The sequence below is a fragment of the Kocuria sp. UCD-OTCP genome, from assembly GCF_000349605.1.
GTDB classification, from domain to species: domain Bacteria; phylum Actinomycetota; class Actinomycetes; order Actinomycetales; family Micrococcaceae; genus Kocuria; species Kocuria rosea.
Genome location: NZ_AOSQ01000002.1, coordinates 57672 through 114896, shown reverse-complemented (window position 1 = coordinate 114896; position 57225 = coordinate 57672). Strand labels below are relative to the sequence as shown.

Sequence of the window (57225 nt, the reverse complement as noted above, 5' to 3'; positions counted from 1 at the left end):
CGCAGGGTCGAGAGGCAGTCGTAGGCGTTGTAGTCGGCGATCCCGGCCAGCAGCCGCGCCGCGTCCTCCTCCCGCCCGGCCGCCCGGGCCGTGCACCAGTCGGCGTAGGCGACCACCGACGCACCGGCGTCCACGACGTCCCCGGTGCGCAGGTGCTCGCCCATGTAGAGCGGCTCCAGCTTCTTGATGGAGTACGAGCTCTCCGACAGCCGCAGGCTTCCCCGCACGGTGTCGTAGAGGTCCACCAGCACGTTCTCGCGCAGCAGCTCGTCCACGGCGTCCTCGCCCACGGCGTGCACGAGCGAGAGCCGGCGCAGGGCCGCCTTCTCGTAGTTCGCGTAGTGGTAGACGTGCATGCCGGGGAAGCGCCGGCGCCGTTCGGCCACGTAGTCGAGGAACGCCCGGAGCGCGTCCCGCTCCTGGCCCCGGGAGTGCGCCCAGAACGGCCGGAAGACGGGGGCGGCGCCGGGCTCCGGGGGCTGCTCCACGACGCCGAACAGGTACTCGAGCCCCCAGGACGTCGCGTCCCCCGGGTCCTGCCACAGCGGGTCGCCCTCGAAGTCGAAGAACACGTCCCCGGCGTCCGGGGCGGGCAGCCGCCGCACGGGGTCCGTGGCCGTGACCCGGTAGGCGATCCGGCGGATCCCCCCGTCCTTCCCGTACTCGACCGAGCCGTCCTCCCCGCCCCGGCCGGTCTGCATGGCCGCCTGGTCCCGCAGCCGCCGCAGCGCGGCGGGGAGCCGCCGGTCCTCCAGCAGCGCGAGCTCGTCGACGGTGCGCACGCCGTGCCGGTCGCGCAGCGTACGGCGCACCCGCACGGACAGCCCCGCCGTCAGCAGCAGGTCCCGGTGCTCGGCGACGGCCCGGGCGCAGTGCTCGCACCGGCCGCAGCGGGCGACGTCGTCGTCCTGCCAGTCCACGGGCCCGGGCCGCGCCCGGTGCGCGGCGGCGGCCGCGACGAACCGCTCCCGGCGCTCGCGGTAGACCGCCAGGTGCTCGGAGACGGGGAAGACCGCCTCCCGCTGGTCGCCGAGGACCAGGGTGACCTCGGGGGCCACGTCCACCCCGGCCCGCTCGAGCTGGTCGGCGTAGGCGGCGAGCTGGAGCAGGGCGGTGACCTTGGCGTGCCGGGCGAGCTTGGTGTCGTGCACCGCGTACGCGCCGTCCGGGCGGCGGACGAGGAAGTCGGCGCGGCCGTGGAAGGCACCGTCGAAGAAGGAGGCCTGGAAGACCACGTCGGCGCCCGCGCGCAGGGCGTCCAGGGACTCGGCGTGCTTGGCGGTCAGCTCGTCCCGGTCCATCCGCCGGGCCGGCTCGACCTCGTGCACCCCCCGTCCGGTCGCCGCGTCCCACGGGCCGAACGCCGCCAGGTGCGCGGCCAGGACCCGGTGCTCGTGGGCGTCGCCCAGCTCGGCCGTGCGGGCGAGCATCGCGTCCCGCTCCGGGGCCCGGCGCGGCGCCCGCCCCAGCTTCTCGTCCAGGACGCACAGGCTCGCGTAGGGGCACTCGGCCGCGCGCACCAGGTCGCTCGCGGAGAAGACGAGGTCCGCCTCAGGGCCCAGCAGGAACATGCGCATCCTTCCGACGGCGCCGGGTCCGTCCCGGGTCCGCGTCCATCGAACCACAGGGACCGGACGTCACAAGGAGGGCGGGACCGGCAGCGCAGGACGGGGATCGGCCGGCAGGTCCTCGGACCTGCCGGCCGACTCCCGGGGGCCGGTGACCGGCCCGCCGGGATGGACCGGGAGAGATCGATGGGATGCGGCGCGGGTGGGGGGACCCCCGCCGCCACCGGGCACCTCGCGGGTGCGCTCCGGCGACCTCGATCCCGGTCGGCGGCCCGGATGCCGATGGGGGGATGCATCCTGGGGCCGTCGGGCCGGCTGAGCCGGCCGATCCCAATATAACGAAATTCATGGAATCCCTGTAGGGCGCACGTCACGCGCCGACCCGGGTCGGGCCCGGGGCCCCGGACGCGCGGGGGCCGGGGACCCTCCGGTCCCCGGCCCCCGCGCGTGCCCGTCCGCTCAGTCGGTGGACGGGGCCTTCTCCTCGGCCTCGGCGGCCGAGTCGTAGTGGGACTGCTCGNCCAATATAACGAAATTCATGGAATCCCTGTAGGGCGCACGTCACGCGCCGACCCGGGTCGGGCCCGGGGCCCCGGACGCGCGGGGGCCGGGGACCCTCCGGTCCCCGGCCCCCGCGCGTGCCCGTCCGCTCAGTCGGTGGACGGGGCCTTCTCCTCGGCCTCGGCGGCCGAGTCGTAGTGGGACTGCTCGAAACGCTCGCGGGCCTCCTCGACGAGGCGCTCGGCGGTCTCCCGGCCCTCCCAGCCCTCGCCCTTGACCCACTTGTTGGGCTCGAGGTCCTTGTAGCGCTCGAAGAAGTGCTGGATCTCCTTGAGCTTGTACTCGTCGATGTCGTCGAGACCCTGGATGTGGTCGTAGCGCTTGTCCGTGGACACGCACAGGATCTTCGCGTCCCCGCCGGCCTCGTCGTTCATGTTGAACACGGCGATGGGGCGTGACTCCACGAGCACGCCCGGGACGATCTCGAAGTCCAGGAGCACGAGGGCGTCCAGGGGGTCGCCGTCCTCGCCCAGGCTGTCCTCGAAGTAGCCGTAGTGCGCGGGGTACTGCATCGACGTGAACAGGACGCGGTCCAGGCGGAGGCGGCCGGTCTCGTGGTCGATCTCGTACTTGACGCGCGATCCCCGGGGGATCTCGATGGTGACGTCCAACTCCATGGTGCTTCTCCTCGTGCTGGATGGGCCCGGAAGGGCCGGAAAGGGCTGACAGCGGCCGAGCGCGGCCGCACCACCCGGGCGGGGTGGGGCAGATCCGAGACCCACGATAGCGGCGGCCCTTTTCGAATCTTTTTTAGCAACCCCGTTCCGGGGAGGCTCCCGATCGACCCCGTGGGCGCCCGCGCCCCGAGGAAGCAGCGACACCCATGAACGTGCTGATCATCNTGGGCGGCCCGGCCCGCCGCGGCGCCGCTCCGGGGCCGGCGCCGGAGCCGCCGCGGCGCCGCGGACCGGGCCACAATGGGGGCATGAGCAGTCCCCGACGCCACGGTCCCCCCGCCGGGCGACGGCGGCCGCGGGCCCGTCCGGGCCCCGGTCACCGCGCCCTGACGGCGCTGCTCGCCGCCGGCTGCGTGGGCGTGGCGGGCTGGCTGCACCCCCACTGGGCCCCCGCGCTGGGCCTGGCCGGGAACGACCTCCCGGCGGCCCGAGTCCTCCCCGCGGAGGCGCCCGCCCCCGCCGGGGCCGTTCCCCCCGACCCGGCCGCCCCCGTGCCCGGCGCCGCCGAGGTGGCCGCGGCGGTGGAGCCCGTGCTCGCCGGCACCGCCGGACGGCGCTCCGTCCTCGTGGCCGACGCCCTCACCGGGGAGCCGCTGCTCGAGCGGGACGCGGACGCGCCCCTGGTCCCGGCCTCCAACCAGAAGCTCGTCACGGCGCTGTCCCTGCTCACCCACGCCGACCCCGGCCGGCGCCTGCGCACCACGGTGGTCGAGGGGCCGGAGCCGGGCACGGTGGTGCTGGTGGCCGGCGGGGACACCCTGCTGAGCCCGGGCGGCTCCGACCCGGACGCCGTGCTGGGCCGGGCCGGGATCCGGACCCTGGCGCAGGAGACGGCCGAGGCGCTCGCCGAGCGCGGGGCGGCCGGGCCCACCGCCGTGCGGTGGGACGCGAGCCTGTTCGCCGGACCGGACGTCAACGAGGACTGGGCCGCGGGGGACGTCGCGGCGGGGCAGATCGGGCCGGTCGCGCCCATGGCGTTCTGGTCCCACCGCGTGCCCGCGGGGGAGGGGCCGTCGGCGGAGCGGCCCGTGGACGCGGCGCAGGACGTCGCCGAGGTCTTCGCGGCCGAGCTCGCGGCCCGGCTCCCCGGGGGCGGGGCGCCCTCCGTCCCCGCGGTCGCGCCCGGCCGGGCGCCCGAGGGTGCGGCCGAGCTGGCCGCCGTCGAGTCCGCGACCCTCGCCGAGCAGGCCGAGCTCATGCTGCAGGACTCCGACAACCACCTCGCCGAGGTCCTCTCGCGGCTCGCGGCCCGGGCCGCGGACCGGCCCGCGAGCATCGCCGGCGGCCGTGCCGCCGCGGCCGCGGCGCTCGAGGCGCACGGCGTCCCGGCGCCGGGCGCCGTGCTCTCCGACGCGTCCGGGATGTCCCTGCGCAACCGCATCCCCGCCCGCGCGCTCGAGCAGGTCGTGCGGGCCATGGTCACCGACCCCACGGGGGCGCTGACCCCCGGCGCCCGGGCGCTCCCGGTGGCCGGCGGCAGCGGGACCCTCGCCGGCCGGTTCGACGACGACGCCGAGCGCCCCGGGCGAGGCCTGGCGCGGGCGAAGACGGGCACGCTGAACTCCGTGGTCGCCCTCAGCGGGCACGTCAGCACGGACGGGGGGCGGCTGCTGACGTTCTCCGTGGTGCTCAACGAGGTCGCCGACCCCGCCGCCGCCCGGGACGCCGTGGACCGCGCGGTGGCGGCCCTGGCCCTCCTGTGACGGTCCGCGCCGGGCGCTCCCAGGCGCGTGTGGTTGCATGAGGCCATGAGCGCAGCACAACGACCGCCGGAGACGGACGCGCCCGGGATCGTCCGGTGGGACCTCGCGGCCTCAGCCGCCGCCCGGCTCACGCCGCCGGGGCCGAGGATGTCCGCCCGGGCCATGCAGGCGGCGGTGGCCTCCATGCGCCGCCACGCCGAGGCGTCCGTGGACCACGTCCACCGGATCACCGGGCTCGAGGCGGCGCGGGACCTGCGGGACTCCACCGTGCTGGTCGTGGACCGCGCCGGGTGGTCGAAGGCCAACGCCCAGGCCTTCGAGGTGCTCATGGAACCGGCGGTCGAGGCCCTGCGCCGGCGCCGCCCGGAGCAGTTCGGCGCGGCCGCCACCGCCCTCGGCGGCACGGCCACCGCCATGGAGATGGCGGCGGTGCTCGGGTTCCTCTCCGCGAAGGTCCTGGGCCAGTACGACCCGTACGCCGGGCTGGTCTCCGCCGTGGCCGCGCAGCGGCACCCCGGCGGGCGGCTGATGCTCGTCGCGCCCAACATCCTCACGGTCGAGCGGGAGCTCAACGTCGAGCCGGAGGACTTCCGGCTGTGGGTCTGCCTGCACGAACAGACCCACCGCGTCCAGTTCGCCGCGGCCCCGTGGCTGCGCGAGCACATGATCGAGCAGATCAACGAGCTCGCCGACTCCCTCATGGGGCACGCCGAGACCCTCGGGGCGCGGCTCACGGAAGCGGTCCGCTCCCTGCCCGGGCGCGGCGCGGGGGCGGAGGAGCCCCGGGCCTCCCTCGGCGTGGTGGGCCTGCTCATGGGGCGGCGGGAGCGGGAGGTGCTCTCCCACCTCACCGCCGTGATGAGCCTGCTCGAGGGGCACGCGAACTTCGTGATGGACGGGGTGGACGCCTCCGTGGTGCCCTCCGTGAAGACGATCCGGCGGCGCTTCGAGCGGCGCTCCGAGCTCCAGGGCAGCCTCGACCGCTTCGTCCGGCGCCTGCTCGGGATGGACGCGAAGATGCGCCAGTACAGCGACGGCCAGCGGTTCGTCACGACCGTGGTGGGGACCGTGGGGCTGGAGTCGTTCAACCGGATCTGGGAGGCCCCGGAGCACCTTCCCACGGAGGTCGAGATCCACGCCCCGGAGCGCTGGATCGAGCGCGTGCTGGGCCCGGGCGCACCGCCGCGCCGGCTCCTCCCCGCCCCGGAGCCGCCGGGAATGTGGTAGACACCACGCACCCCCGTTTGACATGCAGATTCATACACATTACGGGTGGGGCGCCCCGCCTCGGAGACCTCGGTCACGGCGCGACACGCGGTAGGCCGGATCACCTTTGTGTGACAAAATCTTTACGTGAGCACAGAGAATATCGAACAGCAGGTCAAGCTGTACGGCCAGCCCCTGTCGGAGCGCTTCGGCACGGTCGTCCAGGCCTACGGCATCACGCAGCGGCGACTGGCCGAGGTCCTCGGCCTCTCCGCGCCCATGCTGTCGCAGCTCAACAGCGGCCGCCGGATCAAGATCGGCAACCCGGCGGTCTACGAGCGCCTGGTGATGCTGGAGCAGCGCATCGGCACCCCGGACATCGAGGAGGTCCTCGCCGCGGTCGAGGCCTCGCAGCCCGTGCTGTCGACCACGCAGATCCAGGCCGGCATCCACAGCGAGACCAACGCCGTCGCGGCCCTCGCCCACGTGGTCCCGCGGCACGAGCTCGAGGCCGCCCTGGACCTGCTCGGCGAGACCGCCCCGACCCTCGCCAAGGTCGTGCGCCTGGCCGTGCGGGAGTCGCAGAACCAGCAGGCCGCGAGCGACCGCGAGGACGCCCGCCGGTGACCCAGTTCGCCCGCCGCGGCCGACTGTCCCCGGACGTCGCCGCGGGGCGGCGCCGTGTGCTCGACTCCGTCCGGCAGCACGTCCCCCGGACCTCCGCGGAGCCCCCGCTCGTGCTGGTGGCCTGCAGCGGCGGCCCCGACTCCCTCGCGCTGGCCGCCGCCGCGGCCCACTTCGCCCGGCGCGGCACGCTGCGCGTGGGCGCCGTGGTGGTCGACCACGGCCTCCAGGAGGACTCCGCGGCGGTCGCGGCCCGCGCCGCCCGCACGCTCGAGCAGACCGGGCTGGCGCCCGTCGTCGTCACGGCCGTGACCGTGCGCCGGGACGCGGGCGGCCCCGAGATGGCGGCCCGCACCGCCCGCTACGCGGGCATCGCGGAGGTCGTGGGGCGCACGGGCGCCGACGCCGTGCTGCTCGGGCACACCCTGGACGACCAGGCGGAGTCCGTCCTGCTGGGCCTCGCCCGCGGCTCCGGCACCCGCTCGCTGGCCGGGATGCCCCCCGTGCGCGAGCTCGACGGCGTCACCTACCTCCGCCCGTTCCTCGACCTCTCCCGCGCGCAGACCCTGGAGATCTGCGCCGCCGAGCAGCTCGAGCCCTGGCACGACCCCACGAACCGGGACACCACCCTGATGCGCTCCCGGGTCCGCCACCGCGTGCTCCCGCTGCTGGAGGACGAGCTCGGCCCCGGTCTGGCCCGTGCCCTGGCCCGGTCCGCCGCGATCCTCGGCCCCGACGCGGACTGCCTCGACGGCGCCGCGGGGGAGCTGCTCGAGCGCGCCCGCGCCGCCGCCCCGGAGCTGCCCGGCTCCCTGGCCCTGGACCTCGCCACGGTGCGGGCCGCGCACCCCGCGCTGCGCCGCCGCGCCCTGTCGGCGGCCGTGGTCGCCGCCGGCGGACAGACCCCGGCCTACGAGCGGCTCGGCGCGCTGGACGAGTTCGCCGCGGGACACGGGGCCGCGGGGCCCGTGCAGATGGCGGGTAAGGTGTCGGTGTGGCGCCGCCGCCCGACGGCGGGCACCCGTGGCCCGGGGCACCTGGAGCTCGTCCGCCCGCGGCCCGCGAGCGCCACCCGACCCGCATCCGCATCACCCGAGGAGCGCCGTGAAGGCTGAGGACGTCCAGGGGGATCTCACCGAGGTCCTGTACAGCAAGGAAGACATCGACACGAGGATCGCCGAGCTGGCGGCCGCCGTGGACGCCGACTACCGGGGCCGGGACGTCCTGCTCGTGGGCGTGCTCAAGGGTGCGGTGATGGTCATGGCCGACCTGTGCCGGGCGCTCCAGGGCCAGTACCCCATGGACTGGATGGCCGTGTCCTCCTACGGCTCCGGGACCAAGTCCTCGGGCGTGGTCCGCATCCTGAAGGACCTGGACACGGACCTCACGGGGCGGGACGTGCTCATCGTGGAGGACATCATCGACTCGGGCCTGACCCTGTCCTGGCTGCGCGCCAACCTCGAGTCCCGCGGCACGGCCTCGGTGGAGATCTGCGCCCTGCTGCGCAAGCCCGAGGCCGCGAAGACCTCCATCGACGTCAAGTACGTGGGCTGGGACATCCCCAACGAGTTCGTGGTGGGCTACGGGCTCGACTACGCCGAGAAGTACCGCAACCTCGACTGCATCGCGACCCTGGCGCCGCACGTCTACGAGTGAGCCGGCGCCCCCGGCGGGCGTGCGCCGCGGCGGTTCCCGGGCCGGGTGTCCGCTGACAGGGAACTCCCGGCCCGTCCGGGGCCCGACCCCGAGTCCGGGCTGTACATTGTAGGTCTGCGTCCCCTGGACCTCCTGCCCTGGGCGGGCACGGGCTCGAGGGGGCCCGGACAACCATCCACGGGAGGATCAGCGGCTTGGCCACGGCGAAAAAACCCAACAACTTCTTCAGAGGACCCTGGTTCTGGGTCCTGCTGGCCGCTCTGATCCTCTTCCCCCTGGTGGGCACGCTCACCACGGGCTCCTCCGGGCGCGTGGACACCAACGTCGGCCTGCAGCTGCTCCGCGAGGGCCAGGTCGCCGAGGCGAAGATCTACGACGGCCAGCAGAAGGTCGAGCTCCAGCTGGAGGAGGACCTCTCCCTCGACGGCCGCGACCTCGGGCGCAGCGTCGAGTTCTACTACGTCACCCCGCGCGGGGAAGAGGTCGTCGACGCGATGAACGCGGCGGACCTCCAGGGGTTCACGGACCAGCCCGTCGAGTCGAACTGGTTCACCAGCCTCCTCGGCTTCATGCTGCCGTTCCTGATCATCCTCGCCATCTTCTGGTTCGTGTTCTCCCGGATGCAGGGGGGCGGGTCCCAGGTCATGCGCTTCGGCCGCTCGCGGGCCAAGATGTTCGACAAGGACAACCCCACGGTGACCTTCGCCGACGTCGCCGGCGCGGACGAGGCCGTGCAGGAGCTCGACGAGATCAAGCAGTTCCTGGTGGAGCGGGAGCGCTTCACCGCCCTCGGCGCGAAGGTGCCCAAGGGCGTGCTGCTCTACGGCCCTCCCGGCACCGGCAAGACCCTGCTCGCGCGGGCGGTGGCCGGCGAGGCCGGCGTGCCCTTCTTCTCGATCTCCGGCTCCGACTTCGTCGAGATGTTCGTGGGCGTGGGCGCCTCCCGGGTCCGCGACCTGTTCCAGCAGGCCAAGGAGAACGCGCCGGCCATCATCTTCGTGGACGAGATCGACGCCGTGGGCCGCCAGCGCGGCGCGGGCATGGGCGGCGGCAACGACGAGCGCGAGCAGACCCTCAACCAGCTGCTCGTCGAGATGGACGGCTTCGACGCCACCACCAACGTCATCCTGATCGCCGCGACCAACCGCCCCGACGTCCTGGACCCGGCGCTGCTGCGCCCGGGCCGCTTCGACCGCCAGATCGGCGTGGAGGCCCCCGACATGAAGGGCCGCCTGCAGATCCTCCGGGTGCACTCGCAGGGCAAGCCGCTCGCGGACAACGTGGACCTCGCCGCCGTGGCCAAGCGCACCCCCGGCTTCACGGGCGCCGAACTCGCCAACGTGATGAACGAGGCCGCGCTGCTGACGGCCCGCTCCCACGCCCAGCTCATCGACGACCGCGCCGTGGACGAGGCGATCGACCGGGTCATCGCCGGTCCGCAGAAGCGCAGCCGGATCATGAAGGAGCTCGAGCGCAAGGTCACCGCCTACCACGAGGGCGGGCACGCGCTCGTGGCCGCGGCCCTGCGCAACACGGACCCGGTCACGAAGATCACCATCCTGCCCCGCGGCCGGGCCCTGGGCTACACCATGGTCATGCCCATGGACGACAAGTACTCGACCACCCGCAACGAGCTGCTCGACCAGATGGCCTACGCCATGGGCGGGCGCGCGGCGGAGGAGATCGTGTTCCGGGACCCGTCCACCGGCGCGTCCAACGACATCCAGAAGGCCACCGACACGGCCCGCAAGATGGTCACCCAGTACGGCATGAGCGCCCGCGTGGGCTCGATCAAGCTGGGCGGGGACAGCTCCGAGCCGTTCCTCGGCCGGGACGCCGCCGGCTCGGGCCGGGAGTACTCCGAGCGCACCGCCGCGATCGTCGACGAGGAGGTGCGGGCCCTGCTGGACCAGGCCCACGACGAGGCGCACGCGATCCTCATGGACAACCGTCCCGTCCTCGACCGGCTCGCCCTCGAGCTGCTCGAGAAGGAGACGCTCAACGAGGCGCAGATCGCGGACCTCTTCCACGACATCCGCAAGCGGGACCTGCGGCCCGTGTGGCTGTCCAAGGACACCCGGCCGCTCTCCGAGGACCCGCCCGTGGTCACGCAGGCCGAGCGCGAGGAGGCCCGGCGGCTGCACGCCCAGGACCCCGCGACCCTGGCCCCGCAGGACCAGGCGGCCGCCGCGAAGCCGGAGCACCCCCTCGAGGTCCCGGAGCGCGGGCACTCGGTGCCCCCGGGGGAGGGGGCGGGCTCCTCGAGCGCCACCGGACCCTCCGCGGAGCGCGCCCCGGGGGCCGGCACGGACTGAGCCGGGCCTAGGATGGAGCGACAGCCGGTCGCGTCCGCCGACTCCCGTCCCGTCCGGCAGACCCCGCCGCACCGGCAGATCCCGAAGGAGGGCGCGTTGCCCCACGAGGCCCGCACGAAGCAGACGAGCGCGCACGACCTGCGCGCGGAGGCGTTCGACCCGCCGTACCCCGACCCCGCCCCCGCGCTGGAGGCCGGCGCCGGGGCGGTCGACCAGCCGCGCGTCGCGGCGGCCGTGCGCGAGCTGCTGCTGGCGATCGGCGATGACCCGGACCGGGACGGCCTGCAGGGCACCCCGGGGCGCGTGGCGCGGGCGTACGCGGAGATGTTCGCGGGCCTGCACCAGGACCCCGCCGAGATCCTCGGGACGACCTTCGACATCGGCCACTCCGAGATGGTCCTCGTCAAGGACATCCCCTTCTACTCGACCTGCGAGCACCACCTCGTCCCGTTCCACGGGCACGCCCACGTGGGCTACATCCCCGGCCACGACGGGATGGTCACCGGCCTGAGCAAGCTCGCCCGCCTCGTGGACCTCTTCGCCCGCCGGCCCCAGGTCCAGGAGCGGCTGACCACCCAGGTGGTGGAGGCGATCATGGAGCACCTCCAGCCGGCCGGGGTGATCGTGGTGGTCGAGTGCGAGCACCTGTGCATGTCCATGCGCGGGGTGCGCAAGCCGGGCGCCAAGACCGTCACCTCGGCCGTGCGCGGACAGCTGCGCGAGCCCGCCACCCGCGCCGAGGCGATGAGCCTCATCCTGGGGCGCTGAGCACATGACGCCCCCCCTCCGCACCGACCCCGCGCACCGGCCCTCCGGCTGGGGCTCCTTCGAGAACCTGCCCACCGGGCGCACGCTGGTCATGGGCATCCTCAACGTCACCCCCGACTCCTTCAGCGACGGCGGCGAGCACGCCGGGCACGAGGCCGCGATCGCGCACGGGCTGCGCATGCTCGCCGAGGGCGCCGACATCGTCGACGTCGGGGGCGAGTCCACCCGGCCCGGCTCCGAGCGGATCGACCCCGCCGAGGAGCGGCGCCGGATCCTGCCCGTGGTCGAGGCCCTCGCCGCCGCGGGCGCGGTGCTCAGCGTCGACACCCTCCACGCCGGGACCGCCGAGGCCGTCCTGGACGCCGGGGCGCACATCGTCAACGACGTCTCGGGGCTGCGCGCGAGCCAGGACATGATCGACCTGGTCGCCGAGCGGCAGGCCCCCTACGTCCTCATGCACGCCCGCGGCCTGCCCGACGTGCAGGACTCCCGGGCCGTCTACCACGACGTGGCCGGGGAGGTGCTCGGGGAGCTCGAGGCGCTGACGGAGCGCTGCCTGGCCGCCGGCCTGGCCCCCGAGAAGCTGGTCCTGGACCCCGGGCTGGGCTTCGACAAGCGCGGGGCGCAGAACTGGGAGCTGCTCCGGGCGCTGCCACGCTTCACGGCCACCGGCCACAAGGTGCTCGTCGCGGCGTCCCGCAAGCGCTTCCTCGGCACCCTGCTCGAGCAGGACGGCGCACCGCGCCCCGCGGCCGGGCGGGACGCGGCGACGGCCGCGATCAGCGCGCTGTCCGCCCACGCGGGCGCGTGGTGCGTGCGCGTCCACGCCGTGCGCCCGAGCGCCGACGCCGTGGCCGCCGCGCACGCCTGGCGCGGCGTGGAGCCGGCCCTGCTGCGCCCCGCCGCCGACGCCGGCGTGCTGCCGGCGTCCTCCGGAGCGGACCGGTGAACCGCGTGCCGCGCGAGGACGCGGACGCCGCCCGGATGCGCGCCGGGGACCGGGCCGGCCGCCAGCACGTCCCGGTGTCCACCACCAGGGCCCCCGACCGCCGGGACCGGATCAACCTCCTGGGCATCGGCGCGGTGGGCTACCACGGCGTCTTCGACCAGGAGAAGCGCAGCGGCCAGCCCTTCTTCGTGGACCTCGTCATGTACCTGGACCTGGCCGCGGCGGGGGCCTCGGACGACGTCGCCCTGACCGCCCACTACGGCGAGGTCGCCGAGGAGGTGCGGGACATCGTCATCGGCCCCAGCGTCAACCTGCTCGAGACCCTCGCCGACCAGGTCGCCCGGCGGCTGCTCGCCCGCTTCCCGCTCGACGCGGTGGAGGTCACCGTGCACAAGCCCAAGGCGCCCATCGAGGTGACGTTCTCCGACGTCTCCGTCACGATCTACCGGGAGCGCTGAGGTGGGCACCCGGGCCGTCCTCGCCCTCGGCGCCAACCTCGGCGACCGGGAGGCCACCCTCCGCGGCGCCGCCCTCGAGCTGGCCGCCCACCCGCGGATCACGCTGGTCCGCGCCTCGCCCATCGTGCGCTCCCGGCCGGTCGGCGGACCGGCCGGCCAGGGGGACTACCTGAACGCGGTCGTCGAGGTGGAGACCGAGCTGAGCCCCTTCGGGCTGCTGCGGGCGTGCCAGGAGGTGGAGGAGCGCCACCACCGGACCCGGACGCAGCGCTGGGGCCCGCGCACCCTCGACGTCGACATCGTGGTCTACGGGGACCTGCGCCTGGACGAGCCGGACCTCACCGTGCCCCACCTGCGCGCCGGCACCCGCGCGTTCGTGCTCGTGCCCTGGGCCCTCATGGACCCCGGCGCGACGCTCGAGGGGCGCAGCGTCGCCGAGCTGGCCCGCCGGGCGGAGGACCTCGGCGGACTGGGGCCGGACACGATCCCCCTGCTGCCCGAGGACCCCGCTCCCGGCGGGGACGGGGACTGAGGGGGAGCCGCCGTGCACGTGCTCACGGTCCCGGCGCTGCTGATGTGCGCCGCCGCCGCCGGCGCCGTCGGCTGGACCGCCAACCGGCTGTCCACGGGCGCGGGCGGGCCGCTGCTGATCCTGCCGTGGGCCTCGCTCGCGGCCCTCGCCGCCGTGGCCGCGGCCCTGCTGGTGCTGGGCGTGCGGGTCAAGCGGCACCAGGACGGAGCGCGCCCGGAGCGTTTCGACCCGCTCGTGGCCGCCCGCACCGCGGCCGGCGCGCAGGCGGTGGCCTGGGCGGGGGCGATGCTGACCGGCTGGCACGCCGCCGTGGCCGTCGAGCAGCTCGCGCTGGTCTCCGTGCGCTCCGAGCAGGGCCCGCTGTGGGCCAGCCTGGTGCACGCCGGGGCCGGGCTCGTGCTCGTGGTGGTGGGCTGGATCGTGGAGGGCTTCTGCAAGCTGCCGCCGGACGATCCCGACGCGGAGGAGGGCGCCGAGTACCGTAGGGGGCGGCAGAAGGAGCTTCCCGAGGGAGAAGGTGGTTATGCCCGAGAGATCCGCCCACGGGCCCGTCGGCGGCCCCGTGGCGGGGACGCCCGGTGACCGGGTGCCCCTGAGCAACCCCGCGATCGACCCCGAGGGCCTGGCCTGGACCCGGGTCTCGCCCAAGCACCTCTCCGTGGTGGTGCTCTCCACCCTCCTCAGCACCCTCTTCTGGCTCGCCGCCCTCGGCTGGCCGGCGGTGCTGGCGGCCACGGGCGTGTGGTCCGGCGCCCCCCTGGGCCTGCTGCTGCTGCCGCCCGCGGCCGTCCTGGCGGCCGGGCTGCTCTCCGTGCTCCTGGCCCCGCGGCGGGTCCGGGCGATCGGCTACGCCGAGCGCGGCGAGGACCTGCTCGTGCGGCGCGGCCTGCTCTACCAGCGGGTCACGGTGATCCCCTACGGCCGGATGCAGTACGTGGACGTGTCGGTCTCCCCGCTGCAGCGCAGCTTCGGCCTGGCCACCGTGAAGCTGCACACCGCCGCCGTGGGCAGCCACGCCGAGATCCCGGGGGTGGAGCACGCCGAGGCGTCCCGGCTGCGCGAGCGGCTCACCGCGCGCGGCGAGGCCCTCCTGGCGGGCCTGTGAGCGCTGCCCCCGCCCCCGCGCCGGCCCCGCAGTGGCACCGTGTCCACCCGCTGACCCCGGTGGTCAAGGGCTGGCTCGCGATGGTCGTGATCGCGGGCGCCTTCGTCAACATCCTCCTCGACGACTTCCTCAACGCCTTCCTCGGCCGCGGGGACGCCGTGCCGCCCCAGGACTTCGACCCGGCCCGGATGGGCGCCGCCTTCTGGTGGGTGCTGGCCGGGCTCGTGGCGGTCGTGCTCCTCGTGTTCGCCGCGGCCGTGCTGGTCTCCTGGTGGTTCACCCGCTACCAGGTGACCCCGGAGCACGTGCGGATCCGCTCCGGGGTGCTCTTCCGGCAGGAGCGCCAGGCGCGGCTGGACCGGGTGCAGGCCATCGACATCCACCGCCCGTTCCTGCCCCGGCTGCTGGGGCTGGCGGAGCTGAAGTTCGAGGTGGCCGACGCCGGGCAGTCCGCGGTGTCCCTGTCCTACCTCACCCACCCCCAGGCGCGCGTGCTGCGCGGGGAGCTGCTGGGCCGGCTCGGCCTGGCCGCCCCGGGCCAGGACCCCGCCGCCCCGGCACCCGGTGCGGCGCCCGGCCTGCCCGTGCGGCGACCGGCCCCCTGGGCGGTCACCGGGGACCAGGAGCGCCCGGTGCTCGGCGTGCCGGTGCCGCGGCTGATCGGCTCCGTGCTCGCCTCGGGCTCGTCGGTCGCCCTGGCCGTGCTGCTGGCCGCCGCACCGGCCGCCCTGCTGGTGGACGCCCGTGCCGCCCCGGCGATGCTCGCCGCCTGGCTGCCCGGGCTGATCAGCTTCGGTGCGGTCTCCTACCGCCGGGTCGAGCAGGGCTACCACTTCCGGCTGCTGCGCGTCCCCGAGGGCATGCGCGTGCGCTACGGCCTGTTCAGCGTCCGCTCCCAGACCGTCCCGGCGGGGCGGATCCAGGCGGTGGGCGTGGACCAGCCGCTGCTCTGGCGGCCCTTCGGCTGGTACCGGGTGCGGGTCAACGTGGCCGGCTACGGGCCCGCGGCGGGGGAGGGCGACGCCATGCGCTCGACCCTGCTGCCCGTCGGAACCCTGCCCCAGGTGCACCAGGTCCTGCACCTCGCGCTGCCCGGCGCCCGGGACGGTGACCTCGCCGCGCTGCTGCGGGAGGGCCTGCACGGCCTGGGCGCGCAGGGCCGGTTCACCACCTCTCCGCGCCGGGCCCGGTGGCTCGACCCCCTCGTGCACCGCCGGACCGGCTTCGCCGCGACCGAGGACGTCCTCGCGGTCCGGTCCGGGCGGCTGAGCCGGCGCACCGCCGTGCTGCCGCACGAGAAGACCCAGTCGGTGGCCGTGAGCCAGGGCCCGCTCGAGCGGGCCCTGGGGCTCGCCGACGTCCAGCTGCACTCCACGCCGGGGCCCGTGAGCGTCATGGTCCCGCATCTCGACGCCGGGGACGCCCGGGCGCTCGCCGCGGCCCAGGCGGTGCACGCGGCCGGGGCCCGTAGACTGGCCGACGGCCCGAGCCACCCCCACACCCCCCGCCAGGAGAGACCATGAGCCACCCGTCCGACCGCCCGGGACGCCTCGGGGTCGGGGTCGTCAGCGCCGGGAAGGTGGGCGCCGTCCTGGGCGCCGCGCTGCGCGCCGCCGGCCACGCCGTCGTCGGCGTCAACGCCGTCTCCGAGGCCAGCCGGGACCGCGCCGAGGCCCTCCTGCCCGGCGTGCCCGTCCTCGAGGTCCCGTCCGTGCTCGAGCGCGCCGAGCTCGTGCTGCTCGCCGTGCCCGACGACGAGCTGCCCGGGCTCGTGCAGGGCCTCGCCGACGCCGGGCTGTGGCAGGCCGGGCAGCTCGTGGTGCACACCGCGGGCCGCTGGGGCACCCGCGTCCTGGACCCGGCCCGCCGGCTCGGGGCGATCCCGCTCGCGATCCACCCGGCCATGACCTTCACGGGCATGAGCCTGGACCTTGCCCGGCTGAGCGACTGTTCGTTCGGGATCACGGCCCCGGGACCGGTGCTGCCCATCGCCCAGGCGCTGGTGGTCGAGATGGGCGCCGAGCCGGTGGTCGTCGCGGAGGCCGACCGCCCGCTCTACCACGCGGCCCTCGCCCACGGCGCCAACCACCTGATGACCGTCGCCGGACAGTCCATGCAGGTGCTCCGCGACATCGGCGTCGAGCGCCCCGACCGGATGGTGGGGCCCCTGCTGCGCGCGACCCTGGACAACGCCCTGGCCGCGGGGGAGTCCGCGCTCACGGGACCCGTGGCCCGCGGCGACGCCGGGACCGTGGCCGCCCACCGGGACGCCCTCGACGAGTACGCCCACGGCCACGGGAGCGACGACGTCCTGCTCGCCTACCTGGACCTCGCCCGCGTCACCGCCCGCCGTGCCCTGGACCGCGGCCTGCTCGACCGCCCGCGCTACGACGCCGTGCTCGCCGCCCTCGAGCTCACCCGGGACACCGACGGCACCGAGGGCACCCGCGGCACCGGCGGAGAGGGCACGCTGTGAGCGACCCCATCGGCGCCCCCACCGGCGTCCCCCGCGTCTGCCGGGGCATCGAGGAGTTCCGGGCCGCGCTGGCCGACCGGCTCGGCGCGGCCCGGGACGGGGCGTCCGGTGAGCGGGCGTCGCTGGGCCTCGTGCCCACCATGGGCGCCCTGCACGAGGGGCACGGCCACCTGGTGCGCCTCGCCCGGCAGGAGAACACCGTGGTCGCGGTCTCGGTCTTCGTGAACCCGCTGCAGTTCGGCCCCGACGAGGACTTCGAGCGCTATCCGCGCACCCTCGAGGCAGACGTCGAGCTGCTCGGCCGGTTCGGCGCCGACCTCGTCTTCGCCCCGTCGACGGCGGAGATGTACCCGGACGGGGAGCCCCTCGTGCGCGTCACCTCCGGCCGGCTCGGCGCCGTGCTCGACGGCGCGAGCCGCCCCGGCCACTTCGACGGCGCCCTGACCGTGGTCAACAAGCTCCTCAACATCGCCGCCCCGCCCGGGCCGGCCGCGTTCCGGGCGTACTTCGGGGAGAAGGACGCCCAGCAGCTGCTTCTCGTGCGCCGGATGGTCGCCGACTTCGACCTGCCCGTCACCGTCCGGCCCGTGCCCATCGTGCGCGACGACGACGGGCTGGCGCTGTCCTCCCGCAACCGCTACCTCGACGCCGCGCAGCGCCGCTCCGCGCTCGTGCTCCCGCGCACCCTGCGGGCGCTCGCCGCCGGGGAGCTGGAGCTCGAGGCCGCCCGGCGGCGGATCGACGCCGAGGACGGGGTCCGGCTCGACTACCTCGTCGTCGTCGACCCCCGCACCCTGGCGCCGGTCGAGCCGGCGCCCGGCGCCCTCGCCCTCGTGGCCGCCCACGTGGGCGGCACCCGGCTGATCGACAACCTCGTGCTGTGAGGACCCCGGCCGGGATTTGACCCTCCCCGTTATCCTGGACAACTGTGACCAACGCGCAGAACACCTCCCCGACCGCCCAGGCAGAGGCCGAGCAGGCCGAGCTCTCGGACCAGATGCAGTTCCGCCTCGCCAAGCGCGCCCGGCTCCTCGAGTCGGGCCGGGAGGCCTACCCCGTGGGCGTGGAGCGCACGCACACCCTCGCCGAGGTGCGGGAGGCCCACGGCCACCTCGAGCCCGGCGAGGAGACCGGGCAGTTCGTCGGCGTGGCCGGGCGCGTGGTCTTCGTGCGCAACACCGGCAAGCTGTGCTTCGCCACCCTCCAGGAGGGGGACGGCACCCGCCTGCAGATGATGCTCTCCCAGGCGAAGGTGGGGGAGGAGTCCCTGGGCGAGTGGAAGTCCCTCGTGGACCTCGGCGACTTCGTCGCCGTGCACGGCGAGGTGATCGCCTCCCGCCGCGGCGAGCTCTCCGTGATGGCCGACGCCTGGACCATGGCGTCCAAGGCGCTCCGGCCCCTGCCCACGCTGCACAACGAGCTCAGCGAGGAGACCCGGGTGCGCCGGCGCTACCTCGACCTCATCGTCCGGCCCGAGGCCCGCGACGTCGTCGTGCAGCGGGCGCGGATCATCCAGACGGTGCGCAACGTCCTGGTGGAGCGCGGCTACGTGGAGATCGAGACGCCGATCCTGCAGCTCGTGCACGGCGGGGCCACGGCCCGGCCGTTCGAGACGCACCTCAACGCGTTCGACCAGGACATGACCCTGCGCATCGCCACGGAGCTCTACCTCAAGCGCGCCGTGGTCGGCGGGATCGAGCGGGTCTTCGAGATCGGGCGGGTCTTCCGCAACGAGGGCGTCGACTCCTCGCACAGCCCCGAGTTCACCACCCTGGAGGCCTACGAGGCCTACGCCGACCAGTTCACGATGGCTGAGCGGATCAAGGAGATCATCCTCGCGTGCGCCGACGCCCTGGGCGTCGACACCATCGAGACGGACAAGGGCACGATCGACCTGCGCGGGGAGTGGCGCTGGCTGTCCGTCTACCCCGCCCTCTCCGAGGCCGTGGGGCAGCGGATCACCCCGGAGACCCCCGTGGAGACCCTGCACCGGATCGCCGAGGAGCACGAGGTCCCCGTCGGCCCGATGTGGGACGCGGAGAAGTACGTGCTCGAGCTGTTCGGCGAGATCGTGGAGCCCACCCTGGTCCAGCCGACCTTCGTGTGCGACTACCCGCCCTCGGCGCAGCCGCTCGCCCGCCAGCACCGCTCCGAGCACGGCCTGATCGAGGCGTGGGACCTGATCATCGGGGGGATGGAGCGCGGCACGGCGTTCTCCGAGCTGATCGACCCCGTGGTCCAGCGCGAGCGGCTCACCGAGCAGTCCCACCGGGCCGCGGCCGGCGACGACGAGGCCATGCGGCTGGACGAGGACTTCCTGCGCGCCCTCGAGCACGGCGCCCCGCCCATGGGCGGCCTGGGCCTGGGCCTGGACCGGCTCATCATGCTCTTCACCGACCTGGGGATCCGGGAGACCATCCTGTTCCCCCTCATGAAGCCCGAGCAGGACTGAGCCCGGGCCGCGGCCGTGCCGCGGCCCCTCGCCGTCCCCAGCCTCCGCCCAGATCTCCCCGGGAGAATCGCACCCATGGAATACATCGCTGTCCTGCTGCCCTCGATCAGCATCGGCATCATCTTCTGGTTCATCCTCCGCTGGATCTTCCGCGGCGACCGCACGGAGCGCGCCGTCGAGTCCCGCTCGCAGGAGGACGCCGAGCGCTGGTACGAGGAGCTCAAGCAGCGCGACGGCGAGGACCTGCCGTTCGGCCACTCCCCGCGCCGCGGCCGCCGGACGGAGCGCTGAGCTCCCGGCCCCCGCCGCACCGTCTTTCGAATGAATTCGAATTGGCGCCCTGTTTGTCCGCCTTTTCGTGCTGTTGAATTCCGCCCGGTAATTGTAGGATAAACTCGACGACGCCGGGTGTTCGGGTCCGTCGGAGTTCTCCGGAATTCACGATCAGGATCATCCGGTATCACACGGGGGAATCAGCACCGCCTCAGGAAGCGCCGCTCTCGGCGCGGCCGGGCAGAGACGAGCGCCGAAAGGCGGAGGAGAGTTCCAGTTATGGCACAGACCGTGCAGATCATTCTCGAGGACGACCTCGACGGCGGGCCCGCGGAGGAGACCGTGCGCTTCGGCCTCGACGGCGCGCAGTACGAGATCGACCTCTCCGAGGAGAACGCCGCCAAGCTGCGCGACGCCGTGCGGCCCTTCATCGCCAAGGCCCGGCGCGCCCAGCAGGGCAAGCAGACGTCCAAGCAGGCCCGGCCCACCGGCAAGTCCAATCCGGACACCGCCGCCATCCGGCAGTGGGCCCGAGAGAACGGCCACCCGGTCTCCGACCGCGGCCGTATTCACCAGGACGTGCAGAAGGCGTACTACGACGCCCACAAATAAGAGCGCGCGTTCCGCGTCCGGCGGAATAGAGGAGGGGCTGGTCCGCCGGTCCCTCCTTTCCCTTTTCCTTCCGCCGGGCCCGTGCCCCTATCGGCCGCCGCGGGGCCCGGGCACGAAATGCCCCGGCATTCTTTTGATGACCTGCGCCTTTGCCGGTGCGGACGCGAACACCGGCATTTCCCCCGGGCTGTTCCGGGGACGGCCCGCGCCCCGGCCGTCCGGTCTTCTCGCCGGTGGCGAACAGCCCCCCGATCACCCCCTCGGGTGCGTAGCATCGGGTGCAGACATCGACTGAGGAGTATCCATGTTCGAACGCTTCACCGACCGCGCCCGCCGGGTCGTGGTGCTGGCCCAGGAAGAGGCCAGGATGCTCAACCACAACTACATCGGCACCGAGCACCTGCTGCTCGGGCTGATCCACGAGGGCGAGGGAGTGGCCGCCAAGGCGCTCGACTCGATGGGCATCACCCTCACCGGCGCCCGCGAGCAGGTCCAGGACATCATCGGACCGGGCCAGCAGGCCCCGTCCGGGCACATCCCCTTCACCCCCCGGGCCAAGAAGGTCCTCGAGCTCTCGCTGCGCGAGGCCCTCCAGCTCGGCCACAACTACATCGGCACCGAGCACATCCTGCTGGGCATCATCCGCGCGGGCGAGGGCGTGGCGGCGCAGGTGCTGACCAAGCTCGGCGCGGAGCCCCAGAAGGTGCGCTCCACCGTGCTGGAGCTGATCTCCGGCTACCAGGGCGGGGGCACCCCCGAGAAGGAGGGCGCCGGCGTGCGCTCGGCCGGCCAGTCCGAGGGCACGCCCGCGGGCTCGGCCGTGCTGGACCAGTTCGGCCGCAACCTCACCGCGGCCGCCCGCGAGGGCAAGCTGGACCCCGTCATCGGGCGGTTCCGCGAGATGGAGCGGGTCATGCAGATCCTCTCCCGGCGCACCAAGAACAACCCGGTGCTGATCGGCGAGCCCGGCGTGGGCAAGACCGCGGTGGTCGAGGGCCTGGCCCAGGCCATCGTGCGCGGCGACGTCCCGGAGACGCTCAAGGACAAGCACCTCTACACCCTGGACCTCGGGTCCCTGGTGGCGGGCTCCCGCTACCGCGGCGACTTCGAGGAGCGGCTCAAGAAGGTGCTCAAGGAGATCCGCACCCGCGGGGACATCATCCTGTTCATCGACGAGATCCACACCCTCGTGGGCGCCGGCGCGGCCGAGGGCGCGATCGACGCCGCCTCGATCCTCAAGCCCATGCTGGCCCGGGGCGAGCTGCAGACGATCGGCGCCACGACCCTCGACGAGTACCGCAAGCACATCGAGAAGGACGCGGCTCTCGAGCGCCGCTTCCAGCCGATCCAGGTGGACGAGCCCTCCGAGGCGCACGCCGTGGAGATCCTCAAGGGCCTGCGCGACAAGTACGAGGCGCACCACCGCGTCTCGATCTCGGACGACGCCCTCGAGGCGGCGGTGCACCTGGCCGCCCGGTACGTCTCCGACCGGTTCCTGCCGGACAAGGCGATCGACCTGATCGACGAGGCCGGTGCGCGCCTGCGCATCAAGCGGATGACCGCCCCGCCGGAGATCAAGGAGCTCGACGACCGCATCGTCGAGGTCAAGCGGCTCAAGGAGGCCGCGATCGACGGTCAGGACTACGAGAAGGCCGCCTCGCTGCGCGACACGGAGCAGAAGCTCATCGCGGAGCGGGACGACAAGGACCGTGCCTGGCGCGAGGGCGGCGACGAGCTCGCCGAGGTGACCCCCGAGGTCATCTCCGACGTCCTCTCCGCCTCCACGGGAGTGCCCGTCTACAAGCTCACCGAGGAGGAGACGGGCCGTCTCCTGCACATGGAGGACGAGCTGCACAAGCGCATCATCGGCCAGGACGACGCCATCAAGGCGCTCTCCCGGTCGATGCGCCGCACCCGGGCGGGCCTGAAGGACCCCAAGCGCCCGGGCGGGTCGTTCATCTTCGCCGGGCCCACGGGCGTCGGCAAGACCGAGCTCGCGAAGGCGCTGGCGGAGTTCCTGTTCGGGGACGAGGACGCCCTCATCACCCTGGACATGTCCGAGTACCAGGAGAAGCACACCGTCTCCCGGCTCTTCGGCGCCCCTCCGGGCTACGTGGGCTACGAGGAGGGCGGCCAGCTCACCGAGAAGGTGCGCCGCAAGCCGTTCTCGGTGGTGCTCTTCGACGAGGTCGAGAAGGCGCACCAGGACCTGTTCAACTCGCTGCTGCAGATCCTCGAGGACGGTCGCCTGACCGACTCGCAGGGCCGGGTGGTGGACTTCAAGAACACCGTGATCATCATGACCACGAACCTGGGCACCAAGGACATCTCCCGTGCCGTCCCGGTCGGCTTCCAGACCGGCGTGGACCCCGCGTCCAACTACGAGCGCATGCAGGCGAAGGTGCAGGACGAGCTCAAGGAGCACTTCCGGCCCGAGTTCCTCAACCGCGTGGACGAGATCATCGTCTTCCCGCAGCTCACCGAGAACGAGATCGTGCAGATCGTGGACCTGTTCGTGGCCCGGCTGCAGGAGCGGCTGCGCGACCAGGGCATGTCGATCGAGCTCTCCGACGCCGCGAAGCGGTGGGTCAGCCGCAAGGGCTACGACCCGTCCATGGGCGCCCGCCCGCTGCGCCGCACCATGCAGCGGGAGATCGAGGACCAGCTGTCCGAGAAGATCCTCTTCGGGGAGATCAGCACCGGGGAGAAGATCTTCGTGGACACCGAGGGCGAGGGGGACGGGGAGAAGCTGACCTTCTCCTCCACCCCGATGTCCGACCTCACCGGCGACGGCATGGTCGACCCGATGGGCGGCCTCGAGGACGTCGACGTCGCCCGCGGCGACGGTGAGAACCGCTCCGAGGGCTGAGCCGGCCCGGTGCCCGCCGAGGGGCCCGTCGCGCAACCGCGCGGCGGGCCCCTCGGCGTCCGCCCAAGTGGGGACGGTCACGCAGGCCGGCTCCGGCGGGCCGGCGGAGTTCGCAAGCGTACACTGGGGGTCGTGACCGACCTGCGCCTCCGACCCGCCCGCACCTCCGACGTCCCCGCCATCAAGGACCTCGTGGCCCCTCTGGCGCGCGCCGGGGTGCTGATCAACAAGGACACGGTCGCCTACTACGAGGGCATCCAGGAGTTCCTGGTGGTGGAGGCGGTCGGCGACGAGCAGGCCGGTCTCGTCGGCTGCGGCGCCCTGCACGTGATGTGGGAGGACCTGGGCGAGGTCCGCACCCTGGCCACCTCCGACGAGTGGCGGGGCCGCGGGGTGGGACGCACCCTGCTGGCCGGGCTGATCGAGCGGGCCCGCGCCGTGGGGGTCTCGCGCGTGTTCTGCCTGACCTTCGAGGTCGACTTCTTCAGCCGGCACGGCTTCGAGGTCATGCCCAACCAGAACCAGGTGCACCCCGACGTGTTCGCCGAGCTGCTGCGCTCGCACGACGAGGGCGTCGCCGAGTACCTGGACCTCGCCCGGGTGAAGCCCAACACCCTCGGCAACACCCGGATGCTGCTCCAGCTCAGCCCGGAAGACTGACCCCGGACGGTCCCGCGGCGGCCAGCCCGTCCCGCAGCAGCCCGTCCAGGGCGCGCCGGCGCTGCTCCTCCGGGGCGCCCAGCCCGTGCAGGGCGTCCAGGGCCCGCAGGGCCTCCGGCGCCAGTCCCGCGCCCGTGGCGACGTCCACGGGGCCCGTGAGGGAGGGCGCCGGCACCGGCGCGGACCCGGCCCGCAGCACGGCCATGATCGCCCCGCGGACCTGGCGGTCCGTGCCGTGCCAGGCCTGGCCGCGGGGCGCCTCGACGGGCTCGGGCCGGCCCGCGGCGACCCACGCGCACGCGTCCCGCACCGGGCACTGCTCGCAGCGGGGGGAGCGGGCCGTGCAGACGAGGGCGCCGAGCTCCATCACGGCCTGGTTCCAGCGCACGGCCAGGGCGTCGTCGGCGGGCATCAGCTCCTCCGCGAGGCGCAGCTCCGCGGCGGTCAGCGACCGCGAGGGCAGGGCCCGCCCCGTGACCACCCGGGCGTGCACGCGGCGGATGTTCGTGTCCACCACGGTCTGCCGGTCGCCGAAGGCGAAGACCGCGATCGCGGCGGCCGTGTAGGCGCCCACCCCGGGCAGGGCCAGCAGCTGCTCGTGCGCGGCCGGCACCCGGCCCCCGTGGTGCTCGGTGATCTCGACGGCGGCCGCGTGCAGCCGCAGGGCCCGCCGCGGATAGCCGAGCCGGCCCCAGGCGCGCACGGCCTCCCCGGTGCTCTCCGCCGCGAGGTCCGCGGGCCGCGGCCAGCGCTGCATCCACGCCCGCCACACGGGCAGCACGCGCACCACGGGCGTCTGCTGGAGCATGAACTCGCTGACCATGACCCCCCACGGGGAGCAGGACGGGTCCCGCCACGGCAGGTCCCGGGCGGCGTCGTCGAACCAGTCGGTCACGGCCCGGTGCAGGCCCGGCGGAGCGGGCTCCGCGGCGGCGGTCGGGGCAGTGTGCGGGGAGCTCATCGCAGTCCACTGTAGCCTGGGAGCATGGCGCAGAAGGGTTCCGGGAGCACCCCCCACGGACGGTCGGGGAACGGTCACGACGACGACCGACGAGCTCCCCGCGACCCCGGATCCCGGCGCTTGAGCCCCGAGGTGTACCGGCGCCGCCGGCTCGTGGCGGCCCTCGCGGCGGGCGTGCTGCTGGTGCTCGTGGCGGTGGGACTGGTCTCCGCGGTCGCGGGCATGCTCGGCTCCGGGGAGACGGAGGACGTCCCGGCGCCGGAGGCCGCCACCGCCTCGGCCGCCGCGGCCTCGGAGGAGCCCTTCGCGGACTTCACGCCGCGGCCGGACGAGAGCGCGTCGGCGTCCGGGTCCGCGTCCGCGCCCGCCACGGAGGGGCCGGTCGAGGAGTGCGGCCCCGACCTCGCCGTGCGGGCGTCGACGGACCGGGAGAGCTACCCCGAGGACGTCGAGCCGGTCCTCGAGCTGACTCTGGAGAACACCGGGGAGGAGCCCTGCCGCGTCAACGCGGGCACGTCCCAGATGGTCTACGAGGTGACCTCGGGGGCGGACACCGTCTTCGACAGCAGGCACTGCCAGGCCGGCTCCGAGGACGCGGAGGTGACGGTCGAGCCCGGACAGGAGGAGGTCGCCCGGCTGACGTGGAACCGCCTGCGCACTGCCGAGGGCTGCGCGGAGGCGGGGGGCGAGGCCCAGGCCGGGTACTACCGTCTCGTGACGTCCCTCGGGGAGCGCACCGCGGAGCCGGTGCCGTTCGTCCTGGAGTGAGCGCGCCGCGCGCGGCTCACATGAAGCGTTCGAGCAGGCTGGTCTCGGCCATCCGGGAGAGGGACTCGCGCACCGTGCGGGCCCGCTGCTCGCCGATGCCCTCGACCGCCTTGAGGTCCTCCAGGTTGGCGGCCATCAGGGACTGCAGGCCGTCGAACTGGCGCACCAGCCGGTTGGCGACCGCCCGCGGCATCGACTTGATGCCCTCCAGCAGCCGGTAGCCGTGCGGGTGCAGGTCCGTCTCGAGGCTGCCCTGCGGCTCGACGAGACCCACCGACACCGCGATCCGCTGCAGGTCGATGAGCTCCGTGGGCGTGAGCTCGGCGAGCCGCCCCAGTCCCTCCTCGATGCCCTCCGCGGGGGTGCCGTCGGGCAGGTAGTCGCGCAGCACCACGTCCGGCCCCGGGCCGGTGCCCGCGGTGAGCTCCTCGAGCTGCAGCGCGATGAGCCGCCCGTCCACGCCGAGCTCGAGCACGTACCAGCCGATCTCGGAGGAGATCCGCCGGACCATCTCCATGCGCTGGAGGGTCAGGGCCACGTCCCGCACCGTCACGGACGCCTCGATCTCGAGCGAGGAGAGGTTGCCGAGCACCTGCTCCATCCGGTGGCTGTAGTGCTCGAGGGTCTGCAGGGCCTGGTTGGCGCGGGCCATGATCGACTGGGAGCCCTCGATGGCGTACCGGGTCTCGCCCACGTAGATCGTGATGACGCTCATGGACTGGCTCACGGAGATCACCGGCACCCCGGTCTCCTTGGCGGTGCGCTCCGCGGAGCGGTGCCGGGTGCCGGACTCCGTGGTGCCGATCGAGGCGTCGGGGACGAGCTGCACCCCGGCCTTCAGGATGCGGGTGGCGTCCCGGTCGCAGATGATGGCGCCGTCCATCTTGGCCAGCTCCCGCAGCCTGGGCGCGGTGAAGTCGGTGTCGATGTCGAAGCCGCCGGAGCAGATGGCCTCGACGGAGCGGTCGAAGCCGAGCACGAGCAGCCCGCCCGTGCGCCCGCGCAGGATCCGCTCGAGACCGGTGCGCAGTTCCGTGCCGGGTGCGATGCGGGCCAGCGTCTTGCGCAGTGCGTTCTCAGGGGTCTTCGCCACGGTCACATCATACGGCCGCGGCGGTCTGCCGGTTCCGGGCGGGCGCGGCGGCGGACCGGGGGAAGAGCAGCTCCATGGCGTCGCTGATGGTGGTCACCTCCCGGACGGTGAACCCCGCCGGGGCGGGGCCCGGGCCGGTGGGGCTCGCGGGCACGACCGCGTGGGTGAAGCCCAGCCGGGCGACCTCCTGGATGCGGCGCCCGATGCCGGGGACGGGCCGCACCTCGCCGGCCAGGCCCACCTCCCCGAAGCACACCAGGCGCTGCGGCAGGGGCCGGTCCTGCGCGGCCGAGGCCAGCGCCATGGCCACGGCGAGGTCGGTGGACGGCTCCGTGAGCCTCACCCCGCCGACCGTGGAGACGTAGCAGTCCAGCCCCGCCAGGTTCACGCCGGCCCGCCGCTGCAGCACGGCGAGCAGCATGGCGACCCGCTGGGAGTCCAGGCCGGCGGTGGCCCGCCGGGGCTGGGCGGTGGAGGAGCGGTCCAGCAGTGCCTGCACCTCGGCGAGCAGGGGCCGGCGGCCCTCCAGGGTCACCGTGAGGCACGTGCCGGAGACGGGCAGGGCCGTGCGGGAAACGAACAGGCCCGAGGGGTCCTCCACGCTCGTGATCCCGGTCTCGGTGAGGTCGAAGCAGCCGACCTCGTCCGTGGGGCCGTAGCGGTTCTTGACCGCCCGCAGCAGCCGGATCCGGGAGTGCTTCTCGCCCTCGAACTGGCACACGACGTCCACCAGGTGCTCGAGCAGTCGCGGCCCGGCGATGGAGCCGTCCTTGGTCACGTGCCCCACGAGCAGCGTGGTCATGTTCCGCTTCTTGGCCGCGGCGATCAGGGAGGCGGCGACCTCCCGGACCTGCGTCACCCCGCCCGCGGAGCCCTCGACCTCGGCGCTGGCCAGCGTCTGCACGGAGTCGACCACGAGCAGGCGGGGGGAGATCTTCTCGATGTGGCCCAGCGCCGTGGCCAGGTCCGTCTCGGCGGTGAGGTACAGGGTGGGCGCCACGGCGTCGATCCGGTCCGCGCGCAGCTTCACCTGCGCCGCGGACTCCTCGCCGGTGACGTAGAGGACGTCGCGGGTGCCCTCGCCCGCGCCCTCCGCGAAGCGTGCGGCGACGTCGAGCAGCAGCGTCGACTTCCCGACCCCGGGCTCGCCCGCCATCAGCACGACCGCGCCGGGGACCAGTCCGCCGCCGAGGACCCGGTCCAGCTCGGGCACCCCGGTGGGCGCGGAGGCCGCCACCGTGGCGTCCACCTGGGCGATGGGACGGGCGGGCTCGGCGATCGACCGGGCGGCCGTGGTGCGGGCCTTGTGCTCGCCGATCTCCTCGACCGTGCCCCACGCCTGGCACTCCCCGCAGCGGCCCACCCACTTGGCGGTGCTCCAGCCGCACTCGGTGCAGCGGTAGGCGGGGGAGTTGCGGCGGGTGCGGGTGCTCATGGCGTCCAGGCTAGCCGCCGCCTCGGACGGCCCAAGCGCCGCGGCCGGCTCAGCGCAGGTCGAGGAAGGCGCGCAGCTCCGCGAACGCCCCGGGCACCACGGAGTAGTGCGCCCACTTGCCGCGCTGCTCGCGGGTGAGCAGCCCGGCCTCGACCAGCTTCTTCATGTGGTGGCTGACCGTGGGCTGGCTGATGCCGAGGTCGTCCGTGAGGCTGCAGACGCACACGGTGTCGCAGCCCTGGGCGGCCACGTGGGAGAGCAGGCGCAGCCGGGTGGGGTCGGCCAGGGCCTTGAGCAGGCCCGCCACGCGCCGGGCGTCGTCGTGACCCATGGGCCCGCCCGAGAGCGAGCAGCACTCCGTGGCCGGCGCGCCGGGGGCGCACCGGTCGGCGGTCCCGGCGTCGGCCGTGCTGTCGAGGTCCGGAGCGGGAGTCATCCCCCCATCCTACATTGACGGGCGTCGATGTGACCCGTACTGTGCGGGATAGATGCCCGTCGATGTGAAGAGGTTCGCCCGCCCATGAGCACCACCACCGCCCCCGCTGCCTCCCACGGGGTGATGAAGGACCTGTCCTTCCTCGACCGCTGGCTGCCCGCCTGGATCATCGCGGCCATGGTCGCCGGCCTGCTGCTCGGTCGCTTCGTCCCGGGCTTGAACACCGCCCTGGAGGCCGTGCGGATCGGCGAGGTGTCGCTGCCCATCGCGATCGGGCTGCTGGTGATGATGTACCCGGTGCTGGCCAAGGTCCGCTACGACGAGACCCACCGCGTGGCCGGCGACAAGCGCCTGATGGGGGCGTCCCTGGTGCTGAACTGGATCGTCGGGCCGGCGCTGATGTTCGCCCTGGCCTGGATCTTCCTGCCCGACCTGCCCGAGTACCGCACGGGGCTGATCATCGTGGGCCTGGCCCGCTGCATCGCGATGGTGCTGATCTGGAACGACCTCGCCTGCGGGGACCGGGAGGCCGCCGCCGTGCTGGTGGCGGTCAACTCCGTGTTCCAGGTCATCGCCTTCGGCGCCCTGGGCTGGTTCTACCTCCAGGTCCTCCCGGCCTGGCTGGGCCTGGCCACCACCTCGGCCGAGTTCTCGGTGTGGTCGATCGTGCTGAGCGTCCTGGTGTTCCTCGGGATCCCGCTGGTCGCCGGGTTCCTCACCCGCACCCTGGGCGAGAAGGCCAGGGGCCGGGAGTGGTACGAGACCACGTTCCTGCCCAAGCTCGGTCCCTGGGCCCTGTACGGGCTGCTGTTCACCATCGTCCTGCTCTTCGCCCTGCAGGGTGACGCCATCACCTCCAACCCCTGGGACGTGGCCCGGATCGCCCTGCCCCTGGTCGTCTACTTCTTCCTCATGTTCGGGGTGGCCCTGCTGGCCTCCCGGGCGCTGGGACTGAACTACGCGAAGTCCACCACCGTGGCGTTCACCGCCGCCGGCAACAACTTCGAGCTCGCCATCGCCGTGGCCATCGGCACCTTCGGAGTCACCTCCGGACAGGCCCTGGCGGGCGTGGTCGGCCCCCTCATCGAGGTGCCCGTGCTCGTCGCGCTGGTCTACGTGTCCCTGTGGGTGGGCCGGAAGCTCTTCCCCGGCGATGCCACCGTCCCCACCCGCTGACCCCCAGATCCAGGAGCAACCGTTGAGCGAGACCACCCAGCCTTCCGTCCTGTTCGTGTGCGCCAAGAACGGCGGCAAGTCCCAGATGGCCGCCGCCCTCATGGAACACCACGCCCGTGGGGCGGTAGAGGTCCACTCCGCCGGCACGAAGCCCGGCAGCAAGATCAACGCCCTGTCCGCCGAGGTGGTCGCCGAGGTCGGTGCGGACATGTCCTCCGGAACGCCGAAGCCCATCGACCCCGAGCTGCTGCGCCGGGTCGACCGGGTGGTCGTACTGGGCGATGAGGCGAGGGTCGAGCCGGTCGAGGGGATGACCGGAACGATCGAGACCTGGCACACCGACGAGCCCTCCGTCCGCGGCATCGAGGGCGCGGAGCGGATGCGCCTGGTCCGCGACGACATCGACACCCGGGTCCGGCGGCTGCTGGACGAGCTGACCGCGGAGCGCACGGACCGGCCCAGCGTCCTGTTCGTGTGCGTGCACAACGCCGGGCGCTCGCAGATGGCCGCCGCCTACCTCAGCCACCTCTCCCGGGGGCGCATCGAGGTGCGCTCGGCCGGCTCCGCGCCGGCGGACTCCGTGAACCCGGCCGCCGTGGCGGCGATGGCCGAGGAGGGCATCGACATGAGCGCCGAGACCCCCAAGGTCCTCACCGACGAGGCCGTGCAGGACTCCGACGTGGTCATCACCATGGGCTGCGGGGACGCGTGCCCGTTCTACCCGGGCAAGCGGTACGAGGACTGGGCGCTGGCGGACCCGGCGGGGAAGGGCGTGGAGTCCGTGCGCCCCATCCGGGACGAGATCAGGGCCCGGATCCAGCAGCTGATCGCGGAGCTCCTGCCCGGCGAGACCGCCGGCTGAGGGGCCTCGGGGCCGGGACCGTCCCGGCTCAGGCGCGGTCCCAGCCCTCGAGCCGGGGGAGCTGGTCCCGCGCCTCGTCGTGCGTCATCCCGGCCGCCTCCAGCAGGTCCACGACCATCGGGCGCATGTCCAGTACCAGGGTCTCGCCCTCCATGGTGCGCACCCCCATCTGCCCGGGGTGCAGGCGCCCGGCCACGTTCGCCAGCTCGTTGCGGGCCTGGCGAAGGTAGCTCTCCCGGGAGCCGGGGGAGGCCACCGCGAGCGCGTTGCCCAGGGTGACGACGGCGTCCGCGAGGTCCTCGAGGGCGGCGCTCATGGCGGCCACGGCCTCGTCGGAGAGCGTCACGTGGTTGAGCACGGAGGCGAGGCGGCGGGTGAGCACCCGGGCGTTGCGCACGGCGAGGTCCAGGTAGCGGATGGAGTGGGCGATCCCCTCGACCTCCGCGCGGCGGCCGCGGTAGAGCGGCGAGGCCGTGGCGATCTCGAGGGCCGACTTCAGTCCGGACGTCACCGAGTCCACCAGCGGCTGGGTCTGCCGGGCACGCACGAGGGCGTGCCAGGCGGCGGTGGCGTCGTAGTCCTCCATGGCCCGGCTCGCCTCCCGGAGCACCCCGGAGAACTCGTCGACGAGCGCCCGCAGGCCCTGGCGCGGCTGGCTCCGCGGGTCCGTGGGCACGAAGTAGGCCATGGCCAGGGCGCACAGCCCGCCCACGACCGCGTCCGTGGACCGCGCGAAGACCCCGTCCTGGGACGGCGGCAGCAGGACCACGAGCACCGACTGCAGCCCCATCTGGGTGGTGAACAGCGTGCCGTTGTCCAGGAAGCGGGCGAGCAGGATCGAGGTCATCAGGACCACGCCGGCCTGCCAGACGCCCGTGCCCAGGACGTGGATCAGCGTGTCCCCCACGGCGATGCCGAGGGTGCAGCCGATCGAGACCTCGAGGACCCGCCGGTAGCGCAGCCCGTCCTTCGCGAAGCCCAGGGCCACGAGGGCCGCGGTGGCCGCGAAGATGGGCCCGGAGTGGCCCAGCAGCTGCTCCGCGATCACGTAGGCGCCGACGCTGGCGACCGTGATCTGGAAGCTCTGGAGCAGCCCCGTCCGGACCCGCGTCACACCGATCCGGGTGCGGCTGCGCACCGCGCGGGCCGCGGCTCGCGCACGGTTGCCTGGCTGCATGGGGCCATCCTAGGCGAGCAGCACGGGACCGCCGGTGCGGGGGGCCGGAGCCCCCGCACCGGGCCGGGATCGGGTGGGCGCGGTGTGAGATGTGCAACGACGGCACGGCTGCGGGGGGCGGTGTTCACCCTCCGTTCACCTTCACGGGCCAATCTGGCCACCTGCGCTCCCTAGCGTCTCTCGGTGAGAGGTCCGCGGCCCGCCCGCAGATCCACCTCTCGCACCGGCCCGGAACTCTGCCGGCGCCACATCGAACGACGGCCCCTCGACGGGGCACCACTGTGATCTGAAGGGGCTACTCAAGTGAAGGTTTCCCACCTCGGCCGTTCCGCAGCCGTTCTCGCCATCGGCTCGCTCGCGCTCACCGCGTGCGGTTCGGACAACGCCACGGGCGAAGGCTCCGGCTCCACCGAGACCTCGGCCGCCGGCGCCGGCGTCTCCGGCACGCTGACGGGTATCGGCGCGTCCTCGCAGCAGGCCGCCATGACCGCGTGGCAGAACGGTTTCCAGGAGGCCAACCCCGAGGCCACGGTGCAGTACTCCCCGGACGGCTCGGGTGCCGGCCGCGAGGCCTTCACCGCCGGCGGGGCGGACTTCGCGGGCTCCGACGCCTACCTCGACGACGAGGAGTACGAGGCGTCGAAGGAGGTCTGCGGCCCCGACGGCGGCTTCCACGTCCCGGCCTACATCTCCCCGATCGCGGTGGCCTTCAACCTGCCCGGCGTCGACACCGTGAACATGGACGGCGAGACCATCGCCCAGGTCTTCACCGGCGAGATCACCGAGTGGAACGACCCGGCGATCGCCGAGCAGAACCCCGACGCGGAGCTGCCGGAGACCCCGATCACCGTGGTGCACCGCAACGACGAGTCCGGCACCACCGAGAACTTCCAGGAGTACCTGGCCGCGGCCGCCCCCGAGGTGTGGACCGAGGAGGTCTCCGGCAACTGGCCGTCCCAGTGGGCCGCGGAGAACAACAAGGGCACCGCCGGCGTGGTCCAGTCCGCCGGCGCCACCGAGGGCGCCATCACCTACGCGGACGCCTCCGCCGTGGGCGACCTCGGCACCGTGGCCGTGGGCGTCGGCGAGGAGTATGTGAACTACTCCCCGGAGGCCGCCTCCGCCGCCGTCGAGAACTCCTCCCCGGTCGAGGGCCGCGCCGAGTACGACATGGCGATGGACCTGGAGCGCGACACCACCGAGTCCGGGACCTACCCGATCGTGCTCGTGTCCTACGAGATCTTCTGCCCGCAGTACGATTCCCAGGAGACCGCTGACCTCGCGAAGGCGTTCGGCGAGTACGTCATCAGCGAGGAGGGGCAGCAGGCGGCGTCCGAGGCCGCCGGTTCCGCTCCCATGTCCGAGAGCCTGCGCACCGCCGCGCAGGAGGCGATCGACCAGATCACGGTCGCCGGCTGATCCAGTTCTGCTGGTCCCGTTCGGTGCGGGCCCGGGCCCTTCCGCCCGTGCCCGCGCCGAACGGGACATTCGTGTGTGAGGCGCCTTCCCCGTGAGGCGCGTCACCGGACCCACGCGCCGGGGCACCACCCCGTCCCGGCGCCATCCGTGTCAGGCAATCGAAGGGGCACCCGACATGTCCACCACCGTCACCACCAGGAAGACCGCCGCCGGCGGCAAGGCGGGCGACTCGATCTTCTCCGGGCTCAGCCTCGGGGCCGGCGTGCTGATCCTCGCCGTCCTGGCGGCCGTGGCGCTGTTCCTGTTCCTGCAGGCGCTGCCCACCTTCCAGGCCCCGGCCGAGGAGATCTCCGGCGGGGCCGGCTTCTGGTCCTACATCTGGCCGATGGTCATCGGCACGGTGATCGCGGCCGTGATCGCCCTGGTGATCGCCACCCCGATCGGCGTGCTGGTGGCCCTGTACATCTCGCACTACGCGCCGGCACGGATCGCCAAGCCCGTGGGGTACGTCATCGACCTGCTGGCGGCGATCCCGTCGGTGATCTACGGAGCCTGGGGCACCACGGTCCTGGCCTCCTCGGTGGTGCCCTTCTACGACTGGCTCTCGACCAACCTCGGGTTCGTCCCGATCTTCGGCGGCCCCGCGTCCCAGACCGGCAAGACCATGCTCACGGCCGGGATCGTGCTGGCCATCATGATCCTGCCGATCATCACGGCGATGTCCCGGGAGCTGTTCGTGCAGACCCCGAAGCTCCACGAGGAGGCGGCGCTGGCCCTCGGCGCCACCCGGTGGGAGATGATCCGGATGACGGTGCTGCCCTTCGCCCGCCCCGGCATCATCTCCGCGGTGATGCTCGCCCTGGGGCGCGCGCTGGGTGAGACCATGGCGGTGGCCCTGGTGCTCTCGAGCGGACCGCTCACCGCGTCCCTCGTTCAGTCCGGCAACCAGACCATCGCGGCGGAGATCGCCCTCAACTTCCCGGAGGCCTACGGCCTGCGGCTGTCCGAGCTCATCGCCGCCGGACTGATCCTCTTCGTGATCACCCTGGTCGTGAACATGATCGCCCGCGCCATCGTCGCCCGCTACAAGGAATTCTCGGGAGCCAACTGATGTCCTCCACCGCCTTCCGCAGTCCCACGCCCGTGCGCCCGTCCTCGCCCCGCCGGTCGATGCTCACCCGCAACCAGAAGCCGAAGTGGCTGGTGCCCGTGATCGGTGCCGGCGCCGTGGTGGTGGGCGCCGCCCTCGCGGCGCTCCTGGGCTTCTCCACGGCCCTCTGGGCCGTCCTCGCCGCCGCGGTCTTCCTGGTCGCCGCGCCGATCGTCGTCTCGATGATCGAGGGCGGGCGCAAGGGCGCGGACTCCCTGATGACCTACCTCGTCTACACGGCCTTCGTCCTCGCGGTGATCCCGCTGATCTCCGTGATCTGGACGGTGCTCGCCAACGGGCTCCCCGGGCTGACCTCCAACCTGCTGCTGACGTCCATGAACGGTGTCACCGGCGCCACGGACAACGCCGCGGCCGCCGGGGACGGCCCGGTGCTGGGCGGTGCGTACCACGCGATCGTGGGCACCGTGTCCATCACCTTCTGGGCCACCCTGCTGTCGGTCCCGATCGGCCTGCTGACGGCCATCTACCTCGTGGAGTACTCGCGGGGCGGCTGGCTGGGGCGGGGCATCACGTTCTTCGTGGACGTCATGACGGGCATCCCCTCCATCGTGGCCGGCCTGTTCGCCGCGGCCCTCTTCGGCCTCCTGTTCGGCCCGTCCACCCGCTTCGGCTTCGTCGCGGCGGTCGCGCTGACCGTGCTGATGATCCCCACGGTCGTGAAGAACACCGAGGAGATGCTGAAGATCGTCCCCAACGAGCTCCGCGAGGCCGCCTACGCCCTGGGCGTGCGCAAGTGGCGGACGATCCTCAAGGTGGTCATCCCCACGGCGATCTCCGGGATCGCCTCCGGCGTGACCCTGGCGATCGCCCGGGTCATAGGGGAGACCGCTCCGCTGCTCGTCACCGCCGGCTTCGCGACCGCCATCAACTGGAACTCGTTCTCCGGGTGGATGACCACGCTGCCCACGTTCATCTACTACCAGATCATGACGCCCACGTCCCCGACGAGCCCGGACCCCTCGCAGCAGCGGGCGTGGGCCGCGGCGCTGCTGCTGATCCTGATCGTGATGCTGCTCAACCTCGTCGCCCGACTGGTCGCGAGGGCGTTCGCCCCCAAGGTCGCCGGCCGCTGACGCGCCCCGCACCCCGATCCCGCACGCACCCCTGCGAGAAAGAAGCAAGGAACACACATGTCCAAGCGAATCGACGTCGACCACCTCAATGTCTACTACGGCGACTTCCTGGCCGTCGAGGACGTCGGCATGGGGATCGACGCCCGGTCGGTGACCGCGTTCATCGGCCCGTCCGGCTGCGGCAAGTCGACCTTCCTGCGCACCCTCAACCGCATGCACGAGGTCATTCCCGGCGCCCGCGCCGAGGGCCAGGTGCTCCTCGACGGGGAGGACCTCTACGGCCCCGGCGTGGACCCCGTGGTGGTGCGCTCCATGATCGGGATGGTCTTCCAGCGCCCCAACCCGTTCCCCACCATGTCCATCCGCGACAACGTGCTCGCGGGCGTGAAGCTCAACAGCAAGCGGGTCTCGCGCGGTGACGCCGACGCGCTCGTGGAGAGCTCCCTGCAGGGCGCCAACCTGTGGAACGAGGTCAAGGACCGCCTCGACAAGCCCGGCTCGAGCCTCTCCGGCGGCCAGCAGCAGCGCCTGTGCATCGCCCGGGCGATCGCGGTCAAGCCGGACGTGATCCTCATGGACGAGCCGGCCTCCGCCCTGGACCCGATCTCCACGCTCGCGATCGAGGACCTGATCAACGAGCTCAAGCAGGACTACACCGTGGTGATCGTGACCCACAACATGCAGCAGGCCGCGCGGATCTCGGACCGGACCGCGTTCTTCAACATCCAGGGCACCGGCAAGCCGGGCAAGCTCATCGAGTACGGCCCCACCTCCGAGATCTTCAGCAACCCCCGGGAGAAGCAGACGGAGGACTACGTCTCCGGCCGCTTCGGCTGAGCCGCCCCGGCACCGACGACGACGGGCGCCGGTCACCTCCGCGGAGGCGACCGGCGCCCGTCGTCGTCGGTGCGTCCGCCCCGGCAGGCAATGCTCCGGGGCCGGCGGCCCGGGGCCCGCGGCGGCGCCGCTGCGGCGTCTAGAGCAGCGGTGAGAGGGCGAGCAGGAGCGTCCCGGAGAGCACGCCGCAGGCCGGGACGGTGAGGACCCACACCAGCAGGACCCGCCGCACCACCCGGACGTTGACCGTGTGGAAGCGCTGCTGCCGTCCCGCGCCCAGGATCGCGGCGGCCGTGGTCTGGGACGTGGACATCGGCACGGGGATCAGCGTCCCGCCCAGGAACAGCAGGGACCCGGCCACGCCCTGGGCCACCGCGCCGCGGAACGGGTCGGTCGTGATCATCCGGGAGGACAGGGTGTAGGCGATCCGCCAGGCCCCGAACAGGGTGCCCACGGCCAGTCCGGTCGCCACGAGCAGGAACAGCCAGGGGCCGGCCCCGCCCGCCAGCGGGTCCTGGAGGCCGGCGCACAGCAGCAGCGTGGCGAGGACCCAGACGGCTCGGCGGCCGTGGTGGATGCCGTGCCCGAAGGAGACGGCCGCCGCCCCGATGGCCAGGACGAGCCGGGAGCGGAACGTGGTGGCGTCCGGCTCCGAGTGCCGCAGCAGGTGCAGCAGGGGGACCACGAGCACCCAGGCCGCGGCGTAGGCGACCAGCGGCGCCAGCACCAGGGGCACGACGACCTGGTAGAAGGCCGTGGCCGTGAGCGGGTCCACCGCCGGGAGCCCCACGGCGCGGGCGCCCAGCAGGGCGCCGAGCAGCCCGCCGGCCAGTGCCGTGGTCGAGGAGCTGGGCATGCCCCACCGCCACGTGAGCAGGTTCCAGCCGATCGTGGTCACCAGGGCGCAGACGATCGTCGCGGAGCCCACCACGCTGTGCGGCACGGGGACGCCCGTGATGACCCAGTCCGCGAGCAGGTACGCGGCGGCCCACACGCCGGCGACGTTGACGAGGGCGGTGAACACCAGGCCCACCCGGGGCGTGAGCGCGCGGAAGCGCACCGGCAGGGCGAGGGCGTTGGGGGCGTCGTGGAAACCGTTGACGACGGTGTGGGTCACGGCCAGGGCGATCCCGAGGACGGTCAGGGCCGTCAGCACGGGCTCAGGACTCCGCCACGACGATGCGGCCCACCTCGGTCGAGACCCGCACCAGGGCCCGGGCGGCCCCGGCGAAGCGCCGGACGGCGCGCTCGCGCCACATCGCGGGGATCGCCTTGTGGTTCTCGAGCAGGTGGCCCATGTGCAGCTGGTAGATGCGCTCGGACTGCTTGCCCAGCCGGAGCATCTCGTACCAGTAGTCGTCCAGGCCCTGGAGGCTGCCGAGGTCGCGCATCGCCCGGGTGGTCAGCTCGGACATCCGCTCGATCACCCCGAGCTGGTCCGTGGCGTAGGAGGGCGGCCGGCTGAGGGCGTAGGCGACGTGCGCCTCCGCGACCGCCAGCAGCTCCTCCGCGGCCTTGTTGAGCCAGTGGCCCAGGATGTAGACGTCCTGCCGGGGGATGGGGATCACGAACGTGGAGCGCACCGTGGTCATCACGGAGAAGTACAGGTCGGTGGAGCGGGCCTCGCACTCGCGGATCGCGTCGAGGGTCGCGGTGTCCGTCTCGGGGGAGCCCATCAGCTCGGACAGGAGCCGCACGGTCTCCGTCACCTGTCCCGACATGTCGGCCAGCAGGTCCAGGACCAGCTCGTCCTCCGGGAAGATGCGAAGCGCCATGTGTTGACCGTCCTGGGCGTCGTGACCTGCGCCGCGGAGCACGGCGGATCCCACTGTACATGGGGCCGCCGGGCGGCCCGGGGGCGGCCCGTGGTCCCGGAAGGAGGAGGGGGCGGTGCCGGACCGGGAGCGCCTCTCGGCGGAAGGCCGCTCGTGGCGGCTATGTGATGGAGCCCGGGGCTGCCGCGGCCCGGCACCTGGGTTCCATGGTAGTCGACGTGCTCGTGGGGCCAAGTCCTGCGGCTGTGGGCTCCCGCACGGCGGGACCTCCGCACGCCCGGACGGCGGGGCTCAGTCGAGGTGGCCGCGGCGCCACTGGTGCGCCGCGGCCTCGAGCTCCTCCGCGGTCCGCTCGAGCCGCTGGGTGAGGGCCACGGTGCTCGGCGCCCGGGCCGCGTCCGGGTCCACGACCGGCATCTGCCCGGTGTCCGCCAGCCGGATCCGGCCGAGGGCGATCACGCGGCAGAAGGCCGCGAACCGGTCCAGGGCGACGTCGAACTCCCCGTTGAACGCGCCGGAGAGGATCGCGTCCGCCATCGAGGTGATCTCGTCCGCCCCGGGGGGCTCCGCGACGCCGGCCACCACGTGCGAGACCTGCGCGGTGCCCCGTCCCGCCGTGAAGTAGCGGCCCATCCGCACCGGGTCCTTGCGCACCCCCGCCCGCAGGGCGTAGAGCCGCCAGAGGGCCCCGGGCAGGGACACCGCCGGGGCCTCGGCCCACATCTCGGCGATCCCCTCCAGGCCCTGCTCGTCGGTCAGCTCGATGAGCCGCCGGCTGATCTCGGGATCGTCGCTGGCGCGCCCGCGGGAGACCAGGGCGTGGGCGGCGAGGTGGGCCGCCTCGGACACGCGGGCCGGGTCGGGGCCGCCCTCGTGCGCTTCGAACTGCTCCGGGGAGAACTTCACCGGCTTGTGGTGGCGGGGCGCGTCGCTCATGCGTCCAGCGTACGGCCGTGGCCCGCGGCGGGCCACGGAGCGCTCACCAGTCGCTGGTCGAGGCGTGCACCGCCGCGTCCCGCCACTGCTGGTCGGTCTGCTCGAAGCCGTCCCGGGCCAGCGCCTTCCACAGCCGCAGCCCCAGGGCGGGCTCCTCCTGCTCGAGCTCCGCGAGCGCCTGCGGGAGCAGCACCCGCGCGGTGACGTCGGTGACGGCGCTCAGGGTCGCGTGCTGCTTGTTCCCGGTGCCGAGGGCCAGCTCCCCGAAGCTCATCCCCGGGCCGAGGACCTGCAGCTCGATCCGCTCGCCGGTGGGCGTGCGCAGGGACATCGACACGCTGCCGCTGACGATGAGGTGGATGCCGGCGAAGTTCTGCCCCGTGCGCAGGATGTTCTCCCCGGCCGCCCACGTCCGCTCGACGGTCCGGGCGCGGAGGTCCCGGGCGTCCTCGGGGTCCAGCCGGGAGAACAGCTCGGACTCCACGGGCTTCACCCGGGACGGGGTGCACTCCGGGCCGCCGTGCTCCTCGAGCAGCCGGTCCTCGACCCACTTGATGGCCGCGGCCCGGCTGGGGAACACCTCGAGCGGCGGTTCGCCCCCGAAGGAGCCGGCGAAGCCCGGGTCCGTGGCCACCGCCACCACGGTGCGGCCCGCCGCCTGCAGCTCGGCCCGGGTCTTGGCCAGGAGCGGCATCGCGTACTCCGCGATCACGTCCACCCGGCGCATGTCCACCACCACGTACGAGGCCTCGTAGGCGACGTCGCGGACGGTGCGGATCGCGGTCTCCGTGCCCGTGAACAGCAGGTCGCCCTGGAGCTCCACGACGACGGCGTCCTTGCCGTGGTCGGCCAGCACCGCCTCGGCCTCGGCGTTGCGGCGGACCAGGGAGGGGGACTGGTCGATCGGGTAGCTGGCGCGCACCGTGGAGCGGGCCACGCGGGCGGTGTGGGTGAAGTGCAGGTCGAGGTCCTGGGAGAGCCGCTCGCAGGCGAGCACCCCGCGCACGCTGTTGCCGTGCCGGTCCAGCGCAGGGGAGAAGGTCGCCACGGCCAGCTCCCCGGGCAGGACGGCGATGATGCCGCCGCCCACCCCTGACTTCGCGGGCAGGCCCACCCGGACCATCCACTCGCCGGCGTCGTCGTACATGCCGCAGGAGCTCATCACGGACAGCACCCGGGAGACCGTGTCGACGTCGAAGACCTCGTCCCCGGTCAGCGGGTTGGTGCCGCCGTTGGCGAGGGTCGCGCCCATCAGGGCGAGGTCGCGGCACGTGATCAGCACCGAGCACTGGGCGAAGTAGTCCTCGAGGGCCTGGGTCGGGTCCCCCTCGATGATCCCGGCGGAGGCCAGGAGGTAGCCGAGGGCGCGGTTGCGGTCCCCGGCGGCGTGCTCCTGGGCGAGGACCTCGGGACTGATCGCCAGGTCCCGGCCCGCGCACCGCGAGTAGGCCTCGCGGATCCGGTCCCGGCGCAGGTCGCGGTCGCTGTCGGGGACGAGCCACGTGGAGGCGATCGCACCGGCGTTGATCATCGGGTTGGCGGGGCGTCCCGTGCCGGGCTGGAGGGAGATCTCGTTGTAGGCGTCCCCGCTCGGCTCCACGTCCATCTTCGCGTGCACAGCCTCCGCCCCGAGGTCGGACACGGCGAGCGCGTAGGTGAACGCCTTGGAGATCGACTGGATGCTGAACTCGTCCCGGGTGCTGCCGGCCTCGTACACGTGGCCGTCCGCGGTGGCGATGACGACGCCGAAGCGCTCGGTGTCGGCCTGGGCCAGGGCGGGGATGGAGGAGCTGGGCTCGCCGCCGCGGACGTCCCGCAGCTGCTCCACCACCTGCTCGAGGTACTCGGTGACGGCCGACGGACCGAAGAGCTCCGTCTCCGTGCGTGCTTCTTCCTCGGTGCTCGGGTGCGGCACGGTCGGTCCTCCGGTCGAATCGGCATGGGTGGCACGGGACTGCCCACCACTCTAGGCGTCCGGCTCCCGGGGGGACCGTGCGGTAGAGTGGTGCCCGCTCCGGACCGGCCGCCCCGCGCTCGCCGGTGGAGCACGGGCCTCTAGCTCAGCTGGTAGAGCAGTGGACTTTTAATCCATGGGTCGTGGGTTCGAGCCCCACGGGGCCCACCCGCGACAGAACCCCATCGCTCCCGGTGCGCCCGGGGCCGGTGGGGTTCTCTGCTCCCCCGCGGCGGGCGACCCGGTGCGCGGGGGGCGCCCGGCGGCGCCGGTGGTGCTACTGGTCGAGCAGGGCGAGGGCCTCGCCGATGCGGTCGTGCAGGGCCCTGGCCTGCTCCACGGTCCACGCCTCGTGGCCGATGTGCAGGACGAGCCCGTCACGGTGGGCGTAGGAGCCGTCCGCGGTGGTGATGACCTCCCAGGTCTCCAGGAGCGCGACCGCCGACGGGCCGGCGAGGGACCGGGCGGGCAGCTCCCGCGAGTTGGTGACCGTCTCGGGGTCGGTCAGCTCCTGATGGGTGGCCCAGCGGGGGCGAGGAACGAGAGCGGTGTTCTCGTACATGGGGGAACCTTCCAGGGAGAGGGGGTATGCCCATGTTTATGCATGTGAGAGCCCGGGGGCACCCGTGGCCCGCGCGTGTCGCCGAGGGATCGAGGTGTGGACATCCGTCGGCATCCCCTGCACTTTTGTCCGGCCGGACGCCGGCGTCCTCCCGCCCGGGCCGTGCTACGGCCCGTCGAGCTGCTCGGAGGGAGTGGGGACCGACTCGGGGCCGGGCGGGTCCGGGGCCGGAGCCGCGGACCCGGTGCCCGGATCCGTGGGCAGGCCGTCGGGCGTCGGGGTCGGCGTGGCGGTGACCGGGGGAGGAGGACTGAAGGAGGTGGGGGAGGCACCGGGGGTGCTCGCCACCTCCTCCGGCCGGTCGTCGCACCCGGTCAGCGTCAGCGCGAGCAGGGCCACGGCGGGAACGGTGCGGCGCATCGGGGGAGCCTCTCTGTCGGGGACCTCTCCACGGTAGCCCGACGGCCCGCAGTGTCGGGGGAAGGGCGGCGGATGACGTTCCCGGACCGGAGCCCCGCAGGACGCACCCGTCCGGGATGTGCGAGGATCCGGGGACCAGGACGCCGACCGGCAGGAGCCGCCATGTCCGAGCGAAGCAGCGAGCGCACCGCGCTGATCCTGCTCTCCGCGACCGCGGTGCTGCTGCTCGCGGGCCAGCTGCTCACCTGGTCCTCGGAGGACGGGGTGTTCAGCGCCTTCGTGTTCGTGCTGCTGCTGCTCTGGGCCGGGGTGATCGCCGTCCGGGTGGTCCGCTTCGTCCGGCGCGACCGGCGACCGGAGGACCTCGGACCCGACGACCCGGTCTAGGGGGCGGCCGCGCGCTGGTCCCGGCCGCCGGCGAGCCGCTTCCGCACCGCCGCGACCGTGTCCCGCGCCGAGCGGCCGACACCGACGAGGGTTGCCGATCCCGGGCCCGTCCAGTCCCCGTACCCCACGAGGTACAGGCCGGGCACCCGGGTGGAGGCCGTGCCCTCGGTGCGGATCCGCCCGTCGTCCTCCCGCAGGTGCAGGGGCCGCAGGTGCCGGAGGGCCGGGCGGAACCCGGTGCACCACACGACGGCGTCCACGGGCTGCTCCCGGCCGTCCGTCATGACCACGCCGTGCGCGGTGAAGCGCGTGAACATCGGCCGGGGGTCGAGCACCCCGGCGTCGCGGGCGCGGCGCACGGAGGGAACGGCCACCACGTCGCCGAGGCTCGCCACCCCGCCGGGATCCGGCCGGCCCGCGGCGAGGGCCTGCGCGCGCAGCGTGGCCACGCGGAACAGCTCGCGCCCGTCGACCTCGTCGGGGAGGTAGCGGGGCGGGGCGCTGGTGCACCACGTCAGCTCGCACACCTCGGCGAGCTCGGCGGCGATCTGCGCCCCCGAGTTCGCCCCGCCGACCACGAGCACGCGGCGGCCGCGGTACCGCGCCGGCCCCTCGTAGTGGGCGCTGTGCACCTGCTCGCCGCGGTACTCCCGCTGCCCGGGGAGGGCAGGCCGGAACGGCTGCGACCACGTGCCGGTGGCGCTCACGACGGCGCGGGCCCGCAGCTCGCCGTCGTCCGTCACCAGGCGGAACCCCGCCCCGTCACGGTGCACGGCCCGCACCCGGACCGGTCGCCGGACGGGCAGCCCGTAGCGCTCCTCGTACCGGGACAGGTAGTCGACCACGTGCGCGGCGTCCGGGGCCGCCCCGGCCGTGTCCGGCATCGGGTGCCCGGGCAGGGACGAGTACGCGGCGGGGGAGAACAGCCGCAGCGACGGCCAGACGTGCCGCCACGCCCCGCCCGGCGCCTCCTGCTCGTCGAGGAGCGCGAAGGACAGGCCGGTGCGCCGGAGGTGGTAGCCCACGGCCAGTCCGGCCTGCCCGGCGCCCACCACGGCGACGTCGAGGACCTCGCCCACGTCCGTGCTCCCGTCCCGGCCGGTCAGCGGAGGGTGATCGAGTCGAGGGCGGCCTGCGCCTCGGCGGTCAGGTTCTCCGGCAGCGGGGCGCTCTTGACGGCCTCCGAGGAGGCCTGTTGGCCCTCCTCGCTGACCACGTAGTGCCCGAACTCCTTGGCCAGCTCGAGGACCTCCGGGTCCCCGTAGCTGCTGCAGTAGATGTGGTAGGAGACGAGGACCACCGGATAGGCCCCGGGCGCGTCCGGCTCGCGGTCCAGCTCGAGGGCGATGTCGTGCCGGCCGGTGCCCTCCACCCGGGAGGCCTCGCCGACCGCGGTGCCGGCCGCCTCGCCGGACACGGCCACGTACTCGGAGCCCACCTTCACCCGGGCCTTGCCGAGGGAGTCGTCCACGAGCGAGTCGTCCGCGTAGGTGACGGCGCCCACGGTCTCGGCCGTGAGGCTCACCACCCCGGCGTTGCCCTGGGAGCGCTCCGTGGGCAGCCCCGCCGGCCAGCCGCCGTCCTCCTCGTCCGTCCACACCTCGGGGACCACCGAGTGCAGGTAGTCGGTGAAGTTCTCGGTCGTCCCCGAGTCGTCCGCGCGGGCGATGGGCGTGATCGGCAGGTCGGGCAGCTCCACGCCGGAGTTCTGGGCGGCGATGGCCGGGTCGTCCCACCGGGTGATCTCGTGGCGGAAGATGCCCGCGATGGTCGCGGCGTCGAGGTCGAGCTCCTGGATGCCGGGGAGGTTGAAGGCCACGCTGATCGGGGAGATGTAGACGGGGATGTTCAGGGCGCCACCGGGGCCGCAGAAGTCCCGGACCTCGGCCTGCTCCTCCTCGTCCAGGTAGGCGTCCGAGCCGGCGAAGTCGGTGCCGCCCCCCACGAGCGCGCTGCGCCCCGCCCCGGAACCCGCGGAGAGGTACTGCACCTGCGCGTCCGGGTGCATCGACTCGAAGCCGCTCCGCCACGTCAGCATGGCGGCGTTCTGCGCCGAGGAGCCCACCCCGGTGAGGATCCCGGACAGGTCCGAGCCGCCCTCTTCCGCGGCGCGGCGCTGCTCCTCGCCGAGGGGGTAGTCCGAGCCGCACCCGGTCAGCGCCGCCAGGGCCAGGACCAGGGCCGGGGCCGCGCCGGCCCGCAGCGCACGGCCGGTCCTGTTCCGTCGGCGCGGTCGCGAAGCGTTGAGCATGGGGAGGTCTCCTCGAGGGCGGTCAGGTGGGGCGTCAGGGAGGTGGCGCGTCCGCGGGTGCGCGGGTCCGGGCGCCCAGCCTACCGCCACCGCCGGGAGGGGCAGGTCTAGGGTGGGCGCATGGACAAGCTCTCCGGCTCGTGGCGCCGGGTGTTCGACAGGTTCTGGTTCGTGCCCGCCGTGTGCGTTCTCGCCGCCGTCGTCCTGGCCCAGTCCGTGGTGGCCGTCGACCGGTGGCTGCCCGAGGACCTGGACTCCCCGTGGATCGCGTGGGTCTACGCCGTCGGCATCGACGGGTCCCGGTCGATGCTCTCCGCGATCGGCGGATCGATGCTGGGCGTGGCCGCCACCGCCTTCTCCATCACCATCTCGGTGATCGCCACGGCCAGCTCCACGTACGGGCCCCGGCTGGTGCGCAACTTCATGGCGGACCGCGGCAACCAGGTGGTGCTGGGCGTGCTCGTGTCCACCTTCATCTACGCGCTGCTGGTCCTGCGCACGATCCGCTCGGCCTCCGACGACCTCGCCCAGCCGTTCGTCCCGCACCTGGCGGTCAACCTCGGCGTGCTGCTGGCGGTCGCGGACGTCGCCCTGATCGTCTACTTCATCCACCACATCGCGGACTCCGTGCAGGTGGACACCCTCGTCCACGGCGCGCGCCGGCGCCTGCTGGACGTGATCGAGCGGTGGCACCCGGAGGAGACGCCGGAGGAGCTGGTCCGGACCGCGGGGCGCCGCAGCGGCGGGGGAGAGGTCCGTGCGGGCAGCGTGGGCTACGTCGTCGGCGTCGACTACGAGCGGCTCCGGGACCACGCCGCGGCCGGTGACGTCGTCCTCGAGCTCGTGCCGCGGGTGGGCGACCACGTCCTGGCGGAGGAGCCGCTGGTCCGGGTGTGGCCCGCGCACTGGGCCGGGGAGCTGGCGGACCGGCTGCGGCGCTGCGTGCGGGTGGGCGACTCGCGCTCGGCGCTCCAGGACGTCCGCTTCGCGGAGCAGCAGGTCGTGGAGCTCGCCGTGCGCGCCCTCTCCCCGAGCACCAACGACCCCTACACCGCGGTCAACGCCGTCGAGGAGGTCGCGTCCGGGATCGTCGCCGCCGTGGCCCGCCCGCTGCCGGGGAACACGGTGGTGGTCGACGGCGTGCACCGGCTGCGCTACGGGACGGTGGGGGTCGAGGAGATCGTGGACATGCCGTTCGACCAGATCGGCCCGCACGCCACCGGGCACGTCAGCGTCCTGCTGGCCCTCGTGGACCTCGCCGCCCGGATCGAGGCGGCCAGCGTCCACCCGTCCGTGCGGCGGCAGGCGCGCGAGCACGTCGACGTCCTGCTCACCCGCTTCCGCGAGGGCGCACCCCACCCCCGGGACCTCGCCCGGGTGGAGCAGCATGTCAGGCTGCGCTCGGCCGACTGAGCGGGTCCGCTACCGGCGCCGGAGCCGAGGGACCCGGCGCAGCAGCAGGCCCACGGCCACGGCGGTCCCGGCCAGCAGGGCGGCGCCGATCCCGGCGGACAGGTGCACACCGGCCTCGAAGGCCGCCACGGACGAGGCCAGCAGCTCCCCGGACGCGTCCGGGCCGAGGGCCGCGGCGACGTCGACCGCCCCGCCGAGGGTCTCGGACGCGGTGGCGGCCTGCCCGGGGTCCAGGCCCGGCGGCACCGCCACCCGGGCGGCGTAGGTCGCGGTCACGGCCGTGCCCAGGACGGCCACGCCCAGCCCGGCCCCCAGCTCGTAGGCGGTCTCCGAGATCGCGGAGGCGGCGCCGGCCTGCTCGGGGGCCACCTCGGTGAGGATCAGGTCCCCCGCGATCGTCTGGGCCGCGCCGGAGCCCAGCCCGATGACCACGAGGGCCACCACGAGCACGGCCCCGCCGGAGAGGTCCCCGAGCAGGACGAGCAGGAAGCCCGAGGCCATGACCAGCAGCCCGCCGCCGAGCACGAGCGCGGGGGGCACGAAGCCGACCACGTGCACCACCAGCAGCCCCGAGACGATCGTGACCACGGCCCCCGGCAGCAGGGCCAGGCCCGCCTCCAGGGGCGGCAGGCCCTCCACCAGCTGCAGGTACTGGGAGACGAAGAACAGGAAGCCGATGAAGGTGGTCGAGGCCACCAGGTTGTTGAGCAGCCCGCCGGTGAACGGGGCGTGGCGGAACAGCCGCAGGTCCAGCATCGGCACCGGGCTGCGCAGCTGGCGGCGCACGAACAGCGCCCCGGCGGCCACGGCCAGCACCGCGGCGGCCAGCACGCCGGCGGACGGGCCGTGGCCGCCGAGGTCCTTGATGCCGTGGACCAGCGCCACCATGGCGGTCATGATCAGCGCGGCGCTGGGCACGTCCACCGGGCCCGGCGCCGGGTTGCGGGACTCCGGCACCAGCACCGGCGCCAGGACCAGCAGCGGCAGCAGCACCGGGACCGCTAGGAGGAACACGGAGCCCCACCAGAAGTGCTGGAGCAGGAACCCGCCCACGACCGGCCCCAGGATCCCGCCCGCCGAGAAGCCCGTGGCCCACACCGCGATGGCCGTCCGCCGCTGCGTCGGGTCGTGGAAGATGTTGCGCAGCAGGGACAGAGTCGCGGGCATCAGCATCGAGCCGAAGAGGCCAAGCAGCGCCCGCGCGGCGACGAGCGCCTCCCCGGTCGGGGCGAACGCGGCGAGCGCGGACACCGCCGCGAAGCCCGTGCTGCCCACCAGCAGCAGCCGGCGGCGGCCCACCCGGTCCCCGAGGGCGCCCATGGGCACGAGCAGCCCGGCGAGCACCAGCGGATAGGCGTCCACCATCCACAGCAGCTGCGTGCCGGTGGGGCGCAGCTCGCGGGAGATCTCCGGCAGCGCGAAGTTCAGCACCGTGTTGTCCACCGAGATCAGCAGCACCGGCAGCATCAGGACCACGAGGGCGGCCCACTCGCAGGCGCCGGCGCGGACCGGGACGTCGGGTGCCGGGGACAGCATGGCGGGACGGACTCCTTCCGGGCGGGGGTGCGGCCCCCATCCTTCCAGAGCCGGCACCGGGCCCGCCCCCGGGACGGGGGAGGGGCGCCGCACTAGACTGCACGGGATGGCCCGCCGGACGGTTCCGTCCGGCCCGCAGCGACAACCATGGAGGTCCCCGATGGCCGAGCCGGTCCCCACCAGTGCTACGTCCGACACCGCCCCCGGCGTCTCCGAGCAGTACGAGGCGGCACGGGACCGCGTCCTGGCGCTGCGCGAGGACTACGACCGGGCCCGCGAGGAGTTCCACTGGCCCCGGATGGAGCACTTCAACTACGCCCTGGACTGGTTCGACCACGTCGCCCGGGACCCGGAGCGCGGGGCCCGGGACGCGCTGTGGATCGTCGAGGAGGACGGCACGGAGCTCCGGCGGACCTTCCGGGAGCTCGCCGGGTCCTCGGCGCGCACCGCGAACTGGCTGCGGGGCCTGGGGGTGCGGCGCGGCGACCGCGTGCTGCTCATGCTCGGCAACCAGCTCGAGCTGTGGGAGACCCAGCTCGCCGGCATGAAGCTGGGCGCGCCCCTGATCCCGACCGCCGTGATGATGCCGCCGGCCGACCTGCTGGACCGGGTGCAGCGCGGCAAGGTCTCGTGGGTCGTCACGGACGCCGCCAACGCCCCCAAGTTCGCGGGCGTCGACGGCGACTACGAGCTCGTCGTCGTCGGTGCCGCCGCGGAGGTGGAGGCGGCGCGCGCACAGCTGCCCGGCCGTCCCGTGCACCTGTACGAGCAGGCCGCGGCCGCGGACCCCGTCTTCGTCCCGGAGGGCGTCACGCGCTCCCGCGACCCCCTGCTGCTGTACTTCACCTCCGGCACCACGTCCCAGGCCAAGCTCGTGGAGCACACCCACGCCTCCTACTCCTTCGGGCACCTGTCCACGGTCTACTGGATGGGCCTGCGCCCCGGGGACGTCCACCTGAACATCGCCTCGCCGGGATGGGGCAAGCACTCGTGGTCCAACTTCTTCGCCCCGTGGATCGCGGAGGCCACCGTTTTCATCCACAACCAGTCCCGCTTCGACGCGGCGGGTCTCCTGGAGCAGATGGGCCGGGCCGGGGTGACGAGCTTCTGCGCGCCGCCCACGGTGTGGCGGATGCTCATCCAGGCGGACCTGCACCGCGTGCAGGACCCGCCGACGTCCGCAGTCTCCGCCGGCGAGCCGCTCAACCCCGAGGTGATCCGCCGGGTGCAGGACGCCTGGGGCGTGACCATCCGGGACGGCTACGGGCAGACGGAGACCACGCTGCAGATCGCCAACACCCCCGGGCAGCCGGTGGTGCCGGGGGCCATGGGCCGGCCCCTGCCGGGCTTCGTCGTCGACCTCTTCGACCCGCAGACGGGCGCACCCGCCGAGGAGGGGGAGATCTGCCTGAAGGTCGACGACGACCCGCCCGGGATCATGGCCGGCTACATCGACGAGCCCGAGCGCACGGCCGAGGTCGTCAAGGACGGCTGGTACCACACGCGCGACATCGCCCGCCGCGACGAGCACGGCGTCTACACGTACGTGGGCCGCACCGACGACGTGTTCAAGGCCTCCGACTACCGGATCTCCCCGTTCGAGCTGGAGTCCGTGCTCATCGAGCACCCCGCGGTGGCCGAGGCCGCCGTGGTCCCGGCGCCGGACCCGGTCCGGCACGCGGTGCCGAAGGCCTACCTGGTGCTCGCCGCCGGCGCGGAGCCCACCCGGGAGCTCGCCGGGGAGATCCTGCGCTTCGCCCGGGAGAACCTCGCCCCCTACAAGCGGGTGCGCCGGGTGGAGTTCACGGACCTGCCCAAGACGATCTCCGGCAAGATCCGCCGGGTGGTGCTGCGCGAGCGGGAGGAGGCCGCGGACCGCTCCGGCGCCGCGGCGCCCGGGGCCGACGGGTACGGCGTCGAGTACACGGAGGCCGACTTCCCGGGGCTGCGCGGCTGAGCGCCGTGCCCGGGACGCGGTCCTGCAATGTGACGCCGCGCACGGCGCCCGGCGTGCGCCCAACGGGGGACGCCGGGGGCGCCGGATGTCCCCACTTCGTGCCACGCCCGCCGCCCCCCGAATACCCACCGGTAGCGAAAAGCCGCCACGGGACCCCTCGTTGACTAGTGCAAATAGATGAATCTGCTTGAGTGTCCCCCGGATCGAATGTGACTTCACGGTCCGTGACAGGTCGCAGAAACCCTGCCACCATGGTGCCAATTGGTTCACCCGATGGGGCGGAACCAACCGATCCGCCGGGGGGCGGATCGACTGCGGTTCATCGGGGGATGGGCCGCGTGCACGCAGGCATCGGGGGGTGCCGGTGCAACCGGTTCATCGGGGGGTGAACCGAATGGGAGCACCGCTGGGGGGCGGTACTCCCGCCAGGCGAGTCTCTGCTCGCCACCGGCCGCCAGGCCGGTCGATGCGCCCGCTGCGGGGGCCATCCGTTCGACGGATGGGCAGCGGGCGCATCGCTCTGTCCGGGCCCCGTCGCCACTGCACGCCCCGCCCTCCGGTCGGGCGGCGTCGGGGGGCCCTGGAAGACTGGGGCCATGACGACTTCCCCGGCCCACGACATCGCCGACCACGACACCGCGCCGGACCCGGCCCTGCACGAGGACGCGCTCCACCTGCTGCGCGCGCTCACCGGCCGGCCGGACGCCGCCTTCCACCCCGGGCAGTTCGAGGCGGTCGAGGCCCTCGTGGGGCGCGGCCGGCGGGCCCTGGTGGTGCAGCGGACCGGCTGGGGCAAGTCCGCGGTCTACTTCCTCTCCGCCCTGCTCCTGCGGGCCCGGGGCCGCGGGCCCACCCTGATCGTCTCCCCGCTGCTGGCCCTCATGCGGGACCAGGTCTCCGCCGCCGCCCGCGCCGGGGTCCGGGCGGCGGCCATCAACTCCGCCAACGCCACCGAGTGGGGGCAGATCGCCGCGCAGCTGGAGGCCGACGAGCTCGACGTCCTGCTGGTCTCCCCGGAGCGGCTCAACAACCCCGTGTTCCGCAAGCAGCAGCTGCCGCAGCTGGTCGCCCGGCTCGGGCTGCTCGTGGTGGACGAGGCGCACTGCATCTCCGACTGGGGCCACGACTTCCGCCCCGACTACCGGCGCATCCGCGACCTCATCGCCCGGCTCCCGGAGCAGGTCCCCGTCCTGGCCACGACCGCCACCGCGAACGAGCGCGTGGTCGCCGACGTCGAGGAGCAGCTGGGCGTGCGGCCCGGCGGCAGCAGCACGGGGGAGGTCTTCACCCTCCGCGGCCCGCTCTCCCGGGCGTCCCTGCGCCTCGGCGTGCTGGACCTGCCCTCGGCCACGGCCCGCCTCGCCTGGCTGCTCGAGCACGTCGGGTCCCTCCCGGGCAGCGGGATCATCTACGCGCTGACCGTGGGGGCCGCCGAGGACACGGCCCAGGCGCTCGCCGACGCCGGGATCCCCGTGCGCGCCTACACCGGGCGCACCGACCAGGGCGAGCGCGAGGAGCTCGAGGCCGCCCTCAAGGAGAACAGGGTCAAGGCCCTCGTGGCCACCTCCGCGCTCGGCATGGGCTTCGACAAGCCGGACCTCGGCTTCGTGGTGCACCTGGGGGCGCCGTCCTCGCCCGTGGCCTACTACCAGCAGGTGGGCCGTGCGGGCCGCGCCACGGACAACGCGGACGTCCTGCTGCTGCCGGGCACCGAGGACCGCCGGATCTGGGAGTACTTCGCCACCTCGTCGATGCCCACCGAGCAGAAGGCCGCCGCCGTCCTGGACGAGCTGGGGGCCGCGGGCGGCGCCCTGTCCGTGGCCGTGCTGGAGTCCCGCGTGGACGTTCGGCGCAGCCCGCTCGAGCTGCTCCTGAAGGTGCTCGCCGTCGAGGGCGCGGTGGAGCGCGTGCAGGGCGGCTGGCAGAGCACGGGCGTGCCGTGGCGCTACGACGCCGAGCGCTACGGCCGGATCGCCGCGGCACGGGTCGCCGAGCAGAACGCCATGCTCGAGTACGAGCGCACCACCGGGTGCCGCATGGAGTTCCTCGCCCGGCAGCTCGACGACGCCACGGCCGAGCCCTGCGGACGCTGCGACAGCTGCGCCGGCCCCTGGTACCCCACGACCGTCGACGAGTCCGCCACCGACTCCGCGGGAGCCGCCCTGACCCGCGTGGGCGTCGTGGTGGAGCCGCGCGCCCAGTGGCCCACCGGGATGCCGCGCCTCGGGGTCGAGGTCAAGGGCCGGATCCCCGACGAGGAGCGCTGCGCCGAGGGCCGGGCGCTCGCCCGGCTCACGGACCTCGGCTGGGGCAACCGGCTGCGCGAGGTGTTCCGCACCGACGAGGAGGGCGCGCCGGTCGACGGGCCGGTGGACCCCGCCCTCGGCCGGGCGTGCGTCCAGGTGCTCGCCGAGTGGCGCTGGTCGGACCGGCCCGCGGCCGTCGTCTCGATCCCGTCCCGCTCGCGCCCCCGGCTCGTGCGCTCCCTGGCGGAGGGCATGGCCGAGGTCGGGCACCTGCCCTATCTGGGGGAGCTCGAGGTCCCCGAGGGCTTCCCGTCCGGCGGGCACGGCGGCAACAGCGCGTACCGTCTCGCGGCCCTGTGGGAGAAGTTCCGGGTGCCCCCCGAGCTCGCGGAGGGGCTGGACCGGCTCGGGGGGCGCCCGGTGCTGCTGGTCGACGACCTCGTGGACAGCCGCTGGACGCTCGCCGTGGCCGCCCGCGCGCTGCGCCGGGCGGGCTCCGGGCCCGTGCTGCCGTTCGTCCTGGCCTCCCAGGGCTGAGGCGCGGACCGCGCCGGGCGGGCCGCCCCGGCGCGGTCTTGTACGCTGGCCTGCGTGTCCTCTGCCCCCACGCCGCTCGTCGACGTCATCATCCCGGTGCACACCCCCGCCCGGCCCGTGGACCGGGCCGTCGGCTCCGTGCTGGCCGGCGGGCTCCCGGTCGGCGACCACGGCGGGGTGCACATCACGGTGGTGTGCCACAACGTCGGGGCCGCGCTGATCCGCGATCGCCTCGCCGCCGAGCACCGGCCGCTCGTGGAGCTGGTGGAGTGCTTCGACGGCACCGCCAACCCGGCCGGGCCCCGCAACCTGGCCCTGGAGCGCTCCCGCGCCCGGTACGTGTCCTTCGTGGACAGCGACGACACCCTCGCCCCGGGAGCCCTCGCGGCCTGGACGGCGACCGCCGAGCGCCACGGCTCGGCGGCGGTGCTCCCGCGCCTGGTCAAGGACACCGGCCGGCCGGTGCGCACCCCCGTGCCGCGGCCCTTCCGCCGCGCGGACCTCGAGCCGGTCAAGGACCGGCTCGCCTACCGCACCCACGTCTTCGGGCTGCTCCGCCGGGAGCTGCTGGTGGACCGCGGGGTCCGCTTCAACGGCCGGTACGCCACCGGGGAGGACCAGGAGCTGGTGGCCCGCACCTGGTTCGGCGAGGGGCGGATCGACCTCGCGCCCCGCGGCGCCCACTACCGGCTGCGGGAGGGAGCGGCCGACCGGATCAGCGCGGAGCCCCGCCCCCTGACGGACGACCTCGCGGCGGCGACCGACCTGCTCGGCGGTCCCTGGTACGCCGGGCTGGCCGCGGAGCAGCGGACGGCGATCGCCGCCAAGATCCTCCGGGTCCAGGTCTTCGGCGCCGTGCGCGCCCGGACGGCGGCCGGGCGCTGGACCCCGGAGGACGCGGACCAGGTGCGCGGCCTGCTCGCACTGGTCGACGCGCGCGCCCCCCGCGCGCCCACCGTGCTCTCCCGCGCGGACCGGGAGGTCCTGGACCTCGCGGTCCGGCCGGGGGCCACGGCGGAGGCCGTCCTCCGGGTCGACGACGCCCGCCGCCGCTTCGGCCGGCCCAGCACGCTGCTCACCCGCGACCTGCGCAGGGTCCTGCACCGCGAGGCCCCGCTGCGGTTCATGGCCGCGTCCCTGCCGGTGTGACCGGAAGACGCCACCGTCCGGTGTGACAATGGTGCCGAGCCAGTCGTCCGACCCCCCGCCCGACGAGAGAACTCCATGAGCCGCCTCCTCCCCGCCGACCCTTCCCCCGGGGTCGCGAACAGCACCGCGCCCCCGGCGGGTGCCTCCGCCCCCGCCCACCGCTTCCGCCCCGAGGTCCAGGGGCTGCGCACCGTGGCCGTCCTCCTGGTCGCCGTCTACCACGTGTGGATCGGCGGGGTCTCGGGCGGGGTGGACGTCTTCCTGTTCATCTCGGCGTTCCTCATGACGCTCTCCTTCGTCCGGCGGCTCGAGGCCGGGAAGGGGCCGCAGCTGGGCCGCTACTGGACCAGGACGTTCTCGCGGCTGCTGCCCCCCGTCGTCGTCACGGTCCTGGGCACCCTCGTCGTGGTGCGGCTCCTGTTCCCGTCCGACCGCTGGTACGCCGCGATCGAGGAGGCGGCGGCCACGGTGCTGTACTCCCAGAACTGGGTGCTCGCCCTCAACGCGGTCGACTACTACGCCGCGGACACCTCCGGGGCCAGCCCGTTCCAGCACTTCTGGTCGCTGTCCGTGCAGGGCCAGGTGTTCCTGCTGTGGCCCCTGCTCCTCGCACTGTGCGGGCTGATCGCCGGGCGCACCCGGTGGACCGTCACCACGGTGGCCACCGGCGTGTTCAGCGCCGTCTTCCTCGCCTCCTTCGCCTTCTCGGTGGTCTCCACGAGCAGCGAGCAGGCCTTCGCCTACTTCGACACCCGCGCCCGGCTGTGGGAGTTCGCCCTCGGCTCCCTGCTGGCCCTGGCCGTGCTGCGCGGCGTCACCCTGCCGGGCGCGCTGCGCCTCCTCCTGGGCTGGACCGGGCTCGTGGCCATCGCCGTGTGCGGACTCGTCCTCGACGTCCAGGGCTCCTTCCCGGGCTGGGCGGCCCTGTGGCCGCTGACCGGGGCGGCCCTGGTGATCCTGGCCGGGCACACCGGCGACCCCCGCGGGGCCGACGCCCTGCTCAGCCGCCGGCCCCTGCTGGTCCTGGGCGAGGCGTCCTACGCCGTCTACCTGGTGCACTGGCCGGTGCTCGTCACCTACCTGGTGGTCACGGACCGCGCCAAGGCCACGCTGGGGCACGGGCTGCTCATCCTCCTGGGGAGCATCGTGCTGGGCGTGCTGGTGCACCGGCTCGTCGAGCGGCCCCTCCGGCCCCGCACCGGACCCCGCGCGAGCCTGCACCAGCTCGGCCTCGTGGTGCTGTGCGTGGCCCTCGTGCTGGTCCCCGCCTCCGGGGCGCGGGTGGTCCTCGACCGGCACGCCCAGGAGGCCGCGGAGCAGGCCGCGCTCGAGAACCCGGGGGCCGCGGTGCTGACCGGGGACCTCGCCTGGGAGCAGGACCCGCAGGTGCCCACGATCCCGAACCCGCTGGTCCGCGAGGGGCAGTGGTCCGAGCTGCCGGAGTCCTGCGACGCCGCGACGGAGGAGTGGTTCGACGGCTACAAGGTGGCCTGCTCGACCCTGCCGGTCGACCCGGACGCCGAGGTCGACGCCATGGTGATCGGCAACTCCCACGCCGAGCAGTGGCTGCCGGCGTTCCAGCGCGTCGCCGAGGACCGCGGCTGGAACCTGGTCTCCGTCATCCGCGGCGCCTGCCGGTTCCAGCCCGTGGAGACCACCGACAACACCGAGTGCCAGGAGCTGATCGGGCTCACCGACCGGTACATCGAGGACCACGGGATCGACGTCGTGCTCACCACGTCCACCGTGACCGCCGACGAGGGGCCCGGCGAGCAGATCGCCCCCGGGTTCGCGCAGGTCCTGGCGGACCTCGGCGAGCGGGGCATCACGGTGGTCGGGATCCGGGACAACCCGCGGTTCCCCTTCAACATGGTCACCTGCATCGACCAGGACGGCCCGGACGCCGAGCGGTGCAACCCGCCGCGGGCGCAAAAGCTGGCCCCGCAGAACCCGGCCGACGCGCTGACGGGGCGGCACGGGAACTTCGTCAGCCTCGACATGAGCGACTGGATCTGCCCCGACGGCACGTGCCCGTCCCGGATCGGCAACCGCTGGGTCTACATGGACGACAACCACATGCCCCGCGACTACGTGGTCACGATGGTCCCGGCCTTCGCGGAGCAGTTCGACCGGCAGTTCGGGCAGCGGGCCCGGCCCGCCGGGTGAGCGGGGGCCGGGTGGGCGGGGGCGTGCTCAGCGGCGGAGCCGGGCGCCCGCGGCGCGCAGGGCCGGCCGCAGGTCCCGGGCGCTGAGCCCGGCCCAGACCGCGAGGAACACGGCGGTCGCCCCGAGCGCCGGCAGCACCCGGAAGTCGGGGCCGAGCACCTGCAGCGCGACCAGGATCATCGCGTAGCCGGCCACGATCCGCAGCAGGACCGTGCCCCACCGCATCCGGTCGAGCCGCCAGACCACCAGCAGCGGCAGCACCGCGCTCAGCAGCGAGCCCACGAGGTAGCCCACCGCGGAGGCGGTGATGCCGAGCTCCGGGCCCAGCAGGAGCATCGTCACCACGCCCACGACCAGACCCAGGCCGTTGGCGGCGGCGAGCACCTTGACCCCCCAGGGCTCGGTGCCGTTGAGCCGGGCGTTCGCGGCGTTGAAGCTGGTCGCCGAGACGGCCAGGAACAGCAGGACCAGCAGCGGCTCGGCCTCCGCGAACTCGGGGTCCCCGAAGTAGACCACCCGGAGCACCGGCTCCGCCCACAGGGCGCCCACGCCGAAGACCGGCAGGAACACCGTGACCATCGTCCGCAGGATCGTGTCCACCTGCCGGGTCAGGCCCGCGGTGTCCCCGGCGGCGTACATCCGGGCCACGCTGGGGGACAGCGCGGTGAGCATCGCCCCGGACAGCATGCTGGCGGGGGTGGCCAGGGACACCGCGGCGGCGTAGAGGCCGACCTCCGCCTTCGTGGCGAAGCTGTCGCCGATCACCAGGGACAGCTGCATCAGACCGCTCGCCGCCAGCAGGTGGGCCGATCCCCACGCGGTGAAGACCAGGATCTCCCGGCGCACCGCCGGGTCGAGGCGCGCCCCGGTGCGGCGGGGCCAGGAGGGCAGCGCGTAGACCGTGTAGCCGAGGATCAGGGGCAGCAGCAGGACCCAGTGCCAGCCGGCGAGCAGGACCAGCAGCAGCAGGGTGAGGGTGAGGAACGAGCTGATGGTGTCCCACGCCGTCGTGGTCACGAACTGGTTGTTGCCCGTGCGGACGCCGCGCACGAAGTTGTAGGCCGACAGGGAGAGCACGAGCAGGCCCGCCGAGAGCGCGAAGCCCCAGGAGAGCTCGAGCGCGAACGCGGCGTAGAGCACCGCCGAGACGGACAGCAGCGCCATCCCCGCGGACGCGCTGCTCGCGGTGAAGGAGGCCGTCGCCGCCTGCCCCTCGGGGTCCTGGCGGCCCCGGGCCATCGCGATGAACTTGGCGGCCCCCGTGCCCGAGGCCTGGGGCCACAGCAGGACGAGGAACAGGGCCAGCGAGATCGTGAGGTTGACCTCGGCGAGCGCCTCCTGGCCCAGCAGGTTGCCCACCAGGACGCTGTAGCCGAAGCGGGACAGCCCCTGGACGAACACGGCCACCACGGTCAGCGCGAACGCCGACCCCAGGGGGTTGTCGGTGTTCGCGTGGTTGGGCGGCGGGAAGAGGATCGAGCGCAGCCGGGACATCAGGCGGCCGACCCGGGGGCTGGGCTGGTCATCGCGCCCGAGTCTACTCGCGCCCCGGCGCGGTCCCCGGACCGCCCCGGCCGTGGCCCCGCCGATAGGGTGGCACCATGATCGCCGCCCCCACCCCGTCCAGCACCGTCTCCGGCACCGCGTCAGGCACCGCGTCCGGCCCCCCGTCCGACGCCGCGCCCGACGCCGTCCCCGGCCGCACCGGCGCGGGGAAGGGCTGAGCGCCGTGCGCGTGCTCGTCGTCAGCACCTGGTACCCGTCGGGGGAGCGCCCCGGGGAGACGCCGTTCGTCCCCCGGCACGTGCGCGCCGCCGCCCGCCACCACGACGTCCGGGTGCTGCACCTGCGGCTGCTGCGCACCGGGCCGGCCGTCCCGGAGGAGTGGGACGGGGTGCCGGTGCTCCGGCTGCCCTTCCACCCCCTGCGCCCGCTCACGCTGCTGCGGGCGTACGCCGCGCTCCGCCGCCACCTGACCGGGGCGGACGTCCTGCACACCATGCCCTTCTCGGCGGCGCTCGTCTGCCTGCCGCTGGCAGGACGCCGCCCGTGGGTGCACACGGA

General features: G+C 73.9%; 52 protein-coding genes, 1 tRNA gene and 1 pseudogene (2 of these 54 running past the window's edge). 37 read left to right on the top strand and 17 right to left on the bottom strand.

Features of this window, described 5'->3' with window-relative positions:
* A protein-coding gene (locus H488_RS20990; protein WP_017832044.1) for a TM0106 family RecB-like putative nuclease crosses the window boundary here: on the bottom strand, window positions 1-1571 show its start. Its footprint begins 2059 nt before the window's first position; only the first 1571 of its 3630 coding nucleotides appear in the window; it begins with the start codon at window positions 1569-1571; the stop codon falls past the left edge of the window.
* A gap of 647 nt (window positions 1572-2218) precedes the next feature.
* A complete protein-coding gene (locus H488_RS20985) occupies window positions 2219-2746 on the bottom strand; it encodes an inorganic diphosphatase (RefSeq protein WP_017832043.1) in 528 nt (175 codons plus the stop codon).
* A gap of 308 nt (window positions 2747-3054) precedes the next feature.
* Here H488_RS20985 and dacB point away from each other — a divergent pair, with 308 nt between their 5' ends.
* The 20 genes from dacB (at window position 3055) to H488_RS20885 (ending at window position 23464) form a co-directional block, all read left to right on the top strand.
* Complete coding sequence (gene dacB / locus H488_RS20980) at window positions 3055-4509, top strand: D-alanyl-D-alanine carboxypeptidase/D-alanyl-D-alanine endopeptidase (protein WP_150110252.1); 1455 nt, start codon at window positions 3055-3057, stop codon at window positions 4507-4509.
* A 45-nt stretch (window positions 4510-4554) separates the two neighbouring features.
* Window positions 4555-5736, top strand: coding sequence for a zinc-dependent metalloprotease (locus H488_RS20975; RefSeq protein WP_051063702.1), 1182 nt, complete (start codon window positions 4555-4557; stop codon window positions 5734-5736).
* Window positions 5737-5862: 126 nt separating this feature from the next.
* Window positions 5863-6342 carry a hypothetical protein gene (locus H488_RS20970; RefSeq protein ID WP_017832040.1) on the top strand — a complete coding sequence of 160 codons (480 nt, stop codon included), beginning with the start codon at window positions 5863-5865 and terminating at the stop codon, window positions 6340-6342.
* Window positions 6339-7454, top strand: a complete 1116-nt coding sequence (gene tilS / locus H488_RS20965) for a tRNA lysidine(34) synthetase TilS (protein WP_017832039.1) — start codon at window positions 6339-6341, stop codon at window positions 7452-7454. Before H488_RS20970 ends, tilS begins: the two co-directional genes overlap by 4 nt.
* Window positions 7444-7995: a hypoxanthine phosphoribosyltransferase gene (gene hpt / locus H488_RS20960; protein WP_017832038.1), complete on the top strand. Its 552-nt coding sequence runs from the start codon at window positions 7444-7446 to the stop codon at window positions 7993-7995. Before tilS ends, hpt begins: the two co-directional genes overlap by 11 nt.
* 194 nt (window positions 7996-8189) lie before the next feature.
* Entirely contained in the window at window positions 8190-10310 is a 2121-nt protein-coding gene (gene ftsH, locus H488_RS20955; protein ID WP_017832037.1) for an ATP-dependent zinc metalloprotease FtsH, read from the top strand.
* Window positions 10311-10322: 12 nt separating this feature from the next.
* On the top strand, window positions 10323-11078 hold the full coding sequence (gene folE, locus H488_RS20950; RefSeq protein ID WP_017832036.1) for a GTP cyclohydrolase I FolE: 756 nt from the start codon (window positions 10323-10325) through the stop codon (window positions 11076-11078).
* 4 nt (window positions 11079-11082) lie between these two features.
* Window positions 11083-12027: a dihydropteroate synthase gene (folP, locus tag H488_RS20945; RefSeq protein ID WP_017832035.1), complete on the top strand. Its 945-nt coding sequence runs from the start codon at window positions 11083-11085 to the stop codon at window positions 12025-12027.
* Window positions 12024-12485: a dihydroneopterin aldolase gene (gene folB, locus H488_RS20940; protein WP_017832034.1), complete on the top strand. Its 462-nt coding sequence runs from the start codon at window positions 12024-12026 to the stop codon at window positions 12483-12485. The genes folP and folB overlap by 4 nt, the downstream gene beginning before the upstream one ends.
* A gap of 1 nt (window position 12486) precedes the next feature.
* A complete protein-coding gene (gene folK, locus H488_RS20935) occupies window positions 12487-13017 on the top strand; it encodes a 2-amino-4-hydroxy-6-hydroxymethyldihydropteridine diphosphokinase (protein ID WP_017832033.1) in 531 nt (176 codons plus the stop codon).
* A gap of 12 nt (window positions 13018-13029) precedes the next feature.
* Window positions 13030-13599: a DUF3180 domain-containing protein gene (locus H488_RS20930; protein ID WP_017832032.1), complete on the top strand. Its 570-nt coding sequence runs from the start codon at window positions 13030-13032 to the stop codon at window positions 13597-13599.
* A gap of 10 nt (window positions 13600-13609) precedes the next feature.
* On the top strand, window positions 13610-14122 hold the full coding sequence (locus H488_RS20925) for a PH domain-containing protein (RefSeq protein ID WP_031282261.1): 513 nt from the start codon (window positions 13610-13612) through the stop codon (window positions 14120-14122).
* On the top strand, window positions 14119-15645 hold the full coding sequence (locus tag H488_RS20920; protein ID WP_150110251.1) for a PH domain-containing protein: 1527 nt from the start codon (window positions 14119-14121) through the stop codon (window positions 15643-15645). The genes H488_RS20925 and H488_RS20920 overlap by 4 nt, the downstream gene beginning before the upstream one ends.
* On the top strand, window positions 15642-16598 hold the full coding sequence (locus H488_RS20915) for a Rossmann-like and DUF2520 domain-containing protein (protein WP_017832029.1): 957 nt from the start codon (window positions 15642-15644) through the stop codon (window positions 16596-16598). Before H488_RS20920 ends, H488_RS20915 begins: the two co-directional genes overlap by 4 nt.
* Window positions 16595-17482 (top strand): pantoate--beta-alanine ligase, encoded by an 888-nt coding sequence (gene panC / locus H488_RS20910; protein WP_017832028.1) that lies wholly within the window; start codon window positions 16595-16597, stop codon window positions 17480-17482. The genes H488_RS20915 and panC overlap by 4 nt, the downstream gene beginning before the upstream one ends.
* A gap of 44 nt (window positions 17483-17526) precedes the next feature.
* Window positions 17527-19050: a lysine--tRNA ligase gene (lysS, locus tag H488_RS20905; protein ID WP_017832027.1), complete on the top strand. Its 1524-nt coding sequence runs from the start codon at window positions 17527-17529 to the stop codon at window positions 19048-19050.
* Window positions 19051-19125: 75 nt separating this feature from the next.
* Window positions 19126-19341, top strand: a complete 216-nt coding sequence (locus tag H488_RS20900) for a hypothetical protein (protein ID WP_017832026.1) — start codon at window positions 19126-19128, stop codon at window positions 19339-19341.
* Window positions 19342-19602: 261 nt separating this feature from the next.
* Window positions 19603-19935, top strand: coding sequence for a histone-like nucleoid-structuring protein Lsr2 (locus H488_RS20895; protein ID WP_017832025.1), 333 nt, complete (start codon window positions 19603-19605; stop codon window positions 19933-19935).
* Between the two features lie 304 nt (window positions 19936-20239).
* Window positions 20240-22804 (top strand): ATP-dependent Clp protease ATP-binding subunit, encoded by a 2565-nt coding sequence (locus H488_RS20890; protein WP_017832024.1) that lies wholly within the window; start codon window positions 20240-20242, stop codon window positions 22802-22804.
* A 132-nt stretch (window positions 22805-22936) separates the two neighbouring features.
* Window positions 22937-23464 (top strand): amino-acid N-acetyltransferase, encoded by a 528-nt coding sequence (locus H488_RS20885; RefSeq protein ID WP_017832023.1) that lies wholly within the window; start codon window positions 22937-22939, stop codon window positions 23462-23464.
* Here the strand turns inward: H488_RS20885 and H488_RS20880 are convergent.
* Window positions 23448-24425 carry an A/G-specific adenine glycosylase gene (locus H488_RS20880; protein WP_017832022.1) on the bottom strand — a complete coding sequence of 326 codons (978 nt, stop codon included), beginning with the start codon at window positions 24423-24425 and terminating at the stop codon, window positions 23448-23450. The two genes, H488_RS20885 and H488_RS20880, sit on opposite strands and share 17 nt — an antisense overlap.
* Window positions 24426-24545: 120 nt before the next feature.
* Here H488_RS20880 and H488_RS20875 point away from each other — a divergent pair, with 120 nt between their 5' ends.
* Complete coding sequence (locus H488_RS20875; RefSeq protein WP_031282256.1) at window positions 24546-25193, top strand: hypothetical protein; 648 nt, start codon at window positions 24546-24548, stop codon at window positions 25191-25193.
* A 16-nt stretch (window positions 25194-25209) separates the two neighbouring features.
* On the opposite strand, the gene disA is transcribed toward H488_RS20875, so the two are convergent.
* From disA to H488_RS20860, 3 genes are read right to left on the bottom strand one after another with little or no spacing between them, the layout of a single operon-like run.
* Complete coding sequence (gene disA / locus H488_RS20870) at window positions 25210-26286, bottom strand: DNA integrity scanning diadenylate cyclase DisA (protein ID WP_031282255.1); 1077 nt, start codon at window positions 26284-26286, stop codon at window positions 25210-25212.
* Window positions 26287-26293: 7 nt separating this feature from the next.
* Entirely contained in the window at window positions 26294-27721 is a 1428-nt protein-coding gene (gene radA, locus H488_RS20865; protein WP_017832019.1) for a DNA repair protein RadA, read from the bottom strand.
* Between the two features lie 49 nt (window positions 27722-27770).
* Window positions 27771-28157: an ArsR/SmtB family transcription factor gene (locus tag H488_RS20860; RefSeq protein WP_017832018.1), complete on the bottom strand. Its 387-nt coding sequence runs from the start codon at window positions 28155-28157 to the stop codon at window positions 27771-27773.
* Window positions 28158-28241: 84 nt separating this feature from the next.
* Between H488_RS20860 and arsB the strand changes: the two genes are divergently transcribed.
* The 3 genes and pseudogenes from arsB (at window position 28242) to H488_RS37590 (ending at window position 30195) form a co-directional block, all read left to right on the top strand.
* On the top strand, window positions 28242-29333 hold the full coding sequence (gene arsB, locus H488_RS20855; RefSeq protein WP_017832017.1) for an ACR3 family arsenite efflux transporter: 1092 nt from the start codon (window positions 28242-28244) through the stop codon (window positions 29331-29333).
* Window positions 29311-29748: pseudogene (locus tag H488_RS38180) on the top strand (arsenate-mycothiol transferase ArsC); the annotation flags it as partial. The gene arsB and the pseudogene H488_RS38180, both read left to right, overlap by 23 nt.
* Before the next feature lie 18 nt (window positions 29749-29766).
* The gene (locus tag H488_RS37590; protein ID WP_051063706.1) at window positions 29767-30195 is read left to right on the top strand and encodes an arsenate reductase ArsC; all 429 of its coding nucleotides are present in this window, start codon (window positions 29767-29769) and stop codon (window positions 30193-30195) included.
* A gap of 28 nt (window positions 30196-30223) precedes the next feature.
* Here H488_RS37590 and H488_RS20850 read toward each other — a convergent pair whose 3' ends face one another.
* A complete protein-coding gene (locus tag H488_RS20850; protein WP_017832015.1) occupies window positions 30224-31372 on the bottom strand; it encodes an FUSC family protein in 1149 nt (382 codons plus the stop codon).
* Window positions 31373-31675: 303 nt separating this feature from the next.
* Between H488_RS20850 and pstS (H488_RS20845) the strand changes: the two genes are divergently transcribed.
* From pstS (H488_RS20845) to pstB, 4 genes are all read left to right on the top strand, one after another.
* Window positions 31676-32791: a phosphate ABC transporter substrate-binding protein PstS gene (pstS, locus tag H488_RS20845; RefSeq protein ID WP_017832014.1), complete on the top strand. Its 1116-nt coding sequence runs from the start codon at window positions 31676-31678 to the stop codon at window positions 32789-32791.
* A 175-nt stretch (window positions 32792-32966) separates the two neighbouring features.
* On the top strand, window positions 32967-33902 hold the full coding sequence (gene pstC / locus H488_RS20840) for a phosphate ABC transporter permease subunit PstC (RefSeq protein ID WP_017832013.1): 936 nt from the start codon (window positions 32967-32969) through the stop codon (window positions 33900-33902).
* Window positions 33902-35035, top strand: coding sequence for a phosphate ABC transporter permease PstA (gene pstA / locus H488_RS20835; protein WP_017832012.1), 1134 nt, complete (start codon window positions 33902-33904; stop codon window positions 35033-35035). The genes pstC and pstA overlap by 1 nt, the downstream gene beginning before the upstream one ends.
* Window positions 35036-35092: 57 nt before the next feature.
* Entirely contained in the window at window positions 35093-35872 is a 780-nt protein-coding gene (pstB, locus tag H488_RS20830) for a phosphate ABC transporter ATP-binding protein PstB (protein ID WP_017832011.1), read from the top strand.
* A 139-nt stretch (window positions 35873-36011) separates the two neighbouring features.
* On the opposite strand, the gene H488_RS20825 is transcribed toward pstB, so the two are convergent.
* The 4 genes from H488_RS20825 to glsA form a co-directional block, all read right to left on the bottom strand.
* Entirely contained in the window at window positions 36012-37028 is a 1017-nt protein-coding gene (locus H488_RS20825) for an inorganic phosphate transporter (RefSeq protein ID WP_017832010.1), read from the bottom strand.
* Between the two features lie 4 nt (window positions 37029-37032).
* The gene (locus tag H488_RS20820) at window positions 37033-37647 is read right to left on the bottom strand and encodes a DUF47 domain-containing protein (protein WP_017832009.1); all 615 of its coding nucleotides are present in this window, start codon (window positions 37645-37647) and stop codon (window positions 37033-37035) included.
* A gap of 291 nt (window positions 37648-37938) precedes the next feature.
* Entirely contained in the window at window positions 37939-38583 is a 645-nt protein-coding gene (locus tag H488_RS20815; protein WP_017832008.1) for a hypothetical protein, read from the bottom strand.
* A gap of 43 nt (window positions 38584-38626) precedes the next feature.
* A complete protein-coding gene (gene glsA / locus H488_RS20810) occupies window positions 38627-40498 on the bottom strand; it encodes a glutaminase A (RefSeq protein ID WP_017832007.1) in 1872 nt (623 codons plus the stop codon).
* Window positions 40499-40632: 134 nt separating this feature from the next.
* Between glsA and H488_RS20805 the strand changes: the two genes are divergently transcribed.
* Window positions 40633-40705, top strand: a tRNA-Lys gene (locus H488_RS20805).
* 109 nt (window positions 40706-40814) lie between these two features.
* Here H488_RS20805 and H488_RS20800 read toward each other — a convergent pair.
* Both H488_RS20800 and H488_RS20795 read right to left on the bottom strand, forming a co-directional pair.
* Window positions 40815-41099, bottom strand: a complete 285-nt coding sequence (locus H488_RS20800) for a hypothetical protein (RefSeq protein ID WP_017832006.1) — start codon at window positions 41097-41099, stop codon at window positions 40815-40817.
* Window positions 41100-41264: 165 nt separating this feature from the next.
* On the bottom strand, window positions 41265-41519 hold the full coding sequence (locus H488_RS20795) for a hypothetical protein (protein ID WP_017832005.1): 255 nt from the start codon (window positions 41517-41519) through the stop codon (window positions 41265-41267).
* Window positions 41520-41681: 162 nt separating this feature from the next.
* On the opposite strand from H488_RS20795, the gene H488_RS20790 reads away from it, so the two are divergent.
* Window positions 41682-41906: a hypothetical protein gene (locus tag H488_RS20790; RefSeq protein ID WP_017832004.1), complete on the top strand. Its 225-nt coding sequence runs from the start codon at window positions 41682-41684 to the stop codon at window positions 41904-41906.
* On the opposite strand, the gene H488_RS20785 is transcribed toward H488_RS20790, so the two are convergent.
* Window positions 41903-42985 (bottom strand): ArsO family NAD(P)H-dependent flavin-containing monooxygenase, encoded by a 1083-nt coding sequence (locus tag H488_RS20785; protein ID WP_017832003.1) that lies wholly within the window; start codon window positions 42983-42985, stop codon window positions 41903-41905. The genes H488_RS20790 and H488_RS20785 overlap by 4 nt on opposite strands.
* A 23-nt stretch (window positions 42986-43008) precedes the next feature.
* The gene (gene pstS / locus H488_RS20780; RefSeq protein ID WP_017832002.1) at window positions 43009-44157 is read right to left on the bottom strand and encodes a phosphate ABC transporter substrate-binding protein PstS; all 1149 of its coding nucleotides are present in this window, start codon (window positions 44155-44157) and stop codon (window positions 43009-43011) included.
* Between the two features lie 120 nt (window positions 44158-44277).
* Here pstS (H488_RS20780) and H488_RS20775 point away from each other — a divergent pair, with 120 nt between their 5' ends.
* Complete coding sequence (locus tag H488_RS20775; RefSeq protein WP_017832001.1) at window positions 44278-45570, top strand: DUF2254 domain-containing protein; 1293 nt, start codon at window positions 44278-44280, stop codon at window positions 45568-45570.
* A gap of 9 nt (window positions 45571-45579) precedes the next feature.
* Here H488_RS20775 and H488_RS20770 read toward each other — a convergent pair whose 3' ends face one another.
* Complete coding sequence (locus tag H488_RS20770; protein ID WP_017832000.1) at window positions 45580-47106, bottom strand: MFS transporter; 1527 nt, start codon at window positions 47104-47106, stop codon at window positions 45580-45582.
* Window positions 47107-47266: 160 nt separating this feature from the next.
* Between H488_RS20770 and H488_RS20765 the strand changes: the two genes are divergently transcribed.
* The 4 genes from H488_RS20765 to H488_RS20750 all read left to right on the top strand — a co-directional run bounded on the left by H488_RS20765 (window position 47267) and on the right by H488_RS20750 (window position 55161).
* Window positions 47267-49063, top strand: coding sequence for an AMP-binding protein (locus H488_RS20765; RefSeq protein WP_017831999.1), 1797 nt, complete (start codon window positions 47267-47269; stop codon window positions 49061-49063).
* Between the two features lie 596 nt (window positions 49064-49659).
* Window positions 49660-51846, top strand: coding sequence for a RecQ family ATP-dependent DNA helicase (locus H488_RS20760; RefSeq protein WP_017831998.1), 2187 nt, complete (start codon window positions 49660-49662; stop codon window positions 51844-51846).
* Window positions 51847-51900: 54 nt separating this feature from the next.
* Window positions 51901-52995, top strand: coding sequence for a glycosyltransferase family 2 protein (locus tag H488_RS20755; protein ID WP_017831997.1), 1095 nt, complete (start codon window positions 51901-51903; stop codon window positions 52993-52995).
* 75 nt (window positions 52996-53070) lie between these two features.
* The gene (locus H488_RS20750; RefSeq protein WP_017831996.1) at window positions 53071-55161 is read left to right on the top strand and encodes an acyltransferase family protein; all 2091 of its coding nucleotides are present in this window, start codon (window positions 53071-53073) and stop codon (window positions 55159-55161) included.
* A 27-nt stretch (window positions 55162-55188) separates the two neighbouring features.
* Here H488_RS20750 and H488_RS20745 read toward each other — a convergent pair whose 3' ends face one another.
* Window positions 55189-56655, bottom strand: a complete 1467-nt coding sequence (locus H488_RS20745) for a lipopolysaccharide biosynthesis protein (protein ID WP_017831995.1) — start codon at window positions 56653-56655, stop codon at window positions 55189-55191.
* A gap of 107 nt (window positions 56656-56762) precedes the next feature.
* Here H488_RS20745 and H488_RS38175 point away from each other — a divergent pair, with 107 nt between their 5' ends.
* Window positions 56763-56885 carry a hypothetical protein gene (locus H488_RS38175; protein WP_017831994.1) on the top strand — a complete coding sequence of 41 codons (123 nt, stop codon included), beginning with the start codon at window positions 56763-56765 and terminating at the stop codon, window positions 56883-56885.
* 5 nt (window positions 56886-56890) lie between these two features.
* Window positions 56891-57225, top strand: partial view of a glycosyltransferase gene (locus tag H488_RS20740; protein WP_017831993.1) — the 5' end (the start) only. 772 nt of this gene lie beyond the right edge of the window; only the first 335 of its 1107 coding nucleotides appear in the window; the start codon lies at window positions 56891-56893; its stop codon lies beyond the right edge, outside the window.

Excerpts from the sequence above, each read along its gene's own strand:
- H488_RS20850 (WP_017832015.1), bottom strand. The coding sequence starts at position 31,372 with ATGCAGCCAGGCAACCGTGCGCGAGCCGCGGCCCGCGCGGTGCGCAGC.
- H488_RS20890 (WP_017832024.1), top strand. The coding sequence starts at position 20,240 with ATGTTCGAACGCTTCACCGACCGCGCCCGCCGGGTCGTGGTGCTGGCC.
- H488_RS20975 (WP_051063702.1), top strand. The coding sequence starts at position 4,555 with ATGAGCGCAGCACAACGACCGCCGGAGACGGACGCGCCCGGGATCGTC.
- H488_RS38175 (WP_017831994.1), top strand. The coding sequence starts at position 56,763 with ATGATCGCCGCCCCCACCCCGTCCAGCACCGTCTCCGGCACCGCGTCA.
- H488_RS20790 (WP_017832004.1), top strand. The coding sequence starts at position 41,682 with ATGTCCGAGCGAAGCAGCGAGCGCACCGCGCTGATCCTGCTCTCCGCG.
- H488_RS20795 (WP_017832005.1), bottom strand. The coding sequence starts at position 41,519 with ATGCGCCGCACCGTTCCCGCCGTGGCCCTGCTCGCGCTGACGCTGACC.
- pstC (WP_017832013.1), top strand. The coding sequence starts at position 32,967 with ATGTCCACCACCGTCACCACCAGGAAGACCGCCGCCGGCGGCAAGGCG.
- H488_RS20800 (WP_017832006.1), bottom strand. The coding sequence starts at position 41,099 with ATGTACGAGAACACCGCTCTCGTTCCTCGCCCCCGCTGGGCCACCCAT.
- dacB (WP_150110252.1), top strand. The coding sequence starts at position 3,055 with ATGAGCAGTCCCCGACGCCACGGTCCCCCCGCCGGGCGACGGCGGCCG.
- folE (WP_017832036.1), top strand. The coding sequence starts at position 10,323 with ATGGAGCGACAGCCGGTCGCGTCCGCCGACTCCCGTCCCGTCCGGCAG.
- pstB (WP_017832011.1), top strand. The coding sequence starts at position 35,093 with ATGTCCAAGCGAATCGACGTCGACCACCTCAATGTCTACTACGGCGAC.
- H488_RS20750 (WP_017831996.1), top strand. The coding sequence starts at position 53,071 with ATGAGCCGCCTCCTCCCCGCCGACCCTTCCCCCGGGGTCGCGAACAGC.
- pstS (WP_017832002.1), bottom strand. The coding sequence starts at position 44,157 with ATGCTCAACGCTTCGCGACCGCGCCGACGGAACAGGACCGGCCGTGCG.
- H488_RS20915 (WP_017832029.1), top strand. The coding sequence starts at position 15,642 with ATGAGCCACCCGTCCGACCGCCCGGGACGCCTCGGGGTCGGGGTCGTC.
- folP (WP_017832035.1), top strand. The coding sequence starts at position 11,083 with ATGACGCCCCCCCTCCGCACCGACCCCGCGCACCGGCCCTCCGGCTGG.
- H488_RS20860 (WP_017832018.1), bottom strand. The coding sequence starts at position 28,157 with ATGACTCCCGCTCCGGACCTCGACAGCACGGCCGACGCCGGGACCGCC.
- H488_RS20880 (WP_017832022.1), bottom strand. The coding sequence starts at position 24,425 with ATGAGCTCCCCGCACACTGCCCCGACCGCCGCCGCGGAGCCCGCTCCG.
- H488_RS20760 (WP_017831998.1), top strand. The coding sequence starts at position 49,660 with ATGACGACTTCCCCGGCCCACGACATCGCCGACCACGACACCGCGCCG.
- pstA (WP_017832012.1), top strand. The coding sequence starts at position 33,902 with ATGTCCTCCACCGCCTTCCGCAGTCCCACGCCCGTGCGCCCGTCCTCG.
- H488_RS20775 (WP_017832001.1), top strand. The coding sequence starts at position 44,278 with ATGGACAAGCTCTCCGGCTCGTGGCGCCGGGTGTTCGACAGGTTCTGG.
- H488_RS20770 (WP_017832000.1), bottom strand. The coding sequence starts at position 47,106 with ATGCTGTCCCCGGCACCCGACGTCCCGGTCCGCGCCGGCGCCTGCGAG.
- H488_RS20815 (WP_017832008.1), bottom strand. The coding sequence starts at position 38,583 with ATGAGCGACGCGCCCCGCCACCACAAGCCGGTGAAGTTCTCCCCGGAG.
- radA (WP_017832019.1), bottom strand. The coding sequence starts at position 27,721 with ATGAGCACCCGCACCCGCCGCAACTCCCCCGCCTACCGCTGCACCGAG.
- H488_RS20900 (WP_017832026.1), top strand. The coding sequence starts at position 19,126 with ATGGAATACATCGCTGTCCTGCTGCCCTCGATCAGCATCGGCATCATC.
- H488_RS20765 (WP_017831999.1), top strand. The coding sequence starts at position 47,267 with ATGGCCGAGCCGGTCCCCACCAGTGCTACGTCCGACACCGCCCCCGGC.
- H488_RS20745 (WP_017831995.1), bottom strand. The coding sequence starts at position 56,655 with ATGTCCCGGCTGCGCTCGATCCTCTTCCCGCCGCCCAACCACGCGAAC.
- H488_RS20895 (WP_017832025.1), top strand. The coding sequence starts at position 19,603 with ATGGCACAGACCGTGCAGATCATTCTCGAGGACGACCTCGACGGCGGG.
- H488_RS20820 (WP_017832009.1), bottom strand. The coding sequence starts at position 37,647 with ATGGCGCTTCGCATCTTCCCGGAGGACGAGCTGGTCCTGGACCTGCTG.
- arsB (WP_017832017.1), top strand. The coding sequence starts at position 28,242 with ATGAGCACCACCACCGCCCCCGCTGCCTCCCACGGGGTGATGAAGGAC.
- H488_RS20985 (WP_017832043.1), bottom strand. The coding sequence starts at position 2,746 with ATGGAGTTGGACGTCACCATCGAGATCCCCCGGGGATCGCGCGTCAAG.